The organism is Polaribacter glomeratus, assembly GCF_002954665.1.
Taxonomy (GTDB): Bacteria; Bacteroidota; Bacteroidia; order Flavobacteriales; family Flavobacteriaceae; genus Polaribacter; species Polaribacter glomeratus.
In genome coordinates this window covers 599,279-656,949 of sequence record NZ_MSCM01000001.1, presented here as the reverse complement: position 1 = coordinate 656,949, position 57,671 = coordinate 599,279, and the positions used below count along the sequence as shown (strand labels likewise).

Below are 57,671 nucleotides of genomic sequence, written 5' to 3'. Positions count from 1 at the left end.
GATGTAACTTCATTAAAATTAAAAATAGGAACTGCTTTGTTTAAAGTAATTAATTGAGACTCTTGAATTCCTTTTGTTAGGTTTTCTGCAAATTCAATTGCTTTTTGAGGTTCTTCTTTATATAATTTAGAGATGCTAATTAAAACTTTAGACCATTGCTCTTTTGTAAAGTACGTACCTCCAAAAATAGGTCTACCGTCTGGAAGCGCAATACAATTTAGTGGCCAACCACCGCTTCCTGTCATTAACTGAACAGCGTTCATATATACTTTATCAACATCGGGTCTTTCTTCTCTATCTACTTTTATATTGATAAAATTATCGTTCATAATTTTAGCAATAGAATCATTTTCAAAACTTTCTTCCTCCATTACATGGCACCAATGACACGCAGAGTAACCAACAGAAATAATAAGTAGTTTATTTTCTTTTTTCGCAAGTTCTAATGTTTTTCTATTCCAAGCTTTCCAATTTACAGGATTGTATGCATGTTGTAATAAATACGGACTTGTTTCATGAATTAAATCATTACTTTTTTTATCCGTAGTACTATTACTTTTTGAACAACTTAGTGTTAGGAGAAAAAAAAGAGCTATTAGATAATATTTTGCAGAATTTTTCAATAGAAGTATTATTTAATAATAAAGATATTCATTTTAGATGAAGAATACACAATTAACTAAAAAATTATGGCACAAAAAAAACGCTCAAAAGTTAATTTGAGCGTTTAATTTTATTGGAATTAAGTTTACTTATTCCTTGATAAATTTAGCTGTACCAACTTTTCCATTTACATTGTATTTAATTAAATAAATACCAGAAGATAAATTAGAAATATCAATTGAAGCTTTTGTATCGTTTACATTAACATTCATTACATTTTTACCAATCACATTAAATATTTGAGCATTTTGAATATTTTCTTTAGCAGAAATATTTAATCTATCAGATGATGGGTTTGGATACATAGAAAAACCTAATAATTCATTATTCACTGTACTAGCAGTTCCTGCAACATACATGTAAATATTATCAATATAGAAAACACTTGTTTTGTTTGCTACAGTAATTAAAAACTCTTTAATGTTATTTCTATTGAATTCTGCTGATGTACCTAAAGCAATGTCAGCAGATCTCCAAGTTTTAACTTGTTCTTGTGAAGTTATGACAATAGACATATTTTTTGCATTAGTTTCTCCTGCGTTGTCATGATTTGATAATTTAGGGTTAAAAACTTGTCCTTCTGAAAAGTCAGTTCCTATCCAATAATCAATATGAAAATGAGTCATAGCTGTTGCATCAACAGGTGTACCTAGTGTAGCGCCTAAAAAATTAGCAGCTTTCACTTTTAATACTTTATTACCAGCTATTGTTACTTCTTCTGATTGAGAATCATCCCAAGTTACATTATTAAGACCAACACTTGCGTAAGCTTCACTGTACATAGCTACAACGTTTCCTGCAGCATACGTTGGAGGTGTATTTGGTGCAGTCGTTGGAGCAGGATCTACAACAGGTGCTACAACAGCAGTTAAACCTTTAAGATTTTTTATGTAAAAAACTCTTCCATCTGCCGCTCCAAAAGCGTTATTTGCAGTATCCCAATTGATATGAAGCGCAAAATCAGCATAAATACCGTTTGCAGGTACCTTACCATCTAAACTTTTATCAAAGCTTAACGTTAAAGTTTCCCATCCTGATCCTGTGTGACTTACAGAAGTAACTGAATCAGGAGCTCCTGATACACCACCTTGTGCTTTAGGTGCAATGGTTATTGCTGTTGTTGAATAAACATCTAACTGCATTGTAACCTGAGTATCGGAAGTCAATTTATAATTGTTAGTTAAAACAACGTTAATACCCTGCCACACTGTACCACCGGCATTACTGGTTATTTTAACTACTTGATCCGAACCACTAGGGTCCATTGCATATTCGGCAGCCGTTTCTCCAAAAGCACCCTCATATCCAGAGCCATTAAACGATTCTAATAAATCGTAAGTTTGAGAAAACCCTATTGATGTTATCAACAAGGCTAAAAATAAAGTAATTTTTTTCATGTTATGTTATATTTAAATTATTGTTCATCAAATTTAATAAAGTATAATTGCGAATCCAATAATAATACCACTACAAAAAACATACATCCCTAAAAAAAAATACATTTTATTAAAGATTTTGAACTAGGGCCAAGTGCATACAAGTTATTTCATTTTAAATAAAAAGTATTATTATTTGACAAATATATACTTATATGGGTAATGTATGGGTGTTATTTAATCTATTGATTTTAATGATTTTAGAGTATAGTTTTGATAAATGAAAAAGTTCAGTATATTTTACTATACTGAACTTTATATTATAATTTGAATATTCTTAGAAATTAAAACTTTAGTTTTTCATGTTTATCCCACAAACCCCAATAAGCACCAACATCTCCTTCTGCGCCAACTTTCCATGATTCATCAAATGAAGAAAAATAAAACATTTCTACATCATCAACTTCAGACCAAACTTGCGAATTTATAAAGTATTTCATTGTGTTTTCTGCACCAGAATGTGCGCCCCCCAAACTACTTCCTTGACTTGGCCAACCTGTTTCTGTAATAATTGTTCTTTTTCCTTTCCCTGCATTTTTTGCAAGATTATACATTTGTTGCATATGGTTTAATGAATAATCGATATTACAACCTTCCCAATATGGATAGCAATTTGCTAATATAACGTCACATGCTTCTGTTATAGCGGGTCTTTTAGCAAACTCATAATAAGCGTCTACATAACCAACTTCAATTTCTGGTAAAGCTTTTTTAACTCTTTTAATATAAACCAATAACTCTTCTTCGGTAAGTTCTTTACGATACAAAACTTCATTACCAACGGCTGCAATATCTACACAACCTTCTTTTGCTAACTGAATTAAAGCTTCAATTTCTTCTTCATTTTTTTCTAAATCATCTCCTAACCAGGCACCCACCATTGTTTTAATTCCGTGTTTTTTAGCTATTCTAGGGATGTGCTCATTGCCTTCTATACAAGAAAAAGAACGAACCCACTTTGTATATGGTTTCAAAATTTTAATTCTTCTTTCCACTTGTTCTACTGTAATAGTATCTCCTGGCTCTTGACCGTCTTCGTACAAACTAAAACAGATTCCATGCATGCCTGTATCCAACGTTTCTCTCCAAAGTTGTACTAAGTCTTTTTGTGAATACTCTTTGAATTCTACCCCTATATTTTCTTTGAATTTACTTTTAGTTTCTTCAACTGAAAAATGCTGTTCTTTTCTATATGACATTTTCTTTTGTTTTGTTTGGTTAATTATATTTAAATTTTTCGTCTTTATCCCAAATACCCCATCTTGCACCTAATTCTCCTTCTATATCAACTTTCCAAGTTTCATCAAAAGAAGAGAAATGGAACATATCTATATTTTGATTCTGAGCCCATTCTTGGGTTGCAATAAAATACTTCATTGCATTTATTTTTGAAGGTATTGCATCTTCTTTAGATTGTCCTTGACTTGGCCACCCTGATTCCGCTATTATTACTTTCTTATTTTTTGCAAGATTTTTTGTGATTTCTAGCATTTGCCTTAACAACGTTAAAGATTCATCAACATCATATCCTTCCCAGAAGGGATAGCAATTTACTAATATGATATCTGATGCTTCAATTAGCTTTGGGTGCTGGTAGTATTCATAATATGTATCTACATAACCAACAGGAACACCTGTGCCTGCCAACGATTCTTTTACCCTATTTATGTATCCTAGTAACTCATCTTCTGAAATATCTTTTCTTAATAATACTTCATTACCAACTGCCGCAATATCTACTTTTCCTGATTTCGCTAACTTAATTAACGCTTTAATTTCTTTTTCATTTCTCTCTTTATCCTTACTAATCCATGCACCAACAATTATTTTTAAGCCACTTTGATGTGCATTTTTAGGAATAAGCTCATGTCCTTCTGTAGAAGAAAATGTACGAATCCATTTTGTGTAAGGAGAAATTATTTTTAATCTACGGATAATTTGTTCTTCTGACAAAATATCTCCAACATTTTGACTTTTTAAATAAGGGCTAAAACATAAACCATGCAAACCAATTTCTAATTTTGCAGAAAAAAGTTCTTTTAATTCATCTAAAGTTTTAGTTGAATAATCTGTTTCTATAAAATTATCTAACTTTATACTATTAGTTAAAGAAGGTAAAAGATTGCCTGCTCCATAACCACTTGTTATTGGTTGCTGCTTTCTTTTTTGTTTTCTTTTAGCAAGTTCAGCACTAATTTCTAATGCTTTTTCTTCTGTAAGATCATAACTACGCATAATCCACATGGCACCAAGAGTACCTACTATTGGCAAACCAGAATAGAATAATCTTATCCCAGTAATTGAGGCTTCTGTATTTTCTGCATCTGGCACAAAACCTACTAAGGCCATAATAGCGCCAGTTAATAAGCCAGCAATTGCAAAACCAAACTTTACCATCCACCAATAAATAGCGCCAAAAACCCCTTCTCTTCGTTTACCTGTATTTAATTCATCAATATCAATAACATCCGAAGTCATAGACATCATTAAAGTAAATAAACTTCCAATTCCGAAAGAGAAAAAAGGCAATGCGAATAAAAACATATACGGCTTACCGGGTATAAATAAAAACCACAACATTATATATCCTATTACAGAAATACCTTGTGAAACTAAAAAAGCTTTCTTTTTACCCATTGTTTTTGACATCTTTGCCACAATAGGAATCACTAAAAAAGTAGTTACTAATGCACCTACACTACCTAATAAAGTTGGCCAAAGACCCGCAGCAGGAGCATCGCCATTAAACAGGTAATACACTACAATAAAAAATGAGAAACCTGCTACCGTATTAAAGGCATTAAAAATTAAAAATGTTGAAAAACATAATTTTCTAAAAACTGGAATCTTAAATGCTTCTTTAAAATTATCTAGAATTTCTTTTAAACTGCCTCCTATAGTTTTTAAAGTTAAAGGCGTTAAAGTTTCGTCATCTTTAGTTGATTCACTTTTTATAAAAAAAGCAGGAATCATTGCTAAAATAGCGCAGATAACACCCACCCAAATAGCTAAGGACCTGGTTGCTTCCGCAGCGCCTCCTTCAAACCAAGTAGGATCATACATAATTACCCAAAACCAAGGTGCAATTACCCAGGCCCATTGTCCTATCCATTGTGCGATTGCCATAATATCTGTTCGCTCATGAAAATCATCACTCATTTCATATCCCATTGCAACATAAGGAACCGAAAAAATAGTTAATCCTAAATAAAAAACTAAAGACCACACTAAGAAATAGGTAAAATTATAACTTAAGCTATCTACTTTATATAACTGCCACATTAGTGCAAATGAAATACCCATAATAATGGCTCCTAAAAACACATAATGTCTACGTCTTCCCCAAATAGACCTTGTATTATCTGATATAAAGCCCATTATAGGATCTGTTATAGAATCGAAAACTCTAGGAAGAAAAAATAGAATTCCCCACATCCAAGTAGGAAAACTTAAATCCTGAATTAAAACCACCATAAAAATACCTAAAGCCGCAGGAAACATCTGATTGGCTAACATTCCTAATCCAAAAGCAATTTTTTGTCCCATTGGAACTTTATGCGATTCTCCTGTTGTCTTTGACATATTTTTATTGGTTTTTTAGTTGATTTATTTTTTAATTAGCAATTACAATCGTTTGTATTGCTTGCCCTTGTATTGCTATATTTATGCTTTTTTGATCTAAAATTAAATTTATATTTTTTGCTTTTTCGCCTTCATTAAAGACAACTACTGCAATTGATCCATCCGTATTTTTTGCGGCTGTTACCATTAATTCTTTGTCCGAATTTTCTAGAGAAATAATACTTGCCTCAGGTCTTATAAACCTACTAAAATGAGAAAGTGTGTAATAAATTGGTGTAAAATAAACTTCGTCTTTTATTGGATCTACAATAACCGGTGCAACACACCAATTTTTAAACCAGTTTGGGCCTCCTTGTGTGTCTAAAACCATATTCCAATCTATCCAACCATCTACATAGTTGTTTAAACAACCAATAATATCTCTTGCATATCTGTTTACTGGCGCGTACTTTGGATGTAAATACTTGTCTTTTTCTGGTGCCCAATCCCAACCCCAATCTGTAGCTTCTTTTTTCCAATACCAAGCATCATCTTTCCATTTTGGTACTTCTGAATCTACACAAGCTTCTGATTGAATTAAATATTTATTTGGTGCTTTGTTGTGAGCGTATTGTAATTGTTCTGGAAAATAATCATAAGTACTTGCATACCAATGAATAGCTGTACCGTCAAAATATTTTGAAGTTTCCTCATTTTTATACATGGAATCTACCCACTCATCTAAATGCTCTCTATTTTGATCATAGCCTAATATTTTTACCTTAGGATAATCTGCCTCTAATTTAGGTCCTAAATGATGCTGTACAAAATTGGTCATTTCATCAGGTGTGTAATGCATACTTTCCCAATTCTTATCGTTTCCTAAAGGCTCATTTTCTACTGTAACCCCCCAAATATCAATACCTTCTGCATTATACGCTGACACATATTTAGAGAAAAATAATGCCCAAGTATCATAATATTCGGGTAATAACTTTCCTCCTAACCAACTCTTATTATCCTTCATCCAAGGAGAAGCCGTCCAAGGTGATGCTAAAATTTTAAAGCCGTCTTTAGACACTTTCATTGCATCTTTTATAAACGGAATGATGTCATCTTTATCCTCATCAACAGAAAAATGCACGAGTTCTTTGTCGTCTTTAACGGGCGCATACGAATATTGACTTAAAGAAAAGTCGCAAGAATTCATGTGCGTTCTTGTTAAAGAATACTTTGCACCACTTTCACCAAAATAAGCTTCAATAATACTATCTCTATTTTTTTTACTGATATTATTTAATAAATACGCCGATGATTCTGTAAAAGAACCCCCAAAGCCAGTTATTTTTTGTCGTTTTTGTTCTGGTAATAATTTAATTTGAATGGTGTTTTCTTGATTTTCATCCGAAGAAAAATTTTCTAATTTGGTTAAATTATTGCCATTAGCAGACGTTTCAAAAACTTCTACAACTAATACTTCTTGTTTAGGTTCGCAACTTATAATCATAAATGATAAAAATGAATAGAAAAAATATTTTGTAATTTTCATTAATTAATTATTTTGGATACTCTGTATTTGGTATTAAAACTGTTTTCATTAAAGCATCTTTTTTTCCATTAAATGTTTTAATAATTGGGTTACCGCCTCTTTTTAAATCCTTAAAAACGCCTTCATCAACTAAGTTCCAAATAGGAAATTTAGCTTCTCCTTTTAGGGTAAATAATCCAAAATGATTTTCTGAACCTTGTGCATTTTGAGCATCTTTCCATTGTTCATCAAAAGCTTCAAAATAAAAACATGAAATTCCTTCTTTGTTCGTCCATTCTCTTAAAAGATTATAATACAATCCTTGCTTATATTCATCGGTTGCTCTAGAACCATCCTTGCCATAATGACCATCAGAAATAGTTGCCCAACCGGTTTCGCCAATATGAATCGTTTTTGTAGAATCGATACTTTTTACATATTCTGAAACATTGTAATATTGATTCTTAGCAAAATTTAAAGCGCGATTCATTGCCGAATTTACTTTATCTTTTTTTGATAACTTTTGCTCGTATTTTGGAACTTTCCAAAAATCTGGGCTGTAATGTGAGTTGTGATACGGATAGGTATGCATAGAAACATAATCTACCGCTTTTATAATGTCTTCTAAATCCTTAACTCTATAACTTTCATCTCCTCCACCCCAAGAGGCAAAATCATCTGAACAAGTAATCCATAAATCTTTAGAAAGTTTATTTTCTTTCTTTAATTTTTGCAAATGATTTACCCATTTTAAAATAATATTTGGTCTTACAAAATAACTTGCAGCCCATCTTACCATCGCTTCATTACCAACGGCAATTACTTTTACAATGTCTGGATATTTATTTGCCAAAGCAACGGCTCTAGCAATTTCGCCCTCGTTCTGTGCACTTTCTACTTCATGATTTGGTGCTTTATCTGTCCATGCATTTAAGCAATCTATCCAAGCACCTAACATTACGTACATTTCAAAACTTGCATCTTCATTTTTAAGCTGATGAATTGCTTCTAGCACATTTGCTGCATGTGGTAATTTTGGTTGTACATTATAGGTTCTAATAATGCGAATGCCCATAGCGTGCATCAACTTTAAGTCTTCTTTTAATTGCGGAATTGTAGGTTGATTGTCTTCTCTTGACTTCTCTCTATATCCTCCGTAAGAAATTGCTAAATAATCTGGATTTCCTAAAATTTTGGCTGCTGTCATTTCTTTTTTTCGTTCTTCCTTTACTACTGTTGTGTTCACTTTTTTAGAACTGCATGCAAAACCAATACTTAAAACTAAAATCGTAACTAATAATTTAAAATTTGATTTCATATTTTTTATATTGATACTAATTGTTCTTGCTTCTTTTTTTCTTAATATTTTAAACCATATCCGATAGGATATAATGGTTTTATTGAGTCGTCCCAAAAATTTGGACCGTATTTTCCTTTAAAATCTTCTACGGATTTTGGCCAAGAATGGGGCAGTTTTCCAGAGAAATTATATTCTCCAAAAAGCACTTCTGCAACACCTTTACCTTCAGATCCTACTAACCAAGCTGCAATAAACGCATCCGAATTTTGTATTTGTTTTGTAACCACTAAAGGTCTGCCAGAAACTAAAACAACAATTGTTTTAATCCCTTTTTCTTGATACGTTTTTAGATACTTTTGATGCGCTTCTGTTAATGTTAATTGCAACGTATTTGACTCGTGACCAATATCTCCAAAGAATTCTGCGTACGGATTTTCGCCAACAACAATGATTGCTACATCTGCATCAAAATGATTTTGAGTAGCATCCTTATCATAAACTACAGTTCCTTTTGCTAGTTTTTTAATTCCGTTTAAAATAGTAGTTGCTCCTTTATAATTTTTTTGTGTTCCTTGCCAATTTACAGTCCAACCACCAGATTGTAATCCAGAAGAATTTGCATGTTCACCAACCACCACAATTTTCTTTGTTTCTTTGGATAAAGGCAAAATAGCATTCTTGTTTTTTAACAAAACTAAAGACTCTCTAACTGCTTGTTTTGCAACTTTTCTATGCTCTTTACTACCTATTTTAGCCACTAAAGTGGTATCCGGAAAAGGGTTTTCAAACAAGCCTAATTTAAATTTTTGACGTAGAATTCTTCTTACTGCGTCATCAATTCTAAACATAGAAACTGAATTATTTTTAACGCCTTCTTTTAAGCCATTCTGAAAAAGTTCTAAATCGCCATCAACCGCCATAATAACGTCTATACCAGCATTTACAATATCATTTTCTCCAAAACGAGAATAGGCTTTCCAATCAGAAACTACAATTCCGTCAAAGTTCATCCCAACTTTTAAAGTATCGGTAATTAGCGCTTTGTGAGCATGCATAGAAATACCCGAAATTGTATTAAATGATGCCATAACAGCACCAACATTTTCTTTAACGGCTACTTTATAAGGTGCCAACAAACGTTCTTTAATTTCTACAGATGATAAAGAAGTTTCTCCTCCTTCAACCCCAAAATCAGTAGCACCATCACCAATAAAATGTTTGGCAGTTGCCATTACAGTTGTTGCATCCGCTAAATTTCCTTGAAGTCCTTTTACAGCAGCTTTTGTTAACTTTTCTGTAAGTTCTGTGCTTTCTGAAAATGCTTCATAAACGCGGCCCCATTTTTCATTAAACGGAATTGCAATACAAGGCGAAAAAACCCAGTTAAAACCGGTTGCCTGACTTTCTATTGCCGTAATTTTTGCAATTTCTTCAACTAATTTTTCATTTCCTGTTGCGCCTAAACCAATATTATGCGGAAAAATAGTAGCGCCTTCAAAAGTATTTTGACCATGAACAGCATCAACTGCAAATAATAAAGGAATGCCTAATCTTGTAGAAAGCGCTTTCTTTTGAAGTTCTACAAACCTTTTTTGCCAATCTAAAGCTGTTTTTCCCGGATTTGGCCCTTGTGTATGAATAACTGAACCTATAAATTTAGAAGTAATATGTTCATCAGCAGCCTCTTCAAAATGTCTTATTTGAGACATTTGTCCAATTTTCTCTTCTAAAGTCATTAACTTTAAAAGAGAATCTACTTTCTGTTCTATTTGAGCTTCTTTACTTTTTTTCATTTTACCATTCGCGATAATTCCTATTAACGATAAGCAACAAATGATGTAAATTATATTGCGGCTTTTCATCAACTTTATTTAATAATTGATACTATTATATGGTTAATTTTGTTTGTTCTGTTAAACATTTTTGTACTTGTTTCAGCATCTAAAGTCAAGCTATCAAAATTTGTTTTTGAGCCATCATTAAAAAGAACTTCTACACCAATTTTGTTTGATAAACTATAAATAATTGGCACTTGACAATAGGTATAACACATTTGATCTTTCTCAATATTTAATTGATGTTTCTCATTGTTAGTGTCTATATAATCAAATACTTTGGGCGCATTTAAAAATTCTGATTTTTTTAATAATCTTGGCATAAAAACAACTTTACCATTTTCAACAAAAACACCTAACTCACCAAATCTACTTAACAAATCTTCTTTTACTTGACCTGTCATTCCTGGTTGTTGTGCTCCTTTTGTTGCTGGTGTATGCGAATATGCATCCGTAGGAAAAGCACCATATAATTCTGGTGATTTATGTACTCCAATTCCTGCATTTATTTCGTAATAATGGTCTAATAATTTACCAATTACAAGTTCACTTGCTCCTGTATTTACGGCTAATAAACAGTTTTCTTGTACTGCTAATAACAGTTTAGAAACCATGTGCCAATAAATAGAGCCTAAGCCTTCAAAACCAAAGAAAGTTCCTGAGCGACCTGTAAAAGATTTGTGATCAAAAATTTCTTCAAAAACCTGTAAAACGTATTTAGATTCTTTTGCTACTAAGTCTTTATATCCTTCCGATAAATTTTCTAAAGCAGCTTTTACACTATTTGCATTGTTGAAACCTCCGTTAAAATGATAATTTCCTAAAACGTCTTTTTCAACTACTTGCTTATTTCCATCTTGAATAAGTTGTTGCAATAATTTAGAATTTTCAACTTTTTCTGATGCTATATTATTCTTCTTCGTAAATCTTGGTAAATTTTTATTCGGATATAAAATGTAACTATATTGGTCTGCTCTAAATAATGCAGATGCTTTTAATCCGTCTAATAAATCAAGTGCTTGGTTTGGTGATAAATAACCAGAGCTTAATGCCGCAACTTGACCTTCTAACATTTCTGATAAATAAGAAATAGAAACTTCGTCTGTATTGTTAATCGTCATTAAATTATATGCATGATACATATTGTCTTGACGCTTATTTGCTCTAATACTATGGTCTAAATATTTTTTAGTGATTTCAAAAAAGTGTAATAAAGACGCTTTTGTTACAGATGATTTTTTAGCTGTAAATCCGTTTTCGTAAATAAATTCTCTGTATTCACTTGCAGGATTTCCTAAACCGTCTAACACCGTTTTTCTATCTTTATCGGATACTTTACCCGATAAAATACCTGTATTTGAATACAAGGTCTTTAAAATATCAGAAAACAAGAAAGCAACTTCATTCGAAAGATCTACTGTTTCTAAATCTGATTTTTCTACAATTTCTTCAAAGAAATTAATAAATCTTCTTAGGTAATTTAAAGTAACCATAGAAACGCCATTACCAACTAAAGCATTGTTTGCGTCATTCCATTCTGGTCGTTGTGTGTTTAACCAAATTCCGCCTTCAGGAATAAAGTTTGATACTTTTGCCAAAACAGTAACTAACAGTTTTTCTATTAAATTTACTTTGTAAACGTTGTTATTTTTATCTGTTAATAAAGAACCATCAGCACCAATTTTTGCTCTTCTTTCATCAATCTTTGCATTTAAACTATGGTCAAAATCGATGGTATCTTTTGAATTCTTTAAAATATCTGCGTACGATTTTATTTTGTATGGCACATTTGCATACACAAAAACTTCGTCTGTAAATAAGTCTGCTAATTTAGACGGATAATGTTTTTCTATAAACTCTAAAAATTTCAACAAATAAATTACTTGATGATCGCCCCAATAGCCTATGTAAGACCAAGGATCGTGCTCTTCGATTACTTCCCAATCAAAGCCACCTTTTGTAACCCTGTAAGGATTGTAACCTTCAAAAGTAGTTGCGTTTAAAAATTTATGAATCATACTCTCAATAAACTGAGGATATGAATGTGCTAATGCTTCCCAATTTTGAAAAATGTCTCTCCAGTTTCCTTCATAATCTAAAATTTTAGAGCCATCAACATCACTTTTTGTATTGATTGAAAACTTGTTCCATGGTCTACTTGGATCTCCATGTCTTCTACTAAATTTTAGTGGTAAATATTCTAAGCACAATCTTTTAAAATCTTTATCGGCATCTTTTTCAGCTAAATTTTTAATAAAATCTAGCGTGAATTTTTCTGGTAAATTTTTTAAAGATTCTTTTTTAGTTGCAAATAAGGGTTTGTTTGCTTTTGATAAATAAGTTGTAAAATCTTCTTTTTCAATAGTATAATTGTCATCAAAAATACCACCTCTCATAATATTGAAAAGTGTATTTGAAAAGTGTCTTGTATTGATTAATGGATCGTTAGAAAGTTGCAATCCATCTGAAGCAGCGGCTAATTTGATTAATTTTTTAGTTCCGGCTTCGATGCTGTCTTCTAAAAGTTTTTCTAAACCTGCATCATTTTTGATTAATTCTGAAATTTGAATAACATCAGAAACTGTTTGATTTACGTTTGCAACTTGTAACCAAGACTTTTGTTGTTTGGAAGATAATTGAATATCAGCATTTAAAAAATAAGCTCCTTTTTCTGCTTTAATATCTACTTCTTGCACCAATTTTAAGCCTCTTCTAAAATTATTTAGTTGCAAAGAAGATAATAAATACGTAGGGTTTTTAAATCCTAAAGACCAAACTAAATTTGCTTTTAAAGCTTCACTTGGTTCTGCTTTATCAACAATAATTGCACTTAAAGCAAAAATACCTAAACCGGAATCTGCTTCTAATTCACATTTTTTATAAGCATCTACTAAATTACTTCTAATACCTTGCAAGTCTGAACTTACTCCGTAAGGAATAATGTCTTGAAATCCGTCTAAAACAGAAATATCTAAGTTTTCATCAGAATTGTTTACCAACGTTGCTTTTCTAACAAAGCCAAATTGATCGCTAGAATTCCATTGATATTTAAAAGTAAGTCCTAAATCTTCATTAATTTCTTCAAAAATAATTTTATTTCCGAATTCATTTTTATAAAGATTTCTAACTATTGAATACGTTCCTGCTTGCCTTTCAGAAAAAGGTTCCCATAGCAACGTCTTATTATTTTTTTGAACTCTAAAAATAGATTTACAACCAGTTGTTTCTGCTAGTTCAGTAATTTTATCATCGGTATAATATGGAAAAATCGCATATTCTGCATTTTTTCTACCAGCAGTTAAGCCTCCATTGCTTGAAATAAACATCCAATGATTAGAGTCTGAAACAATGGTCATAAAAAAAGGACGCATTGTGTGGCTATTAGAAATTTTGTAGTAAGATTCGTTTTCGATAGTTACTAAATCTCCAGTAACTTTATGAGTTGATTTAAATGCCATATAATATTTGTAAGAAACAGTTTGGTTATTAATTTTTTCTTAATTGAATTTTTATTTATTGATACACTTTAACATAATCTATAATCATTGTTTGTGGAAAAACAGTTTCCGAATTTGGAGAACCTGGTAAATTGCCACCAATAGCCATGTTTAAAATTATAAAATACGGTTTGTTAAAAACCCATTCTCCAGAAACATCTGCAGGTGTAATTTGGTTGTATAAAACATTATCTACATAATAATTTATATAATTTTCTCCCCATTCTATTCCAAAAACATGAAAACCAGTATCAAATCTATCATTCATTAAGGTATACGCTTTAGAAACAGCTTCGCCTCCAGAATAACCTGGTCCGTGAACAGAACCTAAAACAGTAGTTGGTTTGTTACCAAGATATTCCATGATATCTATTTCACCTGCTAAAGGCCAAAAAACTGTTGATGGATCATCCGGAGTTTCAACACCTTCTTGTAGATTTGCTCCTAACATCCAAAATGCAGGCCAATATCCTTTTCCGAAAGGAAGTTTAATTCTAGCTTCAATACGTCCAAATTTTTGTTCGTATAAACCTTTTGTTAAAATTCTACCTGAAGTATATCCAGCACCTTGAAAATTTTCTTTTTTAGCGGTAATATGTAACATACCATCTTGTACTTTTACATTCTCTGAGCGGTAATATTGTAATTCATTATTACCCCAACCGTTATCACCAGTACCTATATTATATGCCCATTTTGAAGCATCTAATGTTCCGTTTGTGTTAAAATCATCTTCCCAAACTAAATTGTTTAGCGTTGTAACAGTTTGTGTTTCATCTAAATTACAACTAGCATAAGATAATACTAGCATTAGTATTAAAACATATTTAGAAACTTCTTTTAATTTATTTATAATATTCATAGTGCTATTCTATAAGAGTTTATTTTTATTAATTATGGAAATAGATGTTATCTAGAAAAACACTTGAAATTGTGCCATCTGATACATATACTAATTGCGCTAAATTAGACCTAGTTGATAACCCTGAAAAACTTGATAAAGGAACATCAACACTTATCCAACTACCATTTACTAATGGTGTAGCACTTGTGCTTCTTAAAGTAAGAGCACCTTGTCTATCATTACCACCACCAAATACATTATCAGAACCTAAATCTTGTATCTGAATCCTTAAAAAGTCTCCTGGTTTTAAATCATTTTCTAGAAAAATATCTATATGAAAATGTGTCATAGCAGAAGCATTGATTGTTTTGGCACCTTGAAACTCTGTTCCTACGAAATTAAGTGCAGTGTACTTGATAATATTATTTCCGTTAATGTTAATATCGTCTTGACCTTGAGTTGTAGAGAACGTCCAATACCCGTTAAAATAATCTACTGGTCTGTTTATATAAGCATCACTAAAAACAGCTATTACTTTTGCAGCTTCTAAAGTTGGTGTTGGTGCTAAAGCAATAGAACTAACCTCTAAAGAACCTGTAGCTTGCACTCCTTTTAATTCTGCTGTAACAACAGCAGAGCCTTCACCTGCTAAAAAAACTTGATTCCCATTTGCTTGCGCTACGTTAGCATTAGAAGAAGAAAAGTTAAAATAACTTGAAGAAGCCACTACATTTACGTCTTTACCATTGCCTAAATTAGAAGTAACACCTACTCCACTTATTGCTAAATTTTCACCTACAAAAGCAACTCCGGTTACATCTAAACCGTTATTTATAAATGGTCTTGATTGACCTATAGTTCCTAGATTTTCGAACTTAACTTCATCCATCCAAAAAGTATATCCAAATCCGTTTATTGCGCCAGCAGAATAAAATAACATTCCTCTTTCTTTAGTTAATTTTGATGCATCTGGAATAGGAATTATAAACTTAGTCCATTCTGTTGATAGACTTAAGTTTACCAGCTTTGCTGTTAATTCTGGCTCTCCAAAACCGATTTCAGCAATAATAGCTCCTTGAGAAGATTTTGCCCAAAAAGTAAGTGCATTAAAGCCTGTTAAATCTCTACCCGCGCCATCAATTAAAAATAAAGCGCCTGCAAAATTCCCTTCAGGATCGGTTGAGTTTGGTACATTAAAGCGCATAGAAGAGCTACCTTGATAACTTTCTTTATCGTCTATTGACCATGCTGTTAATTTTGAACCAACTGGGTTTGTAGCATCTGGACCATATGGAAAATAAAAGTTAGTTCCCATACCTACGGGACTATCCGTGAAAACCTCAGCAGTTCTTGGATAAGTTGCCAAGCTTACATCCGAAGAAATCTCTCTCTCACAACTTAATGATACTGAAAAAATTAGCGTTAAAAAAAACGCCTTTTTTAAATTCAAAATTTGTATTTTTTTCATTTTTTTTTATTTTTTTTATTAGAAACGTGTACTTAAATACACATCAATATTAATTAATTATAAAAATAAATATTATCTAAATATATATTTCTTAAAGATGAGAAATTAATATTTTCAAAGATAATTTGACCTACGTTATTTCTAACTGTTGATGACAAAGAGAACTCTATAGGCATCCAGGCATTTGCAACAATACTTGCTGATTTTCTAACAAATAACTGTTTTCTAGTATCATCACCACCGCCACTAGCTTGGTCTGGTCCAAAATCTACAATAGTTACTAAAAAGTCGAAGTTTGATGGCACTACTCCTGGTATGTACAAATCAAAATGTAAGTTAGCTTTTTGGGTTGCATCTACGATAGGATTTGCAAATTGAATACCAACAAAGTTAAAGTTAGTATAATTTAGTATCTGATCGCCATTAACACTAAAATCAGCAGATAGTGTAGTTTGGTATGGTTGCCAATATCCATTATAAAAATCTACAGGTGTATTGTTGTAGTGATCGCTAAATATAGAAATTACATTACTTGATGCTCTTGTTGGTTTTGTTGGAAAAACAAAATAACCCCTTGATTTAATTGTTAAAGAACCTGATGCTTCTAGCTCTCCTAGAGTTGCAGTGATAACTGCTGTTCCTTCAGAAATAACTTCTACCACACCTGATTCACTTACTTTTGCTACCGATGGATCTGAAGATAAAAACTGATAATAATTAGCTGCTACTGCTATTGTTTGATCAATTCCTGAGACTAAATTAAAAGTTTGAATTAAACCTGCAACCTTAACATTTACACCAATAAATGAATCTGTAATAATATGTTCACCATTTTGAATTGCTGGCCTAAGTTGAGCCACCGTTCCTAATTTTTCAAATTTTAATTCGTCTATCCAAAAAGAATAACCATCTCCGCCTTCTGGTCCTTCCGCAAACCACATTAAACCACTTTCTTTGGTAAGTTTAGATGCCATTGGTATGGGAATCGTATATTTAACCCAATTTGTGGTTAAACGAAGACCTTGTTTACTTACCTGAAATTTATTTTCGCCAAAGTCTTGACCAAAACCGATATCATTTATGGTAGCTGCCTTTGACGATTTTGCCCAAAAAGTAAGTACATCATATCCAGATAAATTTCTACCTCCGTTATCATCCCTAAAGATTGCACCAGCAAATGCCCCTTCTGGATCACCAAAATTAGGCACATCGAAACGCATAGAAGCTTTTCCTTGATATTTTATTTCTGTATCCACAGAGAAAGCGGTCATTTTAGAACCTGCAAAAGGATAGTATTCTAAACCACTGCTAAAAGCATCTATAAACACTTCTGCGTTGGTAGGATATCCTGCTAATTCTGCTTCTTGCGAAAGCTCTCTTTCGCAACTAGTAGTAACAATACCTAATAATGCCAACATTGCAAAATTTCGTAAACTAAATAGATTATTATTTCTCATTGTATAAGATTTCTATTTTCCTATATTGATATGAACATATGTTCTAATTTCCCATTCTGATCCATTAGGAAAACCAACAGGACTGATTGTTGGTGCAGTATCAAACTCATTTGTAGTTTGCGTAGGAAGATATCTTGGTGAAAATTGATCTAAAGCTCTCCAAGTTCCTCTAATACCAACTTTTGTATCAGGCAATAAAAACCAATTAGGTTTACCTACTGAAGTTGAAAAATCAAGCATTAATTGTAATGGAAAAGTTAAGTTAAAATCTCTGTGATAATCAAAAGGTCCCCAATCGTTCACTTTCACCATTCCTGTAAGTTTCATTTTATTATAAATCATTCTTAAATCTGCACCACCTCTATAAATTAATCTTTCGCTATCTCCATTTGCTTGACCTGTTCCATAGTAGAAATTTGCTATTAAGCCTAAATCTGGATTTATTTTAGAAACCATTCTTGAATTAATTTCCCATAAATCTGCTGCTGGAGCCGATTTTGAAAATGCAAATGAAGAACGATTTGCTAAGAAACCAATGGCAGCATCTTGTGTAGTAGGTAATTGTCTAAATACAAATCCTAAATTCATCGCAAACTTAGCATCTTCTGCTCTATCGTTGTCAAATTCGTACATATAAGTTGCTGGAGTAGGATCAAAAGTGAATAAAATTTCTCCTGCGGTCATCTCTCTGTTACCAGCTCTTACAACAAAAGGATCATCAACAAAATTTCTTAATCTTCCTGGCGCATTACCACCATTTGGCATCGCTTCTACTAATGGTTTTTGATACATGAAATTTGGTGCAATTTGAAATTTACCACCAAAATTATATGAAATACCTGTAAGTATATTGCTCATATTACCACTTCCAGAATCTTTTAATTTCCATCCTGTAAAAGTAAGTGTAGCATCTGCACCACCGTTTGCTACTAAGCCCATAACAGAACCTTGTGCATACCAATTAAAACCTGCATTTGTGTACGTTATTTTTGCTTTACCTCCCCAATTGTCTTTTGATTGAATTTTGTCATTTACAACTTGTCCATTTTCATTTATATCTTGATACACTCTACCGTTTAAAGGATTACCTCCCCAAATAGCACCAAGTTGAATTCCAAAATTATCTCCTTTTTTCTCAACAGCGATTGTTGCTCTTTCTGTTGGTAAAGCTGGTATTACTCCTGTTCTTAACTGTGTAGGATCTAAAACTCTATTTCCGTTTTCATCTAAACCAGAACCTGAAACTATATCTTTATGATAAATAGCTGAAAAGTCTAAGCCTTTAATAGTTCTTTGATACTTTAATAAAACAGCTGGATTTGCTCCCCACCACAATTGTGGTCCAAAAGCAGCTTTTAATCCTGATAAAACACCTTTTCCATCTACTTCAATTCCAGAAATTTCACCATTATAGATATCTAAATTAGGTCCGTAGTATGCCTCTGGATAAAGCGCAAAGAAATCTCCTTCATAACCCCAATGATAATGACCTGTTCTATAAAAACCTCTTAAATCGAAGTCTTCTGCATTCCATTCAAATTCTGCATTATAAACTCTTAATCTATTATTATCTGTTAAAGTTGCAGTACCATTTGGCGTTTCTACTTGAGTTGGTCTACCAACATTTTCGTAAAAGATGTCATCAATAGGATTTCCTGCAACATTTCCTAAAATATTAAAATTAACTTCTGCTTTCATATTTGCAGAAGGTTGACCTTGAACACCTACAAAGTAAGATTGCATATGATCAAAACCTAATCTGTCAGGAAAAGCATCACCAGTTCCATCTGCAAATTGTGGAGTTGTTAATAAAGAACCTCCTGTATTGAATGTTGTAAACTCTGCTCTTAAATTACTTATTTTTAATACCTCAGTGCTTCCCATAGCCGCTTTATCGCCTCTTGCTTTTAACACAGCATCCATTAAGCTAATATTCTTAAAATAATTTTGAACGGTAATAGGAGTTGTTTCAAATACATTAAGTTGATGCGCTTGTTTTAAAGCATAGTATGAAGCTCTTGGATAAAGTGTATAAAGACCTCTGATATCTGTTGGTCCTTTAGCAGCAATACCAAACCACTCTTCATTCATATTTTTATCACCAGACTTTGCTTGATCTAAATCATAACCGTTGCTTGACCAAGATGCTTTACTATCGTGTACATCTGCATTTTTTCTATCATCGAAACCTGCTTTAAACCAACCATCACTAGATTGAAAAGTAAAACCACCTATAGAATTTTGTGCTTTGCCTAAACCATAAGCATTTTCATATATCTCTTTCCAATTACTAAGCATATAATGTGCTTGCATTAATTGGTCTTCTTTATTATCTTTTGCATTAAAAGCATCAGAACCAAATTCTGTAAATAAAATTGGCTTATTAAATTCTTTACTAACTCTACTAAATGCATCAGAAAAAGAGACTCCACGATACATATTAGTTCCATAGATGTCAATATCTTTACATTGTTCTGCAACGATGTCTAAATACAATAAATCTCCATTACAAATACCTATTGGATGAGACTTATCGATTGCTTTCATTGCTAATGTTGCGTCGTTAAAAAGCTTGTACATCGCTTTTGCTTGCGCTCTTTTTGCTTGATCGTCATCGTTGATTATAACTCCCGAGTCTGTTTCAGCTCCTTCCCAAGTTAAATGGTAATTATTTTCATTACCTAACATAAAAAGTAATAAACCAGGTGTATCCTTGTATAATTTTAACATATTAACCGATTCATCAATAAGGTTTTTACGAACCTTAGGATCGGCATAGTTTGTTTTTGCGTTATAAATACCACCAATAGTAACGCCATAAGCACCAAACTGGTGATTAATCATTGTGTATATTCCAAAATTCTTGTAAATATAAGTAACCCATTTTGGGGGCATTCCAATATAAGTTCTAATGGCGTTAACGCCCATATTTTGCCATAAGGGCATTTCCTGATCTAAACCAGCTTTAATTATTGCATCAGATTTCTCCCAAAATTTAGCATCCAAAACATTGTAACCAATAGGAACATAATCCCAATTAATACCATTAACAATAAAATCTTCGCCGTTAACAAGTAGTTTCATTCCTTTTTCACCGCTGAAAATAGAAATTTTATCAGCCTGCGAAAAGCTATTTAAAACGAATAAGAAAAGCAGTAATCTTAAAAAAATATTCTTCATAATTTGATTTTTTAAATAATGATAAGTCGTTAAAGGTTTTTAATTCTATTTGATATATTTTTGAATTTCATAAAACTAAAATAATTTTATTGTTATTTTATTAATAATTACCTAAACAAAAAACATACATCATAATATTTACACAAAAAGCCTGATAATACGATATTTATGAAGCAAAAGAAATTACCCCTTTTTAATGTATCCTTCTAAATGTTGTGGTATTGTATTGTTTCATTTCATATTGGTTTGGTAAAAAAGAGTTTACACTTAGTATAAAAGTAAAAAAAAGTACTTGAAACGTCTGAATTATTTAATTTAAATTACTTTTAAAAATTTATTTTGATTTTAAAAATTCATATTGGATTAATAAAAAAGGTCAGTATAAACTGACCTTTTTTATTAAACTTAAGTCTTGTTATTCAAGAATGATAATAAACCACCAATCAAACTCAGCGTTACCGTCTGTAGTTCTTAATATCATTTCATTAGGAACATCTCTATCAAAAATTTGGTATTTATGGTTTCCTCCTGTATAATAACCTATAAATCCATTACCTGATAAACTTATTGTTTCTACTCCTCCTGGAGCCGTTAAAGTATAAGTTGCAGTATAATCATCAAAAGGATAATTTTCTATTTCTGGGCCGTTTACATTTCCTGTAGTATTTGGTCCTAAATCATTAACAATATACGGAGATCTTCCAAAAATAGTACCGTTGGTTGTATAGGTAAAAGAACCATCAGAACTAAATACAAAACGATCATCGTACATTCCCAAACCAGCTTTCTCATCTATTCCTGCACTATACCACTCTGTAGGAGTTAAACCCCCAACTGGACCCAAACCAAAATGACCTGGCTTAGCCGATTTAATTTTCCATGATTTAGTTTTAACTGCTGTAGGGTCTGCAGGATCAAATCCATATAATTTTGATTTCAATTCTACGGGTGCTGAATATGTAGATAATACATCTACTTGTACAGCTTTACTAGAGGAAACACCTGCAATACCAGATGCAACTACAGTAACTGTATATTTATTTAACCCTAAAGTACTAAAACTAATAGTAGTTTTACCCGATAAAGCAACAGTCTCTGAGCCACTAAAGACATATTTATAGGATACTGCATTATCTGCAGTTGCTGTAAAGTTTACAACTCCACTTCCATCTCCATTTGGGTTACTAGCATCAGCTCCAACAATTTCTGCTGTAATTTGGATATTTGAAGGCGCTATGATTTGTCCAAAAGTATAATCGTTTTCTTGACAACCAATAAAAACTATTGTTATCAGAAAAAAGAATGCTTTTATATATTTTGTTATTTTCATTTTATTTGTTTTTAGAATTTTAATAGTTCTAGACTTAATTTATAGACAATAAAACGTTATCTATATTAACCATTCCATTTTGTCCATTTAGATCAAATAAAACTCTAGCATTTGTTGCTCCAAAAGCATCAGAAGATAGTGTTAATGTATACGTTGATCTTACAGTTGTTATATCGACTGGTTTTGAATCATTCGAAAAATCGCCTCCACTTAAACCAATTCCTCCAATTATTGATCTATTTACATCAGACCAAGCATCAAAAGTTAAAGTATAAGAGTTTCCTTTAATAATTTCAAGTTTTTGACTAACATTTACAAGATAAGGCTCACTTGGTTTTGCATTTGTTACATTAATAGAGTAGTATGTATTGCCTGCATTTGTTACTACTGGTGCAGCAAGATTATCATCTACACCTACAATCCAAGGATCACTTCCATTTTCGAAATCTCCATTCGTTAATAGACTATTAACATTTAATTTTAATGAAACATTATCAATATTAACCAACCCATTTTGTCCATTTAAATCGAATAAAACGCGAGCATCTGCAGCTCCAAAAGCGGCTGATGACAATGTTAATTCATAATTTGATTTCACAGTAGAAATATTGACCGGTTTAGAATCATTTGCAAAATTACCCCCACTTAAACCAATTCCTGCTATAATAGCTCTATTTACATCAGACCAAGCGTCAAAAGTTAAAGTGTACGTATTTCCTTGAATAATTTCTAGTTTTTGACTAATATTTACAAGGTAAGGCTCGCTTGGTTTGGCATTTGTTACGTTTACAGAATAATAAGTATTACCTGCATTAGTTACCACGGGTGCTGGAGCATTATTATTAACACCTAAAATCCAAGATTCGCTACCTTTTTCAAAATCACCGTTATTTAATAAACCGTCATTAAACGGTGCTGCTGCAGGAGCTCTATAGAAATAAAAATTATCTATATATACAACGCCAGAAACCCCATCTGAATCTATTAAAATCTGTGTTATCTTTTGTTTGTTTGCTAAATTACCACCATCAAAAGCAGACATGTCTATCTCAACACTTTGCCAAGAACCGCTAAGAGTAGTGCCTAAAGAGGCAACAGCTTCACCAGAATCTATAGTATTCACTATTTTTACAGATAATCCATTTGACCTTCCAGCTGGCACCCAGTAATCTATATGTAGCATTTCCATTCCAGATAGATCTATACCAGTGTCATCATTAGTAACTAAACCTAAAAAATCTAACTTTGTAAGTTTCCAAACATTGTTATTATCTATAGTTGTAGCTTCAAAATTTGTTTCTGACCAAGACGTTGGTAATTCGCTTAAAACTACGTTTGCATATTTATCACTAAAAATAGATACTACGTCTGTAGCAACTCTATTTCTTGGTGATGGTGCTGCAACTAAAGGTGCTAAAATTTCTGTAACATTAAAATTTACCAAAAACTCAGTTGTTTCTATTGCTCCTCCTTTTGCAATAACTTTTACAGCATACGTGCCGGCAGTTGCATATTTATAAGAAATTGTTGTTCCAATATTTCCTGATTTTACTGGTTGAGCAACTCCTGTTTCGCCAGATTCAAAATCAAACATAGTAGCAAAATCTGCATTTGCAGTAATATTTACTTGCTTAGAAATAGCTGAATCATTTTCTAAAACTACCACTAAATTTTGTGGTGCTTTAAATGAAACTACTAATTGTTGAATAACTTCTGCTGTGTCTCCATTAAGATTTGAAGCAACAACTTTTACTTCATATGATCCTTCTGCATACACATGATTTACACTTTCTCCTTGACTTATAACTACAGGTTCTAGGGTTGAATCACCTAAATATACGCTAAAACTTTGAGCTCCGTCAGCATTTGGGGTTATTGTAACTGTACCTGTATTATCTTGAGTGATATTATAGATTGCAGAGATATTTGTTGGTAATGCTATGTTATCTACAAATGAAATGTCTCTTAAATTATCTGTACACGCTACTATTAAAAATAGCATGAAAAAGATTTTATAAATATTTTTATTTTTTCTCATTTTTTTTATTTTAATAATTAGGATTTTGAGACCAACGGTTTCCTGTTAACTGAATTTCTATAGCCGGAATAGGAAAAATTTCATGTTTCCCAGCTACAAAACCATTTATTTCTTGAGCGGCTTTACCTGTTCTTACTAAGTCAAAAAATCGATGTCCTTCGCCCACTAATTCTAATCTTCTTTCTTGAAAAATATTATCTGTTAATGTTGGTCCGGTAGCAGTAATATTATTTAAATTATTACCAAAAGCTCTTTCTCTAACTCTATTTAAATAATTTTGTGCTTTTATATCGTTAGGAGTTGGCTTTCTATTGAATGCTTCTGCTGCCATTAATAATACATCTGCAAAACGTATTGATCTGTAGTTATTAGGATTTGTTAAATTTCTATCACCTTGGGCGCCAGCTTTTCTTTCTCTAGGAATGTATTTTCTATTAAAATAACCTGTATGTTCTGAACCTACACCAAAAGTTGCACCTGTACTTGTAGCCCAAGCATTAATATCTAAAATAGCTACATCTCTTCTTAAGTCTCCTGCTTGAAAAGCATTGTAGACTTCTTGAGTTGGTACATTAAAACTAAAGCCTGATGAAAATTCTGGTCCAACATAATTTCTAATTCCGCTAAAACCAACAGCAACATTTCCTTCACTACATTGTAAACAACCAAAACCTGCGCCTTCTGCCTCTGAATATTGTACTTCAAAGATAGATTCTACATTATTTTCTCCAGCTTCTTCAAAAATAGTATTGTAATTTGATACTAAATCATAAGGACCGTTTAAAATAAGATTGTCTAAAACATCCGAAGCTTTATCAAATTTATTTTGATACAAATACGCTTTTCCTAACAATGCTTGTGCAGCACCTTTAGTTATTCTACCAGCTTCACTTTGTGTATATGGTAAATTATCTGCAGCATACATCAAATCTAACTCTATTTGCGCGTATACATCTGCTTTAGGCGCTCTATCTATATTAAATTGTTCTCCAAAAAGAATTCTTTTGTCTACAATTAAAGGTACATCACCAAACCATTTTACTAATTCAAAATAATAATAAGCTCTTAAAAATCTAGCTTGCGCTAAGACTTGCTCTTTGCCTGTAAATTCTATATTATCTTTAAATTCTAAAATATAATTAGCTCTGTTTATACCAGAAAACATCCAACCCCAAATATCTCTTAATTGAGCATTTAATGGTGTGTGCATCATGTCATCTACTTCCTGAATACCTAGAACATCAGTTGCGCTTTCTCCACCTGCAAATGTATTGTCTGATGCTATTTCACCTAACAATACGTTTAAATAAGTAGATTGCAACAAGTCATAAGCACCAACAAGTGCATCTTGATAATCTTGTTCTGATTTAAAAAAGTCTTCAGAATTTTTTGCATTTGATTTAACATCAACAAAATCGTCACTACAAGAATAAATTCCAAAAGTAATTATGATTAATGCTACTATTTTATTTATGTTTATTTTTTTCATTTTTTATAGTTTAAAAATTAACATTCATTCCAAATAAAAATGTCTTTGGATTTGGATAAAAACCTTGGTCTATACCACCTCCTATTGGAGCTCCGCTTGATGCTGTAGGGTCAAAACCTTTATACTTTGTTAGTGTAAACAAATTGCTTGCAGAAACGTAAAATCTTACTTTATCAAAATCTAGTCTCTTTAAAACATCATCGCCTACCGTGTAACCTAATTGCACATTTTGTAGTCTTAAGAATGAACCGTCTTCTACAAAGAAATCTGAAAATAATGAGTTCCCATTTGCACCAGTTGTTACTCTTGGAAATGAATTACTAGTACCTGGCCCAGTCCATCTATCTAAAAAAGAAGTAGATCTATTTGTTAATGGCAATGTTCTTTCATAGTTTCTTACAATCTCGTTACCTATAGAAGCAAAAGCGTATGCATTAAAATCGAATTTTTTATAGTTAAGAGAAATGTTTAACCCCATTGTAACATCTGCAATTGGATCTCCAATGTAGGTTCTGTCATCACTGTCAATTACACCATCTTTGTTACTATCTACAAATCTCAAATCACCAGGAGCTGCATTTAATTGAGTTGCATACTCATCAACCTCTTTTTGCGTTTGGAAAATTCCATTTGTTTGATATCCGTAGAAATAACCAATAGGAAAACCAGCTTCCATTCTTGACGGTGGCTCTTGACCAACTCCAAAAGTACCACCTTCTAAAACTCCTGTTGCGTTACCAACAAATAGCACGGTATTTTGTAGTGTTGTAAAATTATAATTTGCACTAAATCTAAAATCGTTAGAAATTTCTTCTTTGTAACTAATAGAAAATTCAAAACCCTTATTCTCTACAGTACCTGCATTTACAAATGGTGAACCAGAACCTGGAGCAGAAACGCCTAATAAGCCAGATGCTTGTGGTTGTACTAATAAATCTTCTGTCTTTTTATTAAAATAATCTATCGTAATATTTACTTTATTATATAATTCTAAATCTACACCAAGATCTAAAGGTGTTTGTTTTTCCCATCTTATTTCTGGGTTTGAAATTCTACCAAAAGCAGCATCTCCTCTAACAATTTCACCGTTAAAAACATAATCTCCTTCACCATCTAATAAAGCTACAAAACCGAAAGGAGGAATTCTATCATTTCCTAAGATACCATAACTTGCTCTAAATTTCAAGAAGTTTAAAACCTCAGAGTCTTTTAAAAAATCTTCTTCGGATGCAACCCAACCTAAAGAAGCTGTTGGAAAAAATCCGAATTTATTTTGAGGTCCAAATTTAGTAGAACCATCTCTTCTTATAACCGCAGAAAAAAGATATTTGTTATCATAACCATATTGTAATCTTGTAAAATAAGACAACAAACGATCATCATAGCTTAAATTTAAGCCATTATTTCTGTTTTTAAAAATTTCTAAGAAATCTCCATTTGGTACAAGCGCATTTACTCTTACATCGTTTATCGAAGTTCCTCTAGCAAAATTTTGTTGATTTTTAATTATATTACCTTGTGTTCTAAAAACAGAGGTACCAAGCATAATTTTTACATCATGTACATCATTAAAAACTCTTTCATAATTAACGAATGCATCAAAAGTATAATCTTTAAAATGTTCTTCATACTCAGAAAAAGTGCTATCAAAAATATTAAAAACATTAGATGGCCCGTAAATAAATTCTGGCAAAAAAGTGTTCGATTTAACAACTGCATAGTTGAACTGCATTCTTGTTTCTGCTGAAAAATATTCTAAAAACTTATAATTTAAAGCATAACTACCTGCAATTTTATTTATCCATGTTCTATTTTGAGCATTTTCTACCTGCGCTAATGGATTTGCAACTTCAATACCTGTACCAACTGGCGGAGGCGTAGAAAAATTTCCAGAAGAATCATACACACCCGTTGTAGCAGGCATATTTATAGCATTAAATAAAACAGAGCCTAAGGTGTTTTCAATTAAATTTTTCTTGTTAGTATTTGTATATATCGTAGATGATGTAAATTTTAAATCATCTAAAATATCTGTATTAAAATTAAACCTTGCGGTAGTTCTGTTAAAATTAGATTTATCAGCGCCAACAATACCGTCTTGATCTATAAGTGATAGGCCAAAAGCATAAGATGATTTCTCTGTTCCTTTACTTGCAGAGTAGTCAATACTTGCAATTGGCGCAGTTTTAAAAACGTCATTTTGCCAATTTGTACCTTGACCTAAACCACTTACGCTTGGAAAAGGCAATGCATCACCATTTGCGGCAAATGCTTCGTTTGCTAAAAGTGCATATTCTGTAGCATTTAAAAGTGGTATTTTTCTAGTAGTTTCTTGAAAACCAAAATACATATTTAAGCTAGATTTTAATTCTGTATTTTTTCTTCCCGATTTCGTTGTTATTAAAATAACTCCGTTTGCACCACGAACTCCATAAATACCTGCAGTTGCATCTTTTAAAATGTTTATTGATTCAACATCATTAGGGTTAACTACACTTAAATCTTCTATAACATTACCATCTAGTAATATTAATGGTCTACTATCTCCGTTTGTAGAGACACCTCTAATTTGAATATTTACGCCCGCTCCAGGTGAACCTGATGTTGATGTAATATTTACACCGGCAACTTGCCCTTGTAAAGCTTGATCAATTCTTGTTGGTTTTAAATCTTCTATTGTAGCACTACCAATTACAGAAACAGCTCCAGTTACTTCTTTTTTTCTTTGGGTTCCATAACCAACTACAACAATCTCATCTAATGATTCTGCAGATTCTTCAAGAGTAACATTTGTTGTTTCTTGACTAACTACTACTTCTTTTTTCTTGTATCCTAGGTAATTAAAGACTAGAATAGTACCTTTTTGTACTTTAGACAAACTATAAAGTCCGTCAAAATCTGTTTGGGTACCTGTCGTGGATCCTTTGATAATTATACTTACCCCTGGCAATACATCTCCAGTAATTGCATCTTTTACAATACCTTTTACATTTAATGTTTGAGCTGTTGCCCAAAGACTAATAAACATAAAAAGAAGTAATGAAACTTTTTTTCTCATGAATAATATTTTAGTTAATAATAATGTAAAAATAAGGTTACTTTTTTGCTAAATCAGTAAAAACGACCGCAACAAAAAACATACACAACATAAAAATAGTCTTAATATACAACATGTGCTAATGTTAAGGAAATATTAAAATTACGTTATCCTACTGTAAAAATAACTGATGTTGTGGTTTTGTATAGGTATTTATAATGAATGTTAAGGTATTATACTTCTATGATATAACTTGTTAAGTTTTCATCATGTGGTAAATTCATTTTTTTTCTTAATCTGTAGCGTTTTACTTCTACACTTCTTGGAGAGATATTTAATAATGGTGCTATTTCTTTTGAAGACAAATTTAATCTAAGGTATGCACATAACCTTAAGTCGTTTGGTGTTAACTCTGGGTGTTTTGATTTTATTTTATCTAGAAACTTTTTATCAGCATTGTTAAATGCTTCTTGAAACATTTTCCAGTCATCTGTATTATTTAGATTTTTGTCAATGATTTTAACAACCTTATTTAAATTCTCTTTTCCGCCAGAAACTAATTCTGTTTTTATCGAACTTAAAAATTCGTTCTTTCTAATAATACTCATTGTAGAAGTTGCCAATTCTCTATTTTTACCTTCGATATCGTTTCTTAGTTTTTCGTTGTTAAGTTTTATTATTTTTTGAGAGCTTTCTAACTCTTGTAATTCTAACTCTTTTTGAGCTTTTTCTAATAATTTTTCTCTCTGATTTCTATAATATTTGCGATGTAAATCATTTACTAAATATGCTAAGTAAATAAAAAGAAATATATAAAGTGTAACCATAAAATTATTTACATACCACGGCTTATCAATTTTAAAAGAGTATTCTGCAACATTATTACTTAATTTATTGTCAATTGAAGCCCTTACCTTAAAAATATAGTCTCCATGAGGTAGGTTTTCAAACAAAAGCGAACTTGAATTTGATAACTTACTCCATTTTTCATTAAGACCGTCTAATTGATACTGGTACTTTATTGAAGATGTTTTATTATAGTTTGGAACACTATAGAAAAATTCAAAATTATTTTTGTAGCTCTTAAATGTGTCGCTTTTAGATAAACTTAATCTACTTTTAGGAGCATCAAATTCATGATTAAAAACCTTATTAATACTTACTTTAAAAGTATTTGGTTCTTTAATATTATTTAAATTAACAATTAGATACCCATCACTAGTACCTATTAAATATTTTTTGTCGCTTAGATAAATAATATTTTCATAACCCGAAGCACCTTTATGCACTGATCCTTTAATAGGTATTATCTCTAAACTAGGCTTGCTACTTAATTTTCCTGGTGTAAAATATCGAATATCCTCTTTTGTAAAAGACCATAGTTTATTACTCATTTTATCAAACAATAATTTTGCTGATAAAAATTTATCTTGCGGTATTAATTTACTATAAATAGTGTCTAATTTAAATTTATTTTTAGCAACATCATATCTAAAAACTCCCTTTTTACTAGAATAAAAAATATCTTTATGATATTTTATTAAACTTGAATGAATTCCTTTTTCTACCGATTCGTCTTTATTTACTTTTAATACTTTTGTAAAATCTTTGTCAACTTCTAATTTAAAAACACCGTTATACTCATGATTTACAAATATTTTATTATCCTTTTCTAAAATAAAGTATTTACTAGAATTATAAAATCCTTTAATTTTATTTCTTAATTTCCATGAAGAACCTACTTTTTCAAGAACGTATAAACCATCATAATTACCCTGAAGTATCGTAGTATTTGTTATTTTTTTAACACCCCAAGTACCTTCTACTCCTTCTATTAATTGCGCATCTTTATTCTTAACAATAAATGTTCCAGAATCATGACTACAAAAAAGCGTATTGTCTATTTCTTCTAAATCCCAAACTTGACCTTGTGTGTTATTTACAAACTGAAAAGTATCTTCTGTATCTTTTTTTCTATAGTATAATCCCTGATTAGTTCCTAAATATAAATAATCATTAAAAACGATTGAAGCATAAATTGTACCCCAAAAATTATTCTTTTTTTCATATAACTTAAAGGGCGATGTTAAATTTATTGTGTTAATACCGTTATCTAAACCTAACCAAATATTACTATCTAGATCTTCAAAAATACTTAAAACAGTATTATTACTTAAACCTAATGCTTGGGTTACTTGGTAATTTAGTTTTCCTTCTTTTGTAAGATAGATAAGTCCGTCAGAAATTGTACCTATTACTATACTACCGTTTTTTAGATGATTTGCACTATAAATAGTTTTGTCTAATAAAAAATTATTAGAAGGTATTTTCCAGGGCTTAATTTGATTGTTTTCTAGAAAGAAGAAACCATTTTTTTGCGTTAAGAAAAGAAGTTTTTGATCTTTTAAAAAAATGTCTACAACCTTATTTTCTTTTAATATTACATCGTCTGACACTAATTTAGGAACCCCATTTTCTATTCTATAAATCCCTTTTGTATTTTCTTGAAAATAAATAATTCCATCAACGATAGATAATTTAAGAATCTTTCTTTCTGCATTTATAATTTTAATGGTGTTTGTTTTTAGATTAAATAAATAAATTCTTTCTAAAGATTTGAAAATTATATAACCATCTAGCTCAAAAATTTCCCAGATTTGCTCATCTTGAAGCATTTTAATCTTCTGCTCCTTTACAATGGAAGCATATTCTAAAAGACCAAAATCATTTCTTTTCCAATAACCAAAATCCATATAAAAACCAGTATAAATCTTATCTTCAAAAGATTTAACAGAACGCATTATTGTTTCATTTGGAGTTGCATACAACTGCCAATTAGCGCCATTATATTCTAATAGACCCTCGTTATTTGCAACATAAATAAATTTATTAGTTCCTTGAGAAATTGCCCAATTTTGGTTTTCTGCACCATATATTTCTGTAGAAAAAATATTTATTGGTGGTATTTCTTGAGAAGACGATGTATAGCCAAATAAACTTATACTTATGATTACTAATATTTTAAATAATTTATAGCACATATACAGCGTTGTTGAGTTAACAATATAGTGCAAAATACTTAAAATTAATATATTAAAATAAAACAGTATTGTTATTTTTAATTTTATTTTAATATTCTTAACATGAAAATAAACGCTACAATGCTCTTTTTTGACTGATGAGCTATTTATTACTAAAAAAAAATAGTAACTTTATAAAAAATAAAAAATTAATGAATTTGATTAACAAATTAGGAATTGCCAACGCAATTATGCTAGTATTGTGTTTTTTGATTATTCTTTTTGCTGAATACCTTTTTTTAACAGGCGAAAAACTTCATGGAATTTTTCTTGGATTATGGGCTCCAACATTATTAGGTGTAATGATTTTTCTAAAACTGATTAAGAATGAGCGTCGATAACATGATCTTTTATTTTTCTATTATTGTAATTATATGCGTTATAATCTGGGCATATTTTATGATAAATGAATTTAATAAAGCAAGTAAGAATTAAATATTACTCTATTTTTTCTAGTAAAACAATAGTATACATAGTTGTAAAATTAACTTTTCCATCTTTTACTTCTACTTTTTTATCAGAATAGAAATCTCTTAGTTTTTCTCCATTCTTAAAAACGGTAGAAACATCTAACTGTATATTTTTATCTATCAGATTCATTGCCACTAACACTTTATCCTCTTTTCTAGTTCTAGAAAAAACCAATCCATTTTTATCAGAAATTAATTGATGTTTTCCAGCTCCTATAGCCATATGATTTGCTCTAAACCGCCCTAATTTTTGCCAGTGTCTTAGAATTTTACTAGTATCTGTATTGGTATTTATTGCATCCCAATTCATAAATGATCGTAAAGTTGCATCGCCTACAGTGCCTTCTATTGTTAAATCTCTGGCAGATTCATCACCATAATAAACTTGCGAAGACCCTGGTGATAACAACAACATTGTTGCGGTTTTATAAGGCATTTCTCTTTCTTTATCAAAAGGTTGCCCATCATCATGAGAGGTCATATAATTTAAAATCCTGTAACCTTTTAATTCATTATTTAAAATGGAATCATATGTATAAAAAACATCTTGTTCTGCCATTTGTTTAGCATTCCATTTCATTTCAAAATTGATTAAACTATGAAATCCTTTGTCAAAATAATTTACTTTTTTATCACTAAAATTAAAAGTTCTCCCAGCCGAAATTCCATAATTATAAACCTCACCAACTAAATAAAAATCGTTATTATCTAAAACTTTTTCAGGATTATTCTTTTTATAATCAGCAAAAGCAACATCACATTCAACCTTAAATTCTTGCCAAACAAATTCTTCTGTATGCTTTACCGTGTCTACTCTGTAACCATCAATTCCGAATTCAGTAATATAATCTGTCAACCATTTCATAATATAAAAACGCGGCGCTCTTGGATGCCCAGTTCTTGCAAAAAAATCATCTAATTCTTTAACTTCTTGTTCATAACGTCCTTCTGCTTTCCATTTTTCTACTAAATGTTTTGGCAATGCTGCAGCTTCATTACTTTCTGTTTTAATATCTGGCAGATTTTTTACAAGTGTGCAGGTAATTGTATTTTGATACGTATCATATTTGCATTCTGGTTCTGTTCTTACCCAATCGCTTGGCCAAACTGGATCTTTTTCTGTAACAGGACCCGTATGATTAATAACAGCATCTAACAAAATCCGAATTCCGTTTTTATGAGCAACAGTTACTAATTCTTTTAAATCTTCTTTGGTTCCAAAATTAGAATCGACTGAAGTCCAATCTTTTGTCCAATACCCATGATACGCATAAGACAAGCCTGTACCTTCGTCTGTACCTCCATGAATTTGCTCTACAATCGGCGTCATCCAAATAGCGTTAATTCCTAAATTAGTAAAATAACCTTCTTTAATTTTTTGTGTAATTCCTTTAATATCACCTCCTTCAAAACCTCTTAACTTGCCCGTTTCTTTGGTTCTATCAAAATTAAGATCATTGCTAGTATCTCCGTTATTAAAACGATCTGTTAACAAAAAATAAATGTTAGCGCCATCCCAAGTAAAATCTTTTTTAGAAATTTTATTTTCTGTTTTATTTACTTCAGAATTAATTTTACAACTAAAAATAGTTGATAGCACAAAAATTAAAAATATATTTTTCATCATAGGATTTTATTGAAGTTGAAGAATAAATGATTCTAATGGTTTGATATCAATTCTTACTGTTGCTTGGTTGTTTTTAACAAATAACTTTGCTGAATGTTTTTTATACAATTGGTCTTTTAAGGGATATTCTCCATCCTTTAAATTCCACTTTTCAATTACATCTTGTGGCAAACCCAGCTCGAAACCATATATGTTTTCTGAATTAAAGTTTGAAATCACAATCAATTTTTCTGTATCACTCCAACGCACAAAAGACAACACTTTTTCGTTGTACCATTCGGTATTTTCACGATTAAATTGATGAATATCTTGGTATGCTCCCATCAAGGCATCCGAAGTAATGGTAAAATTTAACAAACGTTTGTAAAAGTCTCTTAAAGCCAATTCTTCTTTTGTTGATTTTCCGCCGTCAAACTGATTATTATTCGCCCATCTTTGAATTGCTGGTACACCCACATAATCAAAAATTGACGTTCTAGAAGAGGTTCCAAATCCCGGGTTTTCAGAACCATCTTCACCAAATTCTTGTCCAAAATAAATCATCGTTGGCGCCGTAGAGATTGTTGCAGAAACTACCATTGCTGGTTTTGCTTTATTTGCATTTCCTGCAAATTCTGGACTTGCAATTCTTTGCTCATCATGATTCTCTAAAAAGTGCAACATATGATGCTCAATATCTTTTAAATCTTCTTGAATTGGAGGAATATGATCTGTTAATCCGCGACCTTGCATCACGTTCTTAATGGTATCGTATAACTGAACTTTATCATACAAATAATCCATTTTTCCTTTTTTTATGTAAGCTCTGTACATTTTAGGATTGTACACTTCTGCTAATAAAAATGCGTCTGGATTTTTCATTTTAATAGCAGAGTTCATGTAACTCCAAAATTCTACAGGCACCATTTCTGCCATGTCATATCTAAAGCCATCCACCCCTTTTGAAATCCAATAAAGCGCAATATCTCTAAATTTTATCCAAGAATTAGGTACTGTTTTATCTTGCCAAAAAGCAAAATGTTTTTTATAATCTTCATTTTCAAATCCTGCTGGTAATTCATCAAAATCTTTTTTACCTTCTGGAGAAATTCCATAATTTACTTTTACAGTTTCATACCAATCATAAAAACTTGGTTTTGGAGAACGCGAACCATTTCCTGTCCATTTTGCAGGATTTTCATCAAACTCTCTATCCGATAAAGGATGATTTTCTCCGCCTAATGGCACATATCCATTTAAAAAATCGGGTACTTGAAACTCCTTTTTTGGAACATAATAAAAGTTATTATTTACATCATATTCAACTAATTTATTGTCATCAGCTCCAAAATCTTTCGTTCCTTCGGGATTTGATATACTTTGATAATTTCTAGCAACATGATTTGGCACGATATCAATCAAAACTTTCAAGCTATTTTTATGAGAACGACCAATTAAATTTTCAAATTCTTGCAATCTATTTTCGATATTTACAGCCAAATCAGGGTTTACATTGTAATAATCTTTTACTGCGTAAGGAGAACCTGCTCTACCTTTTACAACATCTGGATCATCGTTTGAAATGCCAAATTTTGTGTAATCTCTAATTACATCGTGATGCGGAACGCCTGTATACCAAATATGCGTAACTCCTAAATCTTTAATTTCAGACAAGGCTTTATCTGTAAAATCATTAAACTTTCCTACTCCATTTTCTTCGATAGTTCCCCATGGTTTGTTCGTGGAATTTGTGTTTCCAAACAGACGTGTAAAAACCTGATAAACAACTATTTTCTTGTTTAATTCTTCAACCTTCATGTTCTTTTCTGATACTTTTTCTGATGAACAACCAACTACTATTAATAAAATTAAAACGGATAAAACGCTATTTATTTTCTTCATAATTGATTGCTATTTTAATGTTATTTTTACTTTTAATTCTTTATTCGGATTCCATTTTACAGGAATAGAAAGGGTGTTATTTTCTGATGAAATACGTTTTCTTTTTCTGTTAACCTTTATCTTTTTAGGATTCCAATTGATATTATGTATAATTAATGTAATTTCTTTTTCTGATGAATTCCAATTCTCACCAAGTTCTGCTTCAAAATCAATTTCTAAATATCTTCTCGTTAGTTCTGCTTCAAATTCTAAAATTTCATATTCCCCTTTTTCAAAAGCATTAGAGAGCAAACCATTATCGTTATACAGTTCTCTTTTACTTTCTTTAACGGATGCATCAAAATAATAGTGAATTTCTAAAGTATTACCGTTATAATCATCCGTAGTTTGCACCAATTTAGTCATCGGAATAAATGTACCAGATCTCACATACGTCGGAATTGTATTCTCCTCCACTTTTACCGTGTTAGTTTGTCCGCCTTCCACTTTTTCATCCGTATAAAAATTCACCCAATTGGAAGTTTTAGGAAAATAAATTTCTTTCGTTTTTACCGAATCTTTTAAAATCGGAGTAATTAAAAAATCTTTTCCCCATAAATAAGTTACCGCGTTTGTCATTAATTTTTCAGCCTCCTCTTCAAAGAAAATAGGACGCATTAAAGGGGTTCCTTTTTGATGATTCTCGAATGCTAAATTGTAATTGTAAGGCAATAATTTATAACGCAATTCAATAGCTACTTTTGCTAATTTCTTGGCTTTATCGCTTCTAAAAACAGGTTCACTTGGCACATCTTCTTGCGCGTGCGGTCTAAATATTGGTTGAAAAACGCCATACTGTAACCACCGCGTGTATAAGTTATCGTCTAAATTTGCGCCTGCAAATCCGCCTAAATCAGAGTGCATATAGCCCAAACCTTGCATTCCCATTTGTAAGGCAATTTCTGGTTGAGACTGCAAACCGCCCCAAGTTCTGTTTACATCTCCAGACCACGGAATCATACCAAATCGTTGCGAACCAGAAGATCCTGCACGCATTAAAATAAAAGGTCTTTCATTTGGGAATTCTTTTTGATATCCTTCAAAAATTAATCTTGCCCAATCGTGACCATAAATATTATGAATTTCATCTGCTTTTTTGTTATAGAAATTTACCCAAGACGGTAATACTTCTGGCTCTCCTAAATCTCCCCAAAGTCCTTTTGCTCCTAAATTTAAAAGATTTTTATAGATACTCCAAAACCATTCTTTTCCTTCTTTTTTATAAATATCTACAATGCCCGTATTTCCAAAATAGAAGTCATATTTAGCAGAATTACCAATAGAATCGGTTGCTAGAACTTCTTTTTCATCGGCTTCTTTCCATTTTTTAGAAGTTGATAAAATAAAAGGTTCTGTAATTAAAACAGTTTTAACTCCTTTATCTTTTAAACGAGAAATCATGCCTTTCATATCAGGAAAAGAATCTGTATCTACTTCTAAATTACCCATGGTTCCTTTTAACTCTTTTCCAAACCAATACAAATCTAGAATTATAGCATCGACAGGAATTTTTTCCTCTTTAAATTTATCAATAGTTGCCGCTGTTTCTTTTTGAGAATGATAGCCAAATCTGCTCGAAAAATTACCTAAAGTCCATCTTGGTGGCAACGGTTGTTTTCCTGTTAAATTGGTGTAATTATCTATTAAATCTATCCACGAGTCTCCTACAATAACTTGATATGTTTTTCGTCCAGAAATCGTTTCATAGGTTAACGAATTGTCATTTTTACTATCTAAATCTAAATAACCAATGGGTGCATTATCAAAATGAAGCATGTATTTTTTTGATGAAATTACTAACGGAATTGTAAAATTCATTAATTCTGCATGCGTTTCATAACCGTATTGCGCTCTGTTATAAAGTGCCAAACGGTTACCTCTTCTGTTCATTCCTAAAGCTCTTGCGCCTCCGCCAAATAAAACTTCATCCGTAGTTAAATTGAATTCAATTTTTTCTGTTTCATCAGCAATAATATTTCCTTTTACCAACTCTAAAGGAATGTGTTTTGATTTAAAATAGCCCTCTTTTTCTGATGTAATAAGATTGTTTTGATAATAATATGAAATCTTAAAAGGCGATTTTTGAACTTTTACCGAAATACCTTTGGAATAAAAATTAACAGAAATTGATGAATCACTGAATCGAGCATCAGAATAAATAGGTTTTAAAACTACCGCATGAGAATCTTTATTAAATTGTTCATCTAATGGAATAAAAGTAGTTTCAACTATTTTAGTATTATAAAATTGAATTTTATAAACCCCATCATTTACTTCAATATTTAAGAATTCACCGTCTTTAAATTCAGCGCTCTTAAAAACTCTATTTGAATTTTGAGCAACCGAAAAAGCTGTAATAAAAACGGATAAAAAAAGGATTTTATAATTCTTCATATTTAATTTTTATAAGTTCTCTATACAATTCCGATGAAAAATCGGAATCACTCGAACTGTCAGCTTTTTATAATTTAGATTTCAAAGGGTTTAAAAACCTTTAACCTCTTTATTTTTCTAATTATTCTTTTAATAAAAAAGACAACGGAATATGTATTCTTTTTTGCCAAGATTTTTCTGAATGATCCGCGTCTGGAAAAAATAAGTTTCTATAATTTTCGATTGAATATCCTTTTTTATAATATAAATCATCTACAAGAGATGCATATTGAGGATAATGACGATCTAAAGTTTTGTCTCCATAATCAAAATAAATTCTGTGCGTTTTAGGATCTGGAATATTTGCATCTACATATTTAAAAATTGCACTAGGAAACGGGTTGTTTTCCTCCGCCATTCCGCCTACCCAATGAGTAGATAAACAGGCTGCACCTTCAAAAACAGCTGGATATTCAGAAATTGCATACATAGACATTAAACCACCCATAGAAGAACCTGCTACAAAGGTGTTTTCTTTATCAGCATGCACAGAATACGTTGCATCTATATATGGTTTTAATTCTGAAACTATAAATTTTAAATAATTATCGCCTTTAAAATCAATCGAAAAATCACCTTCTTTTGCTCTTTTATAAACACCTTCTTTTCTATCTTTATCCATAAAATCCATCGCTTTTTCTGGAAATAAATCTTGCCAACGAATATCTGGAATGTTATGAATACCAACAACTATAAAATCCCTGGTTATTTTTTGAGCCATTAAATCTGTGGCAGCTTCATCAATTTTCCACTCTTGTTTGTTCCAAGTTTTTGTAGAATCAAATAAATTTTGACCATCATGCATGTATAAAACTGCATATTTTTTTTCTGCGGAATAAGCACTAGGCAACCAAATATCAACAGGTCTTGGAGTTATATTTACTGAAGGAAAAGAGTCTACTCTTAATAATTTTCCTGATGCTAAAACTGCATCTTCAACCACAGCAGATTTAATATTTTTAAAAGCTTCTGTATTTTTTGAATTGCAAGAAATTAGCAAAAAAATGGACAAAAGAACACTTAAATTTTTCATTATAATCTAGTTTTTAGGGTTTTAGTTATACGCTATTCTACCTCAAAGTAGAATCGATCAAACTTAAAGAGCAATTTAAGAAATTAGAATTTTGTAGTTAAAATAAGATTTCCTTTTTTTGATAATTTTATTTCATCACCCCAAATAAAAGCTTCACCAGTTATAATATTCTTTAACTTTTTGCCATTCAAACCTATTTCTGAATATTGTTTTAAATCAATCGTAATTGGTTTGTCATTTTTGTTGATAATATGCACAACCGTTTCATCATTCTTAATTCTGAATAAAAAATAAGTGCCCATAAATGGTGCAAAATGAACTGTTTTTCCGTCATGAATTGCAGCACTGTTTTTTCTATAATTTAAAACTTTACTTACAAAAGATTGCATCTCTTTTTGAACATCCGTTAAACCTTCACCTGTAAATGCATTTACTTTATCGCCTTTCCAGCCTCCAGGAAAATCGGTTCTAATTAATCCATGATCACCAGGGTTTGCAGTATCGTTCATTAAAATTTCTGTTCCGTAATAAATTTGCGGAATTCTAGGCATCATCAATAAATAACCCAGCGCCATTTTTGCGTTCGCTGCATCTTGATGCACTTCTGTAAACAACCTGCTTTTATCGTGATTATCTAAAAAAGCAACCAAATCTTTAGGTGTTTTATAATGAAAATCATTTGCTAAACCTTCATAAATTTTTATCAAACCTTGGTCCCAAGCTTCTTGTTCATTAATTCCTTCTAAAATAGATTTCATCATCGGGAAATCCATTGGCGATTTTAAATTTGATTCATACCCATCTTTATTATTTGCGCCTTTTTGCCAATAGCCAACGATTAAAGGATTATAACTCCATTCTTCGCCAGTAATAGAAAAGTTAGGGTATTCATTCATAATAGAACCCGCCCAATTACTCATAAATTTTTTATCTGGATACGGATAGGTGTCTTGACGAATTCCGCCTAAACCCAGCGTTTCAATCCACCAAATACTATTCTGAATAATATATTTTGCCATAAATGGATTTCGCTGATTTAAATCTGGCATTCCTGCAACAAACCAACCTTCGTTATTTCCTTTTCGATCAATCTCTGAAGCGTATAAATCTTGATTTGTAGTTCTTCTATGATTCGAGCCAATATTTGTTTCATTATTCCAATTTTCTATATTGTCTTCATAGTTTTTCTGATTGTTTACCCAATCATCAAAAGGCAGATCTTTCATCCACCAATGTTCTAATCCACAATGATTTGCCACTTGATCCATGATTAATTTCATTCCTTTTTCACGCAATTCATCCGCTAAATTTTTATAGTCATCTAGGGTTCCAAAACGCGGATCAACTTGGTAATAATCTGTTATTGCGTAGCCGTGATAAGATGCTCTGGGAGTATCATTTAATAAAACTGGAGTTGGCCAAACTGCTGTAAAACCCAAATCTGAAATATAGTTGATGTTATTCGTAATTCCCTTTAAATCACCTCCATGACGCTCGTAACCATTTGTTCTATTTAAAGAGGTATCTTTTAAATTATTATAAACATCATTGCTTTCATCAGCATTTGCAAAGCGATCTGGAGTAATTAAATAAATAGCATCCGCACTTGTAAAACCAACATATTCATCAGCTGATTTTTCTCTTGATTTTAATTCGTAAGTATGTGTTTTTGTTGTGCCATCATCAAAGGTAAAAACAATGTCAAATTTCCCTGCTTTTGTTGATGCATCAATCTTTAAATCAATAAATAAATAGTTTTTACTTCTTGCTTTGTTCACTTTTATAATAGAAACGCCTTCATAAGAAATTATAGGGTTTGAGTTCCCAATATTTTTTTCTTTTACTAAGAGTTGTAACGAAGTATCCTTAAAACCAATGAACCAATTAGGGGGCTCAACTATCTCTAGAAAAGAATTGGTTACTGGTATCTCTAAAGTTTCTTTTTTATTTTGCATTTCTTTTTTTTGACAGGAAAATAAAAATACAATAACTATTAGTACTGATAGATTTTTCATTTTTATTGATTTTACTAATTATACCTACAAGGTTTTAAAAATCTTGTAGGTTTTTAGGTAATCGTTTCGTGAATTTACACTGTTACTAAATTATCTGGAGAAACAATTATAGGTTCGCCATTTACTAAAATATGTACATCAAAAGTTCCTTCTAACTCAAAATCAGTTTTATTTTGATGCACGTTTACTTTTATTATCTGATTTCTAAAATTCACTTTAAATGAATACGATTTCCATTGTTTAGGTATTTTTGGCGAAAACGATAAGGTGTTATTTAAAATTCTCATTCCTCCAAAACCTTCTACAATACTCATCCAAGTTCCTGCCATAGAAGTTATATGTAAACCTTCTTCTACTTCGTGATTGTAATCGTCCAAATCTAAACGAGAAGTTCTTAAATAGAACGTATACGCTTGTTCTATTCTATTTAATTTTGCAGCCTGAATACTGTGTACACAAGGCGATAATGAACTTTCATGCACCGTAAAAGGTTCATAAAACTCAAAATGACGTTCTAATTCTTCGGTAGAAAAATGATCTTCGAACATATAAAAACCTTGCAAAGTATCTGCTTGTTTTATATATGGTGAACGCAAAATCCTGTCCCAACTCCATTTTTGGTTGATCGGTCTTTGGCTCTGATCTAAATCTGTAACCGTAATTAATTCCTTGTCTAAAAAACCATCTTGCTGCAAGAAAACATTATGCTTTTCTGAAAAAGGGAAATACATATTGTCAGCCACATTTTTCCATTTTGATAATTCATCTTCAGAAAAAGTTGTTTTTTCTTTAATTCGGATGTAATCTGAACTGTGATTAGTTTTAATCTTTTCTATATTTTCTAACGCATAATTAATACACCATTTTGCAATATAATTTGTGTAAAAGTTATTGTTGATGTTGTTTTCATATTCATTAGGACCAGTTACTCCTAAAATCATAAACTTATTTTTATCCGAAGAAAAAGTTGCTCTTTGTTGCCAAAAACGTGCAATCGCAATTAAAACTTCTAATCCTTTTTCTGGAATATAGGTTGTATCATTTGTAAAACGCTCGTAGTTAAAAATAGCAAAAGCAATGGCGCCATTTCTATGAATTTCTTCGAAAGTAATTTCCCATTCGTTGTGGCATTCTTCGCCATTCATAGTAACCATTGGGTACAATGCTGCTCCGTTATTAAAACCAAGTTTTGCGGCATTTTCAATGGCTTTTTCTAAATGATTGTATCTGTATTCTAATAAAGTTCTTGCAACTTTTTGGTCTTTGGTTGCCATGTAAAAAGGAATACAATACGCTTCTGTATCCCAATACGTGCTTCCACCATATTTTTCGCCAGTAAATCCTTTCGGACCAATATTTAAAGAAGCATCGGTTCCTAAATAGGTCTGATTTAACTGATAAATATTAAAACGAATTCCTTGTTGTGCTTTTACATCACCAGAAATTGTAATGTCTGACATGTGCCAAATTTGAGCCCAAGATTGTTTTTGAGTTTCTAATAAAGCCTCAAAACCAAAACTTACGGCTTTGTCTAAAACGTCTTTTGCTGCAGCAACCAATTCGTCTTTATCATGATTTCTATCAACTACATAACCACCAAATTTATGAATGGCAAAAGTTTGATTTTTTTTAATTTCTTGCTGATAATTGCAAGAGGTGTAATTTGATGTTTTCTCTACATTACAGCCGGTAATAACCTCATCGTCATTTATAAACAATCTAGATTCCATAAAAGTACACGTATAAAAATGTGTTTTCATGGTTCTTGCCTCAATGTAAGATTGTTGATTGTTTTGAGAAACTGCTAAAACATCCCAAAATTGGTCATCCCAATTGGTGTCTACATTTGTTATTCCTGCATCTAAATAAGGAGAAAAAGTAATTTTTGCATCCAAATTTAAAGGAGTTACTTCGTATTTAATTGCACCAACTTCATCTAATTCTAGACTTAAAAAACGTTTTGAATCTACCTTAATTTTGATTCCGTTTTGTAAAACCGCCTCAAAACTTCTTGACAACCAACCTTCTTTCATGTTGAGTTCTCTTTTAAATTTCAACACTTCTTTGCAGGTATGTAAATCTAGTTTTTCGTCGTTAATTTGAACGTTAATTCCGATCCAATTTGGCGCATTTAAAACCTTTGCAAAATACTCTGGATATCCGTTTTTCCACCATCCAACTCTTGTTTTATCAGGATAATAAACACCACCAATATAACTTCCTTGAAACGTTTCTCCTGTATAATTTTCTTCAAAATTAGCACGTTGTCCCATGGCTCCGTTACCAATGCTAAACAAGCTTTCTGAAGATTTTACTTTATCTGAATTAAATCCCTCTTCTATGATAGACCATTCATTTGGTATGATATAATCTTGATTCATTTTTTTTTATGATATGAGAACAAATATGCCAAACTGCTTCGCTAATGGACTTCTTATTGTTCTGTTATTTATTTTTTATTTTTTAAGATATATAACTATTAGAAAATAGATTTTAGGTTGTTTTCTAATCAAACAAATTACTATTTAATAAGATCTTTTTAAAGTGATAAACATCAAAGATTTCTCTATTGTCTTATCTCTTTTCTCAACTCTCTTTTAGCTTTTGTCTTGATTCTTTTTTCTATTTTCTATTTTCTATTCTCTATTTCTTATTTATCAATCAACTCTTGTATAAACTCGATACTAATTTCTGTAAAATCTCTAAAGTTAAATTGTGCTTCAGAAAGTATATTTTTATCACCAATACCAATACTTATCATGTTTGCAGCATTTGCAGCTTCTACACCAGCAACAGCGTCTTCAAAAACAATACAATCTGCTGCGTTTACACCTAATTGCTTTGCCGCTAGTAAAAAAACTTCTGGATCTGGTTTTGCTTTTGTTACATTATTACCGTCTACAATTGCATCAAAATAATGTAATAAACCAACTTTTTCTAAAATAGGTTGTGCATTTTTACTTGCAGATCCTAATGCTATAGGAATGTTATTACTTTTTAAAAATTCTAAAATTTTAGGTACATCTGGTAAAATTTCTGATGCATCCATGTTTTCTATATACTTTAAATAGTCTACATTTTTTTCGACCATCCACAAATCAAATTCTACTTGTGTAGCTTCTCTATTACCAATTTCTAACAAAATTTCTAAACAGCGTTTTCTACTAACACCTTTAAACAACTCATTTTGTGCATGTGTAAATTCGAAACCTAATTCGTTTGCTAACTTTTTCCAAGCTAAATAATGATATTTGGCAGTGTCAACAATAACTCCGTCCAAATCAAAAATAAATCCTTTTTTCATCTCTTTTTAAATTTCATGTATCATAAAATGAATAAAAACTTCATGTATTTGTCAATCGCTATGCGATGATGTAAAAATTTTTATTAGCACTAAAAATAAGTAATAATTTTAAGTACGCTCATTTCATTTTAATTTTCTTCTTGATAACTAATAGCGTTTTTATCGGTAATTAATAAGTTACATAAACCTGCAATTACCAAACTGATTCCTGCAATAGTCATTGCGTTGATAGCTTCTTCACCTAATAAATTAGATACATAATTGATTCCGCCTAAGGCTGCAATAATTTGCGGAATTACAATAAACATGTTAAAAATCCCCATAATTACGCCCATTTTCTTAGGATCTACCGCACTTGATAGCATTGCATACGGCATCGATAAAATACTACCCCAAGCAAAGCCTATTAATACAAAACAGTATTTTAAACTTTCTGGCGATGCATAATTCATCAGTAAAAAACCAATACCTCCTAAAATCAATGAAAATAAGTGTACATATTTTCTGTTGATGTTTCTTTTAGAGGTGTAAAAAGTTAATAATAGAGCAAATGCCATTGAAGATAAACCGTAAATTCCCATTGCAGAACCCACTGAATTAGAAGATTCTTGAAACTTTGTGTTTGCAATATTAAATGCTTCTGCTTGCACTGTATCTGCCATATTAAAGGCCGCTTCTAAAGGTGCTGGTGTATGAAAAATATGTTCTGTTAAAGCAGGGTTTGCCATAGACCACATTGTAAAAAATGCAAACCATGAAAAAAACTGAATAACGCCCAATTTTTTCATGGTGCTTGGCATGCTCCCAATATTGTTTATAATGTCTGGGATAAAGTTGTTCTTTTTTGCCTTTTCAAGTTCAAACTCTTCCATATTCTCTGGTGGATATTCTTCTGTTTTAAAAACAGTATAGAGAATACTTGCCATAAATACCAAAGCGCCAATTGCAAAAGCAACTTTTACAGACATTGGTACAACACCAGATGCTGCTTCGTTACTAACTCCTAATTGAGAAACCATCCAAGGTAAGTTACTGGCAATCCAAGTACCAATACCTATAATTAATGTTTGAACTACAAAACCATAAGATCTTTGAGATTGTGGTAATTTGTCTGCCACTAAAGCTCTAAAAGGCTCCATAGAGATGTTTATAGACGCATCTAAAATCCAAAGAAAACCAGCTGCAACCCATAATGCAGGCGAATGAGGAACAAAAAATAAGGCAATAGAACTTAAAACTGCACCTACTAAAAAGTACGGTTTTCTTCTACCCCATTTTACACTCCAAGTTCGATCGCTCATATAACCAATAATTGGCTGTACAAGTAAACCTGTTAACGGTGCTGCAATCCAGAGCAAAGGGATATCTTCCTTTCCTGCTCCTAATGTTTGAAAAATTCTTGACATAAACCCACCTTGAAGGGCGAATCCAAATTGTATTCCTAGAAATCCAAAACTCATGTTCCAGATTTGCCAGAAGCTTAATTTACGCTTTTCCATTATCGAATATTGTAAAATGAATATTGCGATAAGTTTTTAGACTTATCAATTAATAAATTTTGTGGAATGTAATTTATTGATAAACCTTAATATGATAACAAATATATGTTTTTTTTAAGAAGTTGATAAAAAATAGCAATAAAACTTACGACGACGGTTTCGTAGATTCTCGTATTTTTAAGTCGCTTGAAATCACTATTTTCTTAGGTCTGTAAATTTCAGTTTCGTTTTCTATTCTTTCAATTAATAACTCTACAGCCTGCATACCCATTGTAAAACCATGTTGTGCTATTGTTGTAATAGAAGGTGATGAATATTCGGAGATTAATCCATCAGTAAAACCAATTATCGAGATCTCATTTGGGATACTTAAACCTTTCTCTTTCGCTATTCTCATTGAGTTTGCTGCATAAATTTCATTCACGGCAAACACTGCATCGATGTCTTCCTTGAAAACTTTTTCTATTTGAGATTTGATATCTTTTTTCTCATCTACCTCAACTATTAAATTTTTATCGGTTTTAATGTAAGCTTCTATCAATGCTTTCTCATATCCTTGTCTTCTTAAAGCGCCCACATTTACATGGTTGGGAGTGGTTATTAAAGCTATTTTTTTGCGTCCGTTTTCAATTAAATGTTTTGTTGCTTTATAGCCTGCACCAACATCATCAACCACCACTTTATCACATAAAATTTCATCTACTACTCTATCAAATAATACCAAAGGAATTTCTTCTGCAACCAAATCAATAAAGTGCTTAAAATCTTTATTTTCAAGTGTTTCACTAGCAATTGAAACAATTAAACCATCTACACTACCGTTAGACAAAACCTTTAAAGTTTCTACTTCTTTCTTGTACGATTCGTTAGAGAAACAGACCATAATATTGTAGCCTTTTTTGTTAGCGCCTTCTTCTATACCCATAATAACGGTAGAAAAGAAATGATGTACAATTTTAGGCAGTATTACTCCTATTACTTTTGTTTTTTGATTTCTAAGTTGTAGTGCTAAATTGTTCGGTTTATAATTGTATAGATTAGCATACGCTTGAATTTTGTCTTTAGTTTCAGAACTTATTTCGTGACTATCTCTTAAAGCTTTTGAAACTGTTGATGTAGAAACCCCTAATTCTTTGGCTATTGTTTTTATGGTAATTTTTTGCTTCATTTTTTTGGAAAAAGTCAGTTTTTAATGTTAATTTTTGCTAATTTAATGATAATCCCTTAAAGAAAGTTGTTAACACGAAACCGATTTCGTGACTTTTATCATATTGAAAAGAACAATCTACATGCTATATTTACAGTGTGGAATGTAAGTTTATTGTTAAGACAAATCAAATTTACAGTTATTATTTAACAAATTATACATGAAAAAATTTAAATTATTGTTAATTGGACTTCTTTTAAGTACATCATTTACAATGTTTGCACAACAAACAGTAAAAGGTGTTGTAAAAGAAAAAACAACAGGTATAGCTTTACCTGGTGTTAGTGTAGTAATAAAAGGTACAAGTAAAGGTTCTCAAACAGACTTTGACGGTAACTTTATTCTTGAAAAAGTAAATACTGGTAATACACTAGTTTTTAGATATCTGGGGTATGCAGATAAGGAGATTGTTATTGGTTCTAATTTTAACTTAACAGTTGAACTTGAAGAATCTTTTGAGCAATTAAATGAAATAGTTGTTGTTGGTTATGGTACAACTACCGTAAGAGATGCAACGGGTTCTGTAGAAGCAATTTCGGAAAAAGAATTTACAAAAGGTAACATTGTTACTCCAGAAAACTTATTAAGCGGGCGTGTTGCAGGTGTAAACATTACAACAAGTGGTGCTCCTGGTTCTGGTTCTCAAATTAGAATTCGTGGTGGTTCTTCTTTAAACGCTTCTAACGATCCTTTAATTGTTATTGATGGTTTGCCATTATCTGGTGTTAACTTATCAAGTATTAACCCAAGTGATATTGAATCTTTCTCTGTATTAAAAGATGCTTCTGCAACTGCAATTTATGGTTCTAGAGGTGCAAATGGGGTTATTATAATTACTACTAAAAAAGGTAGAAAAGAATACTCTTTAGATTACGATTATCAAATGGGTTTTGGTGAAATTAATAATAGAGTAAATGTTTTTGATGGCAATGCTTTTAGAGATTTAATAGCACAACAACGACCAGATAAAGTAGGTTTGTTAGGCACAGCTAATACAAATTGGCAAGATGAAATTTATCAAAAATCGGTATCAACACAGCACAACTTAACAGCTAGAGGTCAAATTTTTGGTGCAATACCAACAAGGCTTTCTATTGGTTTTGCTGGCATAGAAGGAAACCTTTTAACATCACAATTTGATAGAGCAACCGTTTCTTTATCTATGAATCCATCGTTTTTTGACAATCATTTTAAAATTGCTTTAAATTATAACAGAGCTTTTGAAGATAATAGATTTGCAGATTCAGGTCAAGTTAATGCAGCTTTGCGTTACGATCCTTCACAACCTGTATATGATTCTACTTCTCCTTTTGGCGGGTTTTATCAGCATTTAACAAGAACGCCCGGTGGAATCTTAGTTCAAAACGGTACAAGAAATCCTGTTGCTGCATTATTACAAAACAACAACACTTCTAATGTGTTTAGACAATATGGTAATTTAAAACTTGAATATAACTTTCATTTCTTACCAGAATTAACCATAACTGCCAATGCAGGTTTTGACAAATCTACTGCTAAAGGATTCGTTTTAAGCCCGTTAAATAGCCCATCAAATTATACTGATTTATTTGTAGGTAACGATTCTGGTTATACAAATAATGTTTTAAATGAATCTTTTGATGCGTATTTTACGTATGTAAAAACTTTTGATAAGTTAAAAGCAGATGTAATGGCTGGTTACTCGTATCAGTCTTTCGATGGTTCTGGTAACAATACCGGAAATACTAGAAATCCAACAGATGCTGGTACTACTACTTATGTTAATACTCCAGTTGCTTTAGTTGGTTTTTTAGCAAGAGCAAATTTAACTTATAATGATAAATATTTATTAACGTTAAACTACAGAAGAGATGGTACTTCTAGATTTGGTCCAGAAAATAGATGGGGAAATTTTGGAGGTGCAGCTTTAGCTTGGAGAATGAGTGATGAAGAATTCTTAAAAGATAGTAAAGTAATTTCTGAATTAAAATTGCGTGCTTCTTATGGTCTTAACGGTCAGCAAGATGGTATTCAAGGAGATTTATATTTAGACAGATATCGTTTTGGAAATCAAAACTCACAATATTTATTTGATGGTTCTCCTATTCAATCTACAATTCCTTCTCCTAGAAGTAATTTAAAATGGGAAAACACAGCAACTGTAGAGTTAGGTGTAGACTTTGGCTTATATGATAATAAAATTACAGGTTCTATTAATGCATTTCAAAAAAATTCAACCGATTTATTAGCAACTGTTGCCGTGCCTGATGTTGCAAACTTTACAAACAGAGTTACTCAAAATATTGGAGATCTTCAAGTAAATGGTTTAGAGTTCACTATAAATTCTGATATAATTAAAACAGCAGATTTAAACTGGAACTTAAACTTTAATGCTACTTACCTAAATAGAGAGATTATAGATTTGGGTGATAGTGGTGATATTGATGTTGGAGGTATTTCTGGAGGAACTGGTAGATTTGCTCAATTATATAGAGAAGGCTACGCACCTAATTCATTTTATGTGTTTAAACAATTATACAACACAGCAGGACAACCAATTGAAGGCGCTTATGCAGATTTAAATGGCGATGGTATTTTAAATACTTCAGACAAATATTTAAAAGGAAATCCTCAAGCAGATGTTACCTTTGGTTTTCAATCTAGTATCGATTATAAAAACTTTGATATAGCTTTTAACTTAAGAGCTAGCGTAGGTAATTATATTTACAACAATGTAAACTCTTCATCTGCTCAATACGATTTATTATTAGATAATGCCGTTTTAGGAAACATTCCAACATCGGTGTTAAATACTAATTTTAATACTACTGCAGATGTTATTGCTTCTGATATTTATCTAGAAAACGGTTCTTTTTTAAGAATGGATAACATAACTTTGGGTTATACTTTTGATAGACCAATCAAAAAATTTGCATCAAACAGCATTCGTTTATGGGCTGGTATGCAAAATGTGTTTACGCTAACAAACTATTCTGGTTTAGATCCAGAGGTGTTTGATGGAATTGATAATACTACCTACCCAAGACCAAGAACTTTCTTACTTGGAGCTAATATCAAATTTTAATTACTAAAAAATTTATAATGAAAAAAATATTTAAAATCGAACGAATAGCAACAATATTCCTGATCATGGTAATTGCTTTGTCTTCTTGTACAAAAGACTTAGACATTACACCACAAGATGATCAAGATTTATTAGGAGAAGATTTCTTTAAAAACGAAACAGCCTATAAAGAACTTTTAGCAGGTGTATATGCAAACCTATCTTTAACAGGTATTGACGGCCCAGAATCATCAAATATTCAAGGATTAGATGCAGGTACAAGTCAGTTTGGTAGAGTATTATTATACTTACAAACATTGTCTGCAGACGAAATGATTTGGTCTTATGAAAACGATCCTGGAACACGTGAAATACAACGTAATATCTGGAATGCGGATGATCCAATCATTTTAGGAATGTTTGGTAGAAGCCATGTAACAATAGCTTTTGCAAATAACTTTTTAAGAGAAACTACGGATGCAAAATTAGCAGAAAGAAATGTTTCAGCAGCAACAAAAACTGAAATTGTAGCTTTTAGAGCAGAAGCAAGATTATTAAGAGCAATGTCTTATTATTATATGATGGATTTATTTGGTCAAGCAAATTTTGCAACAGAAAATGATGCAATTAATGCAAAACCACAAACTTATAATAGAAAACAATTGTTTGACTTTGTTGAATCAGAATTAATTACAATTGAAGCAGATTTAAAAGCACCATTGCAAAACCAACATGGTAGAGCAGATAAAGGAGTTGCCTGGATGATTCTTGCTAAAATGTATTTAAATGCAGAAGTTTATATTGGTGAATCTAAATACACAGAATGTATTACAGTTTGTAAAGAAATTATTGCTGGCGGTTATACATTAGCTACTAGTTATGCTCATAACTTTATGGCAGATAATGATGTAAATTCAGCTAAAAATGAAATTATATTTCCTTTAATTTCTGATGGAACTTTTACTCAAAACTACGGACCAACAACGGTTATGGTAAATGGAGAAGTTGGTAGTTTAGAAGCTAATGGTGCTGCACTTGGTGTTGGTGCTGGCGGTTGGGGTGGCGCTTTAAGAGTTAGAAAACAATTTGCGCTATTATTTAATGATGGTATTTATAATAATGATACTAGAAATACTTTAATTTCTGGAACAAGAAGTATAGAAATTACAGATATTTCTGATAAAGATCAAGGCTATATCATCGAAAAATATTCAAATGATAAATCTACTGGCGGTTTTGGTGCAGACCAAACATTTGTAGATACAGATTTTCCATTATTTAGATTGGCGGATGTGTATTTAATGTATGCAGAAGCGCAACTAAGAGGTGGTACTGGCGCAACTACTGCTAATGTAGAAAACTATATAAATTCTTTAAGATCAAGAGCAAACAACCCACAAAACAATCTTACAATTGCAGACATTACTTTAAGTTTTATCTTAGATGAAAGATCAAGAGAATTACACTGGGAAGCGCATAGAAGACAAGATTTAATTCGTTTTGGTAAGTTTACAGGTGGTTCATATAACTGGGCTTGGAAAGGAAATGGTACCAATGGTATTGCTTTACCTGCACACATGAAATTATATCCAATACCTTCTGCAAGTTTAGCATCTAACCCTAATCTAACTCAAAATGCTGGGTACTAATATTAATAACAAACTACAAATGATGAAAAATATAAAAAGATTTTCAGCTATTACAATCATCGGAATCCTATTTTTAGTTTTCAATTCTTGTGATGATACTTCTGAAATATTTACAATTTCAGCGCCAACAGCGCCAGTTTTGGCAGATCTTGGTTTTACAGATTTACAATTAGATGCTGTAAATACAGGAAATCCTGCAGTAACTTTAAATTGGAAAGATGCAGCATATGGGCAACAAGCATCCATCAATTATGCAATTCAGTTTGCAAGTGATGAAGCTTTTACAACTCCTATAATTCCTGCTACAATTACTGGTAAAACCTCTATTACTTTATCAGTAAACGAAGTAAATGCAGCAGCGGGTAATGCAGGTTTAAATCCTTTTGAATGGGGAACTTTATATGCAAGAGTTGTTTCTTCTTTAGGTACTCAAAATAGCGAAAAAACAATTTCTAACGCTATACAGTTTAATGTATATCCTTACTACAATTATGTATTTAATGATTATTATTTAGTGGGTAATGCTACTTCTGCAGATTGGAATAACAACAATAACAACCCTGCATTATTTAGAGATCCAAATGATAAAAATACATTTTATTACACAGGATTTTTTGGAGCTGGTGAATTTAAAGTTCTAGAAGTAAAAGGCTTATGGCAACCACAATGGGGTACAAATGACAAGTCAAGTATCGACGTTAACCCAGGTGGAGGAAGTGATCCAGGAACTTTTCCTAATAATAATTCGGCTATAACTGCATCAGGGTTCTATACCTTTAAAATAAATTTTGCAAGCAAGACATTTAATTTTGAAGCTTTTAATGCTACTGGTAAAATGAGTCCAGCAAGTTTAACTTTAAAAGGAACTAGTACTGTTGATGTTGCCATGGCAGCTTTAGGTTTTGATGGTCATATTTGGTATGCAAATAATGTAAGATTAACTCCTGGAGATGTAGCTTTTGTTACTGGTGCAGGTGCTAATTGGGGAGGTTCAACTTCTTTTTCTGGAACAGCAACCAATGGTGGTGGCTCAGTTCCTGTTATCGTAGAAGACGATTATAATGTATGGTTTAATGATTTAACCGGCCAATATATTTTAATCCCATTAAATTTATAGTATCAATTTAATTTTTAAAAGATAAAAAATGAAAAATTATATAAAAAAATTAAGTTACTTGTTGCTTTCATTTACCTTAATACTAGGTTCTTGTGAAGTAGAAGAAAGCTTAACATTAACTAGTCCAGAGGCATCATTTACGCTAGACACGCCTGGAATTAGCACTGTATTTTTAAACTTTGCACTTCCTAATAATCCTGCTTTTACAATTTCTTGGAAGGATCAATTAAGTTCAGGTGCAGATTACACTATAGAAATGGCTACGGATGCAGATTTTACAAGCCCTGCAACCTTAGGAACAACAAATAGCAGTAATTTTTCTATGACTGTTGATGCTTTTAACAAAGCAATTAATAATGCAGGTGTAACTAATTTTAGTGATGTTGCAATTTATATGAGAGTTAAAGCTGGCAGTAATACAACAAATACCATATTAATGTTAGTAACTACCTTTCCTGTTAATGCACCTACTTTTACTGGTGTTAAGGATGGAGATGTTTTTGTATTATCATTAGATAATAATGATGCGCTTGCGGTTACTTTTGGCTGGAATGATCCAATACTAGACTCATCGTTACCAGTAGATATAGAATACATTTTAGAAGCTGCATTGCCAAATACAGATTTTGCAAAGCCAATAGAAGCCGGAAAAGTTAAAAATATGAACTCTATTTCGTTAACGAATGCGCAATTAAATACAATTGCTATTCAAGCTGGAATTCCTGTAGACACTGCTGGCAATGTTTCTTTTAGAATAAGATCTATTATTACAGATGCAGCATCAGGAAGTATTTTAGAAAGAATTGCAACTCCAATAACAATCAATGTAACAACTTACTTAACCGTTTTAGATTTATCTACAACTTGGGGTGTGGTTGGTTCTGCAGCAAATAATTGGGGCGCAACTCCAGATTTACCTTTCTTTAAAACAGCTGTAGCTGGTGTTTTAACAGCGTATGTTAATTTAGTTGCTGGTGAGTTTAAATTTAGAGAAAATAACGATTGGGCTAACAATTATGGTAGTGATTCATCAACCGGAGGTACAATAACTTCTGGCGGAGGAAACCTTACAACTACTGGTGGTTCTTATAAAATAGTATTAGACCTAAATAATTTAACATATTCTATAGAAAGTTTTTCTTTAGGTATTGTTGGAGGTGCTTATAACAATTGGGGTGCAACTCCTGATTTTATGTTAGAATATGATCAATATTCTGATGTTTTTAGAGGAATTGTTACTTTAATCGACGGAGAAATGAAATTTAGAATGAACAATGATTGGGGAACCAATTATGGTGATAATGGAGCAGATGGAACTTTAGAAGACGGTAGTGCAAACATTGTTGTAACTGCTGGTATTTACATTGCTACTGTAAACCTAAAAGATTTAACCTATTCTCTAGAAAAAATAGACCATGTTTGGGGCTTAGTTGGTGGCGCGTATAATAATTGGGGCGCAACTGCGGATGCTAAATTTAAAAGAGATTGGTCTAAACCATTTAACGATGTTTGGTTTTTAAATAATGTGACTCTTATAGATGGAGAATATAAATTTAGAGCTAACAATGATTGGGGAACCAATTTTGGTGATAATGGCGGAGATGGCGTTTTAGAAAATGGTGGAGCAAACCTTGTTACTGTAGCAGGTACTTACAGTTTTGTTTTAGATTTCTCTAATCCTGATGCACCTACGTATACAAAAAATTAAATTTTAATATAAATTTTACAAGAGCTATCTATAAACGATAGCTCTTGTTTTTTAAAACCCTAATCAAATGAAAAAAATTACTTTACTCGTTTTATTATGTATTACTTCATTCGGTTTTAGTCAAGTTCAAAATGTTACTTTTAACGTTTCTCCTGCTACTTTCGAAGAAACAAACACTATTACCATAACAGTTTCAAATGTAACAACTGCTTCTTGGGGCGTTTCCGATATTTATTTATGGGCCTGGTCTTATGACGAAAATGATATAAATTCTATTGATTCTCCTACTAACGGAACGTGGACAAACTCTAATGAAACACAAAAATTAATTAACAACGGTAATGGTACTTTTTCTATTACTTTTAAACCTACCTCCCTTTACAATAGAACAAATATTGGTAGTATTGGAATGTTGATAAAAGCAAAAAACGGAACTGGAGATAAAAAATCTCAAGATCAAATATACCAAGTTGGTGCTTTTCAATTAACTTTAAACTCGCCAACAAACACTACTTCTATTCTAAATTCAGGAGAAACACTTCCTATTAGTGCAGCAACCTCTTTACCTGCTAACTTTAATTTAAAAGCAAATGGTTCTTCAATAAACCAAAAAACAAACTTAACAACATATAGCTTTTCTCCTACTATTACTCAAAACACCACTTTTGTTTTAGAAGCTACAAATAACGGACAAACTGTAAGCAAAACTTTTAATGCAATTGTAAAACCTACAAATGTAGAAGCTGCTGTTCCTGCGGGAATGAAAGACGGATTAAATTTAAATCCAACAGACAATACCAAAGCAACTTTAGTTTTTTACGCGCCTAACAAAGAATTTATCCACGTAATTGGTAGTTTTAATAATTGGGAAATAAATAATACCTATTTACTAAAAAAAGATACAGCAAAAAACCGTTTTTGGATTGAACTAACTGGTTTATCGCCTCAAACAGATTATACGTATCAATATATTATTAATGCGGACTTAAGAGTTGCAGACCCCTATTCTACCATTGTTTTAACAGAAAATAATGATCAATATATCAACGCAACTACCTATCCAAATTTACCAAGTTATCCCGCAGGTAAAACAAATCATGCTGTTACGTTATTAAGAACGGGTGATGCTTCTTACGCTTGGCAAAATACCAATTTTCAAAAACCTAAAAAAACAGATTTAGTAATCTACGAATTATTAATACGCGATTTTGATGCGCTTCATAGTTTTGATGCTGTAAAAAATCGACTAAATTACTTACAAGAATTAGGTGTAAATGCTATTGAATTTATGCCAGTAAACGAATTTGATGGCAATGAATCTTGGGGATATAACCCGTCTTTTCATATGGCTTTAGACAAGTATTATGGTAACATTGCTTCTTTTAAACAATTAATTGATGAATGTCACAAACGCGGAATTGCAGTAATTTTAGATGTAGTTTACAATCATGCAAGTGGGCAAAACCCATATTACAGAATGTACAATACCGATAATGGTGGTTATGGCGGACAGGCAAGTGCTGATAGTCCGTTTTTTAATCAAACTGCTACACATTCTTATAGTGTTTTTAACGATTTAAATCACTCTAAACAAGCTACTAAAGACTATATAAAAAGAGTTTCTCAATATTGGATTGATGAATTTAAAATTGATGGTTTTAGATGGGATTTAACAAAAGGGTTTACTCAAAATTGTACTGCTAACGACGAAGGTTGTACCGGAAATTATCAAGCAGATAGAGTTGCTATTTTAAAAGGATATGCAGATAATCAGTGGGAAATCGATTCAAATTTTTATGTAATTTTCGAACATTTAGGAGGAAATACAGAAGAATTAGAATGGGTAAATTATAGATTATCCGAAGGAAAAGGAATTATGCTTTGGGGAAATCAAAACTATAACTATAGACAAGCTGCGGCTGGAAATACAAGTCAGTCAAATTTCTCTAATGTTTCATACAAAAATAGAAATTGGCCAGTTCCAGCAAATATTAGCTACATGGAGAGTCATGACGAAGAGCGCTTAATGGTAGAAAGTTTAACGGCTGGTAAAGCAACAAGTACTTATAATATCAAAACCTTAGCAACTGCATTAAAAAGACAAGAATTAGCAGGCGCATTTTATTTTACAGTTCCTGGACCAAAAATGATTTGGCAGTTTGGAGAATTAGGATACGATTTTAGTATCGATTATAACGGCAGAATTGGAAACAAACCAATTAAATGGGATTATTTTGAGGTTCAAGAAAGAAAAAACGTTTATAATACTTGGAATAAGTTAATCCAATTAAAATTGAAGTATGACATTTTTGAAACTTCAGATTTTACTATTGATTTAGCAAATACCAACGGATTAAAGAAAATTCAATTAACGAGCACCGCTGCAGCGGATATTCAATACATCAATATTATTGGTAATTTCGGAATTACTACTCAGAATATAAATCCTGTTTTTCAAAAAACGGGCACTTGGTATGATGTTTTAAATAACAATCAAACTATAAATGTTAGCAATACAAATAGTTTAATTTCTTTAGCGCCTGGTGAATTTAAAATCTACGCGAATACTGCAGCAACTTTATCAAACGATGATTTATTTTTGAATGATGACATTGTCGTATATCCAAATCCGGTGAGAAGCTCGTTTAAAGTAAATATTGCAACCAACAACATTATAATTTATGATGTAAACGGTAAAAAAATAAAAGAGTTTTCTGGCGATTTTAATGCGAATTCTTCATTTTCTGTTAAAGGCATTAAAAGAGGATTTTACCTTTTAAAAGCGAGTAATAAAGAGGGTAAATCTTATAAAAAATTAATTATTGAGTAATTAATTTTGAAATACATTACAAAAAGAGCTGCTTTTAAAGCAGCTCTTTTAATTTTATAATAGTAGTATCAAT

33 protein-coding genes (2 of these 33 running past the window's edge) are annotated in these 57,671 nt (G+C 31.5%); 6 read left to right on the top strand and 27 right to left on the bottom strand.

What is annotated here, in order from left to right; genetic code table 11:
• The 17 genes from BTO16_RS02725 to BTO16_RS02645 all read right to left on the bottom strand — a co-directional run.
• Positions 1 to 623, bottom strand: partial view of a thioredoxin domain-containing protein gene (locus BTO16_RS02725; RefSeq protein ID WP_245891947.1) — the 5' end (the start) only. It extends 1,492 nt beyond the left edge of the window; 623 of the gene's 2,115 nt are visible here — the first part of the coding sequence; its start codon is at positions 621 to 623; its stop codon lies off the left edge, out of view.
• A 129-nt stretch (positions 624 to 752) separates the two neighbouring features.
• Positions 753 to 2,060, bottom strand: coding sequence for a T9SS type A sorting domain-containing protein (locus BTO16_RS02720; protein ID WP_105020119.1), 1,308 nt, complete (start codon positions 2,058 to 2,060; stop codon positions 753 to 755).
• 323 nt (positions 2,061 to 2,383) lie between these two features.
• A complete protein-coding gene (locus tag BTO16_RS02715; RefSeq protein WP_105021488.1) occupies positions 2,384 to 3,298 on the bottom strand; it encodes a glycoside hydrolase family 17 protein in 915 nt (304 codons plus the stop codon).
• Positions 3,299 to 3,317: 19 nt separating this feature from the next.
• Positions 3,318 to 5,681, bottom strand: a complete 2,364-nt coding sequence (locus tag BTO16_RS02710; protein WP_105020118.1) for an MFS transporter — start codon at positions 5,679 to 5,681, stop codon at positions 3,318 to 3,320.
• 31 nt (positions 5,682 to 5,712) lie between these two features.
• The gene (locus BTO16_RS02705; protein ID WP_105020117.1) at positions 5,713 to 7,209 is read right to left on the bottom strand and encodes a glycoside hydrolase family 30 protein; all 1,497 of its coding nucleotides are present in this window, start codon (positions 7,207 to 7,209) and stop codon (positions 5,713 to 5,715) included.
• A 7-nt stretch (positions 7,210 to 7,216) separates the two neighbouring features.
• On the bottom strand, positions 7,217 to 8,506 hold the full coding sequence (locus tag BTO16_RS02700; RefSeq protein WP_105020116.1) for a glycosyl hydrolase family 17 protein: 1,290 nt from the start codon (positions 8,504 to 8,506) through the stop codon (positions 7,217 to 7,219).
• A 41-nt stretch (positions 8,507 to 8,547) separates the two neighbouring features.
• The gene (locus BTO16_RS02695) at positions 8,548 to 10,281 is read right to left on the bottom strand and encodes a glycoside hydrolase family 3 protein (protein WP_211298192.1); all 1,734 of its coding nucleotides are present in this window, start codon (positions 10,279 to 10,281) and stop codon (positions 8,548 to 8,550) included.
• Between the two features lie 74 nt (positions 10,282 to 10,355).
• Positions 10,356 to 13,781 (bottom strand): hypothetical protein, encoded by a 3,426-nt coding sequence (locus BTO16_RS02690; protein WP_105020114.1) that lies wholly within the window; start codon positions 13,779 to 13,781, stop codon positions 10,356 to 10,358.
• 55 nt (positions 13,782 to 13,836) lie between these two features.
• Entirely contained in the window at positions 13,837 to 14,682 is an 846-nt protein-coding gene (locus BTO16_RS02685) for a glycoside hydrolase family 16 protein (protein ID WP_105020113.1), read from the bottom strand.
• A gap of 28 nt (positions 14,683 to 14,710) precedes the next feature.
• Positions 14,711 to 16,132, bottom strand: coding sequence for a glycosyl hydrolase family 16 (locus BTO16_RS02680; protein ID WP_105020112.1), 1,422 nt, complete (start codon positions 16,130 to 16,132; stop codon positions 14,711 to 14,713).
• Positions 16,133 to 16,185: 53 nt separating this feature from the next.
• Positions 16,186 to 17,589 carry an Ig-like domain-containing protein gene (locus BTO16_RS02675; protein WP_170064403.1) on the bottom strand — a complete coding sequence of 468 codons (1,404 nt, stop codon included), beginning with the start codon at positions 17,587 to 17,589 and terminating at the stop codon, positions 16,186 to 16,188.
• A 12-nt stretch (positions 17,590 to 17,601) separates the two neighbouring features.
• Positions 17,602 to 20,769 carry a glycoside hydrolase family 2 TIM barrel-domain containing protein gene (locus BTO16_RS02670; RefSeq protein WP_105020111.1) on the bottom strand — a complete coding sequence of 1,056 codons (3,168 nt, stop codon included), beginning with the start codon at positions 20,767 to 20,769 and terminating at the stop codon, positions 17,602 to 17,604.
• 415 nt (positions 20,770 to 21,184) lie between these two features.
• A complete protein-coding gene (locus BTO16_RS02665) occupies positions 21,185 to 22,099 on the bottom strand; it encodes a glucan endo-1,3-beta-D-glucosidase (RefSeq protein WP_105020110.1) in 915 nt (304 codons plus the stop codon).
• Between the two features lie 34 nt (positions 22,100 to 22,133).
• Positions 22,134 to 24,137 (bottom strand): carbohydrate binding domain-containing protein, encoded by a 2,004-nt coding sequence (locus BTO16_RS17775; RefSeq protein WP_245891945.1) that lies wholly within the window; start codon positions 24,135 to 24,137, stop codon positions 22,134 to 22,136.
• 10 nt (positions 24,138 to 24,147) lie between these two features.
• Complete coding sequence (locus tag BTO16_RS02655) at positions 24,148 to 25,626, bottom strand: RagB/SusD family nutrient uptake outer membrane protein (protein ID WP_105020109.1); 1,479 nt, start codon at positions 25,624 to 25,626, stop codon at positions 24,148 to 24,150.
• Positions 25,627 to 25,636: 10 nt separating this feature from the next.
• Positions 25,637 to 28,684: a SusC/RagA family TonB-linked outer membrane protein gene (locus BTO16_RS02650; RefSeq protein ID WP_105020108.1), complete on the bottom strand. Its 3,048-nt coding sequence runs from the start codon at positions 28,682 to 28,684 to the stop codon at positions 25,637 to 25,639.
• Positions 28,685 to 28,896: 212 nt separating this feature from the next.
• Positions 28,897 to 31,704, bottom strand: coding sequence for a helix-turn-helix and ligand-binding sensor domain-containing protein (locus BTO16_RS02645; RefSeq protein WP_105020107.1), 2,808 nt, complete (start codon positions 31,702 to 31,704; stop codon positions 28,897 to 28,899).
• Positions 31,705 to 31,895: 191 nt separating this feature from the next.
• Between BTO16_RS02645 and BTO16_RS02640 the strand changes: the two genes are divergently transcribed.
• The gene (locus BTO16_RS02640) at positions 31,896 to 32,084 is read left to right on the top strand and encodes a hypothetical protein (protein WP_105021486.1); all 189 of its coding nucleotides are present in this window, start codon (positions 31,896 to 31,898) and stop codon (positions 32,082 to 32,084) included.
• Positions 32,085 to 32,181: 97 nt separating this feature from the next.
• On the opposite strand, the gene BTO16_RS02635 is transcribed toward BTO16_RS02640, so the two are convergent.
• The 9 genes from BTO16_RS02635 to BTO16_RS02595 form a co-directional block, all read right to left on the bottom strand.
• On the bottom strand, positions 32,182 to 33,837 hold the full coding sequence (locus BTO16_RS02635) for an alpha-amylase family glycosyl hydrolase (RefSeq protein WP_105020106.1): 1,656 nt from the start codon (positions 33,835 to 33,837) through the stop codon (positions 32,182 to 32,184).
• A gap of 9 nt (positions 33,838 to 33,846) precedes the next feature.
• Positions 33,847 to 35,721, bottom strand: a complete 1,875-nt coding sequence (locus BTO16_RS02630; protein WP_105020105.1) for an alpha-amylase family glycosyl hydrolase — start codon at positions 35,719 to 35,721, stop codon at positions 33,847 to 33,849.
• Between the two features lie 9 nt (positions 35,722 to 35,730).
• Positions 35,731 to 38,154 carry a TIM-barrel domain-containing protein gene (locus BTO16_RS02625; protein WP_105020104.1) on the bottom strand — a complete coding sequence of 808 codons (2,424 nt, stop codon included), beginning with the start codon at positions 38,152 to 38,154 and terminating at the stop codon, positions 35,731 to 35,733.
• 121 nt (positions 38,155 to 38,275) lie between these two features.
• Complete coding sequence (locus BTO16_RS02620; protein WP_105020103.1) at positions 38,276 to 39,226, bottom strand: alpha/beta hydrolase-fold protein; 951 nt, start codon at positions 39,224 to 39,226, stop codon at positions 38,276 to 38,278.
• 83 nt (positions 39,227 to 39,309) lie between these two features.
• On the bottom strand, positions 39,310 to 41,181 hold the full coding sequence (locus BTO16_RS02615; protein ID WP_245891943.1) for a glycoside hydrolase family 13 protein: 1,872 nt from the start codon (positions 41,179 to 41,181) through the stop codon (positions 39,310 to 39,312).
• Between the two features lie 134 nt (positions 41,182 to 41,315).
• A complete protein-coding gene (locus BTO16_RS02610; protein ID WP_105020101.1) occupies positions 41,316 to 43,622 on the bottom strand; it encodes a glycoside hydrolase family 65 protein in 2,307 nt (768 codons plus the stop codon).
• Between the two features lie 269 nt (positions 43,623 to 43,891).
• Entirely contained in the window at positions 43,892 to 44,545 is a 654-nt protein-coding gene (gene pgmB, locus BTO16_RS02605) for a beta-phosphoglucomutase (RefSeq protein ID WP_105020100.1), read from the bottom strand.
• Between the two features lie 128 nt (positions 44,546 to 44,673).
• Entirely contained in the window at positions 44,674 to 46,044 is a 1,371-nt protein-coding gene (locus tag BTO16_RS02600; RefSeq protein WP_105020099.1) for an MFS transporter, read from the bottom strand.
• Positions 46,045 to 46,189: 145 nt separating this feature from the next.
• Positions 46,190 to 47,212 carry a LacI family DNA-binding transcriptional regulator gene (locus BTO16_RS02595; protein WP_105020098.1) on the bottom strand — a complete coding sequence of 341 codons (1,023 nt, stop codon included), beginning with the start codon at positions 47,210 to 47,212 and terminating at the stop codon, positions 46,190 to 46,192.
• Between the two features lie 199 nt (positions 47,213 to 47,411).
• On the opposite strand from BTO16_RS02595, the gene BTO16_RS02590 reads away from it, so the two are divergent.
• From BTO16_RS02590 to BTO16_RS02570, 5 genes are all read left to right on the top strand, one after another.
• Entirely contained in the window at positions 47,412 to 50,315 is a 2,904-nt protein-coding gene (locus BTO16_RS02590) for a SusC/RagA family TonB-linked outer membrane protein (protein WP_105020097.1), read from the top strand.
• Positions 50,316 to 50,332: 17 nt separating this feature from the next.
• Positions 50,333 to 51,943, top strand: a complete 1,611-nt coding sequence (locus tag BTO16_RS02585) for a RagB/SusD family nutrient uptake outer membrane protein (protein WP_105020096.1) — start codon at positions 50,333 to 50,335, stop codon at positions 51,941 to 51,943.
• 19 nt (positions 51,944 to 51,962) lie between these two features.
• Complete coding sequence (locus BTO16_RS02580; RefSeq protein ID WP_105021485.1) at positions 51,963 to 53,060, top strand: SusE domain-containing protein; 1,098 nt, start codon at positions 51,963 to 51,965, stop codon at positions 53,058 to 53,060.
• Between the two features lie 28 nt (positions 53,061 to 53,088).
• Positions 53,089 to 54,768, top strand: coding sequence for a SusE domain-containing protein (locus tag BTO16_RS02575; protein WP_105020095.1), 1,680 nt, complete (start codon positions 53,089 to 53,091; stop codon positions 54,766 to 54,768).
• Positions 54,769 to 54,835: 67 nt separating this feature from the next.
• Positions 54,836 to 57,598, top strand: coding sequence for an alpha-amylase family glycosyl hydrolase (locus tag BTO16_RS02570; protein ID WP_105020094.1), 2,763 nt, complete (start codon positions 54,836 to 54,838; stop codon positions 57,596 to 57,598).
• A gap of 34 nt (positions 57,599 to 57,632) precedes the next feature.
• Here BTO16_RS02570 and BTO16_RS02565 read toward each other — a convergent pair whose 3' ends face one another.
• Positions 57,633 to 57,671: the 3' end of a cysteine desulfurase family protein gene (locus tag BTO16_RS02565; RefSeq protein ID WP_105020093.1), read on the bottom strand. 1,095 nt of this gene lie beyond the right edge of the window; the window shows 39 of its 1,134 coding nt (coding positions 1,096-1,134); its start codon lies off the right edge, out of view; it ends in the stop codon at positions 57,633 to 57,635.

Bases quoted from the DNA above. Each gene is read 5' to 3' on its own strand.
- BTO16_RS02720 (WP_105020119.1), bottom strand. From the start codon at position 2,060: ATGAAAAAAATTACTTTATTTTTAGCCTTGTTGATAACATCAATAGGG.
- BTO16_RS02715 (WP_105021488.1), bottom strand. From the start codon at position 3,298: ATGTCATATAGAAAAGAACAGCATTTTTCAGTTGAAGAAACTAAAAGT.
- BTO16_RS02710 (WP_105020118.1), bottom strand. From the start codon at position 5,681: ATGTCAAAGACAACAGGAGAATCGCATAAAGTTCCAATGGGACAAAAA.
- BTO16_RS02705 (WP_105020117.1), bottom strand. From the start codon at position 7,209: ATGAAAATTACAAAATATTTTTTCTATTCATTTTTATCATTTATGATT.
- BTO16_RS02700 (WP_105020116.1), bottom strand. From the start codon at position 8,506: ATGAAATCAAATTTTAAATTATTAGTTACGATTTTAGTTTTAAGTATT.
- BTO16_RS02695 (WP_211298192.1), bottom strand. From the start codon at position 10,281: ATGAAAAAAAGTAAAGAAGCTCAAATAGAACAGAAAGTAGATTCTCTT.
- BTO16_RS02690 (WP_105020114.1), bottom strand. From the start codon at position 13,781: ATGGCATTTAAATCAACTCATAAAGTTACTGGAGATTTAGTAACTATC.
- BTO16_RS02685 (WP_105020113.1), bottom strand. From the start codon at position 14,682: ATGAATATTATAAATAAATTAAAAGAAGTTTCTAAATATGTTTTAATA.
- BTO16_RS02680 (WP_105020112.1), bottom strand. From the start codon at position 16,132: ATGAAAAAAATACAAATTTTGAATTTAAAAAAGGCGTTTTTTTTAACG.
- BTO16_RS02675 (WP_170064403.1), bottom strand. From the start codon at position 17,589: ATGAGAAATAATAATCTATTTAGTTTACGAAATTTTGCAATGTTGGCA.
- BTO16_RS02670 (WP_105020111.1), bottom strand. From the start codon at position 20,769: ATGAAGAATATTTTTTTAAGATTACTGCTTTTCTTATTCGTTTTAAAT.
- BTO16_RS02665 (WP_105020110.1), bottom strand. From the start codon at position 22,099: ATGAAAATAACAAAATATATAAAAGCATTCTTTTTTCTGATAACAATA.
- BTO16_RS17775 (WP_245891945.1), bottom strand. From the start codon at position 24,137: ATGAGAAAAAATAAAAATATTTATAAAATCTTTTTCATGCTATTTTTA.
- BTO16_RS02655 (WP_105020109.1), bottom strand. From the start codon at position 25,626: ATGAAAAAAATAAACATAAATAAAATAGTAGCATTAATCATAATTACT.
- BTO16_RS02650 (WP_105020108.1), bottom strand. From the start codon at position 28,684: ATGAGAAAAAAAGTTTCATTACTTCTTTTTATGTTTATTAGTCTTTGG.
- BTO16_RS02645 (WP_105020107.1), bottom strand. From the start codon at position 31,704: ATGTGCTATAAATTATTTAAAATATTAGTAATCATAAGTATAAGTTTA.
- BTO16_RS02640 (WP_105021486.1), top strand. From the start codon at position 31,896: ATGAATTTGATTAACAAATTAGGAATTGCCAACGCAATTATGCTAGTA.
- BTO16_RS02635 (WP_105020106.1), bottom strand. From the start codon at position 33,837: ATGAAAAATATATTTTTAATTTTTGTGCTATCAACTATTTTTAGTTGT.
- BTO16_RS02630 (WP_105020105.1), bottom strand. From the start codon at position 35,721: ATGAAGAAAATAAATAGCGTTTTATCCGTTTTAATTTTATTAATAGTA.
- BTO16_RS02625 (WP_105020104.1), bottom strand. From the start codon at position 38,154: ATGAAGAATTATAAAATCCTTTTTTTATCCGTTTTTATTACAGCTTTT.
- BTO16_RS02620 (WP_105020103.1), bottom strand. From the start codon at position 39,226: ATGAAAAATTTAAGTGTTCTTTTGTCCATTTTTTTGCTAATTTCTTGC.
- BTO16_RS02615 (WP_245891943.1), bottom strand. From the start codon at position 41,181: ATGCAAAATAAAAAAGAAACTTTAGAGATACCAGTAACCAATTCTTTT.
- BTO16_RS02610 (WP_105020101.1), bottom strand. From the start codon at position 43,622: ATGAATCAAGATTATATCATACCAAATGAATGGTCTATCATAGAAGAG.
- pgmB (WP_105020100.1), bottom strand. From the start codon at position 44,545: ATGAAAAAAGGATTTATTTTTGATTTGGACGGAGTTATTGTTGACACT.
- BTO16_RS02600 (WP_105020099.1), bottom strand. From the start codon at position 46,044: ATGGAAAAGCGTAAATTAAGCTTCTGGCAAATCTGGAACATGAGTTTT.
- BTO16_RS02595 (WP_105020098.1), bottom strand. From the start codon at position 47,212: ATGAAGCAAAAAATTACCATAAAAACAATAGCCAAAGAATTAGGGGTT.
- BTO16_RS02590 (WP_105020097.1), top strand. From the start codon at position 47,412: ATGAAAAAATTTAAATTATTGTTAATTGGACTTCTTTTAAGTACATCA.
- BTO16_RS02585 (WP_105020096.1), top strand. From the start codon at position 50,333: ATGAAAAAAATATTTAAAATCGAACGAATAGCAACAATATTCCTGATC.
- BTO16_RS02580 (WP_105021485.1), top strand. From the start codon at position 51,963: ATGATGAAAAATATAAAAAGATTTTCAGCTATTACAATCATCGGAATC.
- BTO16_RS02575 (WP_105020095.1), top strand. From the start codon at position 53,089: ATGAAAAATTATATAAAAAAATTAAGTTACTTGTTGCTTTCATTTACC.
- BTO16_RS02570 (WP_105020094.1), top strand. From the start codon at position 54,836: ATGAAAAAAATTACTTTACTCGTTTTATTATGTATTACTTCATTCGGT.